At 40.5% G+C, this 57,671-nt stretch carries 40 protein-coding genes (2 of these 40 only partly in view); 25 read left to right on the top strand and 15 right to left on the bottom strand.

Annotation, left to right across the window (positions count from 1 at the left end; all coding sequences use genetic code 11):
• From HC965_RS19135 to HC965_RS19170, 8 genes are all read right to left on the bottom strand, one after another.
• Positions 1 to 260 carry the 5' portion of a RagB/SusD family nutrient uptake outer membrane protein gene (locus tag HC965_RS19135; RefSeq protein ID WP_191032950.1) on the bottom strand. It extends 1,285 nt beyond the left edge of the window, so the window shows 260 of its 1,545 coding nt (coding positions 1-260); its start codon is at positions 258 to 260; its stop codon lies off the left edge, out of view.
• Between the two features lie 20 nt (positions 261 to 280).
• A complete protein-coding gene (locus HC965_RS19140) occupies positions 281 to 3,853 on the bottom strand; it encodes a SusC/RagA family TonB-linked outer membrane protein (protein ID WP_191032951.1) in 3,573 nt (1,190 codons plus the stop codon).
• A gap of 25 nt (positions 3,854 to 3,878) precedes the next feature.
• On the bottom strand, positions 3,879 to 5,042 hold the full coding sequence (locus HC965_RS19145; protein WP_191032952.1) for a FecR family protein: 1,164 nt from the start codon (positions 5,040 to 5,042) through the stop codon (positions 3,879 to 3,881).
• A 67-nt stretch (positions 5,043 to 5,109) separates the two neighbouring features.
• Positions 5,110 to 5,664, bottom strand: a complete 555-nt coding sequence (locus HC965_RS19150; protein ID WP_191032953.1) for an RNA polymerase sigma-70 factor — start codon at positions 5,662 to 5,664, stop codon at positions 5,110 to 5,112.
• A gap of 31 nt (positions 5,665 to 5,695) precedes the next feature.
• Complete coding sequence (locus HC965_RS19155; RefSeq protein ID WP_191032954.1) at positions 5,696 to 6,397, bottom strand: Crp/Fnr family transcriptional regulator; 702 nt, start codon at positions 6,395 to 6,397, stop codon at positions 5,696 to 5,698.
• 116 nt (positions 6,398 to 6,513) lie between these two features.
• A complete protein-coding gene (locus HC965_RS19160; protein ID WP_191032955.1) occupies positions 6,514 to 8,703 on the bottom strand; it encodes a glutamine synthetase III in 2,190 nt (729 codons plus the stop codon).
• A gap of 399 nt (positions 8,704 to 9,102) precedes the next feature.
• Positions 9,103 to 10,902, bottom strand: a complete 1,800-nt coding sequence (locus HC965_RS19165) for a hypothetical protein (RefSeq protein ID WP_191032956.1) — start codon at positions 10,900 to 10,902, stop codon at positions 9,103 to 9,105.
• 6 nt (positions 10,903 to 10,908) lie between these two features.
• A complete protein-coding gene (locus HC965_RS19170) occupies positions 10,909 to 11,322 on the bottom strand; it encodes an HU family DNA-binding protein (protein WP_191032957.1) in 414 nt (137 codons plus the stop codon).
• Between the two features lie 368 nt (positions 11,323 to 11,690).
• Here HC965_RS19170 and HC965_RS19175 point away from each other — a divergent pair, with 368 nt between their 5' ends.
• From HC965_RS19175 to HC965_RS19205, 7 genes are all read left to right on the top strand, one after another.
• On the top strand, positions 11,691 to 13,388 hold the full coding sequence (locus HC965_RS19175) for a lipopolysaccharide assembly protein LapB (RefSeq protein ID WP_191032958.1): 1,698 nt from the start codon (positions 11,691 to 11,693) through the stop codon (positions 13,386 to 13,388).
• Positions 13,389 to 13,593: 205 nt separating this feature from the next.
• Positions 13,594 to 13,908, top strand: a complete 315-nt coding sequence (locus HC965_RS19180; protein WP_191032959.1) for a DUF3244 domain-containing protein — start codon at positions 13,594 to 13,596, stop codon at positions 13,906 to 13,908.
• 381 nt (positions 13,909 to 14,289) lie between these two features.
• The gene (locus HC965_RS19185; protein ID WP_223854947.1) at positions 14,290 to 14,478 is read left to right on the top strand and encodes a hypothetical protein; all 189 of its coding nucleotides are present in this window, start codon (positions 14,290 to 14,292) and stop codon (positions 14,476 to 14,478) included.
• 21 nt (positions 14,479 to 14,499) lie between these two features.
• Complete coding sequence (locus HC965_RS19190) at positions 14,500 to 14,934, top strand: hypothetical protein (RefSeq protein ID WP_191032960.1); 435 nt, start codon at positions 14,500 to 14,502, stop codon at positions 14,932 to 14,934.
• Between the two features lie 189 nt (positions 14,935 to 15,123).
• Entirely contained in the window at positions 15,124 to 15,582 is a 459-nt protein-coding gene (locus HC965_RS19195; RefSeq protein ID WP_191032961.1) for a hypothetical protein, read from the top strand.
• A 65-nt stretch (positions 15,583 to 15,647) separates the two neighbouring features.
• Complete coding sequence (locus HC965_RS19200; protein WP_191032962.1) at positions 15,648 to 16,355, top strand: hypothetical protein; 708 nt, start codon at positions 15,648 to 15,650, stop codon at positions 16,353 to 16,355.
• 22 nt (positions 16,356 to 16,377) lie between these two features.
• The gene (locus tag HC965_RS19205) at positions 16,378 to 19,518 is read left to right on the top strand and encodes a hypothetical protein (protein ID WP_191032963.1); all 3,141 of its coding nucleotides are present in this window, start codon (positions 16,378 to 16,380) and stop codon (positions 19,516 to 19,518) included.
• 105 nt (positions 19,519 to 19,623) lie between these two features.
• On the opposite strand, the gene HC965_RS19210 is transcribed toward HC965_RS19205, so the two are convergent.
• Positions 19,624 to 20,127 (bottom strand): hypothetical protein, encoded by a 504-nt coding sequence (locus HC965_RS19210; RefSeq protein ID WP_191032964.1) that lies wholly within the window; start codon positions 20,125 to 20,127, stop codon positions 19,624 to 19,626.
• 758 nt (positions 20,128 to 20,885) lie between these two features.
• Here HC965_RS19210 and HC965_RS19215 point away from each other — a divergent pair.
• From HC965_RS19215 to HC965_RS19265, 11 genes are all read left to right on the top strand, one after another.
• Positions 20,886 to 21,302, top strand: a complete 417-nt coding sequence (locus tag HC965_RS19215) for a hypothetical protein (RefSeq protein WP_191032965.1) — start codon at positions 20,886 to 20,888, stop codon at positions 21,300 to 21,302.
• A complete protein-coding gene (locus HC965_RS19220) occupies positions 21,299 to 24,703 on the top strand; it encodes a hypothetical protein (protein WP_191032966.1) in 3,405 nt (1,134 codons plus the stop codon). The genes HC965_RS19215 and HC965_RS19220 overlap by 4 nt, the downstream gene beginning before the upstream one ends.
• A complete protein-coding gene (locus HC965_RS19225) occupies positions 24,703 to 26,985 on the top strand; it encodes a hypothetical protein (protein WP_191032967.1) in 2,283 nt (760 codons plus the stop codon). Before HC965_RS19220 ends, HC965_RS19225 begins: the two co-directional genes overlap by 1 nt.
• A 111-nt stretch (positions 26,986 to 27,096) precedes the next feature.
• Positions 27,097 to 27,492, top strand: coding sequence for a hypothetical protein (locus tag HC965_RS19230; RefSeq protein ID WP_191032968.1), 396 nt, complete (start codon positions 27,097 to 27,099; stop codon positions 27,490 to 27,492).
• The gene (locus HC965_RS19235; protein WP_191032969.1) at positions 27,489 to 28,079 is read left to right on the top strand and encodes an N-acetylmuramoyl-L-alanine amidase; all 591 of its coding nucleotides are present in this window, start codon (positions 27,489 to 27,491) and stop codon (positions 28,077 to 28,079) included. Before HC965_RS19230 ends, HC965_RS19235 begins: the two co-directional genes overlap by 4 nt.
• The gene (locus tag HC965_RS19240; protein WP_191032970.1) at positions 28,076 to 28,459 is read left to right on the top strand and encodes a hypothetical protein; all 384 of its coding nucleotides are present in this window, start codon (positions 28,076 to 28,078) and stop codon (positions 28,457 to 28,459) included. The genes HC965_RS19235 and HC965_RS19240 overlap by 4 nt, the downstream gene beginning before the upstream one ends.
• 6 nt (positions 28,460 to 28,465) lie before the next feature.
• Positions 28,466 to 34,000, top strand: a complete 5,535-nt coding sequence (locus HC965_RS19245; protein WP_191032971.1) for a leucine-rich repeat domain-containing protein — start codon at positions 28,466 to 28,468, stop codon at positions 33,998 to 34,000.
• 181 nt (positions 34,001 to 34,181) lie between these two features.
• On the top strand, positions 34,182 to 35,255 hold the full coding sequence (locus HC965_RS19250; protein ID WP_191032972.1) for an AraC family transcriptional regulator: 1,074 nt from the start codon (positions 34,182 to 34,184) through the stop codon (positions 35,253 to 35,255).
• Positions 35,256 to 35,357: 102 nt separating this feature from the next.
• Positions 35,358 to 36,578 carry a hypothetical protein gene (locus tag HC965_RS19255; RefSeq protein ID WP_191032973.1) on the top strand — a complete coding sequence of 407 codons (1,221 nt, stop codon included), beginning with the start codon at positions 35,358 to 35,360 and terminating at the stop codon, positions 36,576 to 36,578.
• Positions 36,579 to 36,804: 226 nt separating this feature from the next.
• A complete protein-coding gene (locus HC965_RS19260) occupies positions 36,805 to 38,916 on the top strand; it encodes a DUF5686 family protein (protein WP_223854948.1) in 2,112 nt (703 codons plus the stop codon).
• 205 nt (positions 38,917 to 39,121) lie between these two features.
• Positions 39,122 to 40,246 carry a reverse transcriptase family protein gene (locus HC965_RS19265; RefSeq protein ID WP_191032974.1) on the top strand — a complete coding sequence of 375 codons (1,125 nt, stop codon included), beginning with the start codon at positions 39,122 to 39,124 and terminating at the stop codon, positions 40,244 to 40,246.
• A gap of 348 nt (positions 40,247 to 40,594) precedes the next feature.
• Here the strand turns inward: HC965_RS19265 and HC965_RS19270 are convergent, their stop codons facing one another.
• The gene (locus tag HC965_RS19270) at positions 40,595 to 46,456 is read right to left on the bottom strand and encodes a DUF3320 domain-containing protein (RefSeq protein ID WP_223854949.1); all 5,862 of its coding nucleotides are present in this window, start codon (positions 46,454 to 46,456) and stop codon (positions 40,595 to 40,597) included.
• Between the two features lie 168 nt (positions 46,457 to 46,624).
• Between HC965_RS19270 and rpsA the strand changes: the two genes are divergently transcribed.
• From rpsA to HC965_RS19300, 6 genes are all read left to right on the top strand, one after another.
• Positions 46,625 to 48,421: a 30S ribosomal protein S1 gene (gene rpsA / locus HC965_RS19275; RefSeq protein WP_191032976.1), complete on the top strand. Its 1,797-nt coding sequence runs from the start codon at positions 46,625 to 46,627 to the stop codon at positions 48,419 to 48,421.
• A gap of 135 nt (positions 48,422 to 48,556) precedes the next feature.
• Positions 48,557 to 49,495 (top strand): ribonuclease Z, encoded by a 939-nt coding sequence (locus tag HC965_RS19280; RefSeq protein WP_191032977.1) that lies wholly within the window; start codon positions 48,557 to 48,559, stop codon positions 49,493 to 49,495.
• On the top strand, positions 49,485 to 51,032 hold the full coding sequence (locus HC965_RS19285; protein WP_191032978.1) for a L,D-transpeptidase family protein: 1,548 nt from the start codon (positions 49,485 to 49,487) through the stop codon (positions 51,030 to 51,032). Before HC965_RS19280 ends, HC965_RS19285 begins: the two co-directional genes overlap by 11 nt.
• 25 nt (positions 51,033 to 51,057) lie before the next feature.
• Positions 51,058 to 51,609, top strand: coding sequence for an RNA polymerase sigma factor (locus HC965_RS19290; RefSeq protein ID WP_022137684.1), 552 nt, complete (start codon positions 51,058 to 51,060; stop codon positions 51,607 to 51,609).
• Positions 51,610 to 51,655: 46 nt separating this feature from the next.
• Positions 51,656 to 52,033, top strand: a complete 378-nt coding sequence (locus tag HC965_RS19295) for a hypothetical protein (RefSeq protein WP_191032979.1) — start codon at positions 51,656 to 51,658, stop codon at positions 52,031 to 52,033.
• A 27-nt stretch (positions 52,034 to 52,060) separates the two neighbouring features.
• Positions 52,061 to 52,525, top strand: a complete 465-nt coding sequence (locus HC965_RS19300) for a hypothetical protein (protein ID WP_191032980.1) — start codon at positions 52,061 to 52,063, stop codon at positions 52,523 to 52,525.
• A gap of 93 nt (positions 52,526 to 52,618) precedes the next feature.
• On the opposite strand, the gene HC965_RS19305 is transcribed toward HC965_RS19300, so the two are convergent.
• The 5 genes from HC965_RS19305 to HC965_RS19325 all read right to left on the bottom strand — a co-directional run bounded on the left by HC965_RS19305 (position 52,619) and on the right by HC965_RS19325 (position 57,417).
• On the bottom strand, positions 52,619 to 52,879 hold the full coding sequence (locus HC965_RS19305; RefSeq protein ID WP_191032981.1) for a hypothetical protein: 261 nt from the start codon (positions 52,877 to 52,879) through the stop codon (positions 52,619 to 52,621).
• Positions 52,880 to 52,884: 5 nt separating this feature from the next.
• Positions 52,885 to 53,673: a nucleoside triphosphate pyrophosphohydrolase gene (gene mazG, locus HC965_RS19310; RefSeq protein WP_191032982.1), complete on the bottom strand. Its 789-nt coding sequence runs from the start codon at positions 53,671 to 53,673 to the stop codon at positions 52,885 to 52,887.
• A gap of 37 nt (positions 53,674 to 53,710) precedes the next feature.
• Positions 53,711 to 54,880 carry an ATP-binding protein gene (locus HC965_RS19315; RefSeq protein ID WP_191032983.1) on the bottom strand — a complete coding sequence of 390 codons (1,170 nt, stop codon included), beginning with the start codon at positions 54,878 to 54,880 and terminating at the stop codon, positions 53,711 to 53,713.
• Positions 54,881 to 55,058: 178 nt separating this feature from the next.
• Entirely contained in the window at positions 55,059 to 56,288 is a 1,230-nt protein-coding gene (locus HC965_RS19320; RefSeq protein WP_191032984.1) for a PD-(D/E)XK nuclease family protein, read from the bottom strand.
• Positions 56,289 to 56,352: 64 nt separating this feature from the next.
• Positions 56,353 to 57,417, bottom strand: coding sequence for a DUF3810 domain-containing protein (locus tag HC965_RS19325; protein ID WP_191032985.1), 1,065 nt, complete (start codon positions 57,415 to 57,417; stop codon positions 56,353 to 56,355).
• Between the two features lie 141 nt (positions 57,418 to 57,558).
• On the opposite strand from HC965_RS19325, the gene HC965_RS19330 reads away from it, so the two are divergent.
• Positions 57,559 to 57,671 carry the start of a hypothetical protein gene (locus HC965_RS19330; protein WP_191032986.1) on the top strand. Its footprint extends 526 nt past the window's final position, so 113 of the gene's 639 nt are visible here — the first part of the coding sequence; its start codon is at positions 57,559 to 57,561; the stop codon falls past the right edge of the window.

Here is a 57,671-nt window from a genome sequence, read left to right on the forward strand (position 1 = left end):
GCATTGGACGTTGTTTGTTGATTTTCTAAAAAAGAAAAACCATCCAGTTCTTGTTGTTGAAGGTCGTCATTGAATATTTCCAGATAACTGAGTAAATTATATTGGGAGGTTTGCTCCGGATAGGCTGCTCCGATCAGTAATTCCTGTAAAGCTGTGGCTTCTTTAGGTACATACTCGCTTTGCGATTTAGGCTCCAGAAAGTCACCGCAAGAGGAAAGGCTGACAAAAAGGGTTGCGTAAAGTATATTTTTTAGTTTCATATTATATTCCATTTTACTCTTTAAAAACCTACATTAATACCAAATGAGAAAGTACGTGGCATAACGCTGTTGTCCAGTTCCGGGTCGAAACCGTTAAAGCGTTTGCTGGCAATGACAAAGAGATTGTCTACACTAAAGTTAAGAGACAAGTTCTTGGCGAAAATTTTGTCGCACCATTCACGTTTCATCTGCCAGGTGAGTCCCATGCTGCGGCAACGCAGGAACGAACCGCTGACAACCATTGCATCAGATCTTTCCCACATTTGAATCAAGCTTTCAGCAGTTTCTCCATCAGGCAATTTCATAAGAGTATCTACTCCGCGCGGCAAAGCCGGTATGATTGTATATGCTTCGTCACCAGGTGCTTTCCAACGCTTCAATAAATCTCGGTTGGCATTTGTTGTAGGGTCGGGCATAGTACTTCTTGAACCGCCAAAATCCTTATAGGGAGATGTCAGTCGTTTCTTATTGCCAACAATTAAGGCAAAATTTGTATTCAGGGTCAGTGATTTATAACGAAAACTTAACCCCATACCACCGGTAAAGTCAGGCTCTTTCTGACCGGAATAAACAAGGTAGGTTGTTTTGTCAATGCTAGAATCACGTTCTTCTTCGGGGACATCCAGTAAGTTGAAAGTTGGTTTTCCGTTTTCATCCAATCCGGCAAAAGAGTAAGACCAGAATGCACTTAACGGAAAGCCTTCCTTGAGAATATAATCAGATTTTCCATTCAGGAAATTCATATGAGTGGTTACTATTTCCGTTTCGCCCCCCTTATTCCAGTTCTTGGAGATATTCATACTGACACTTAAAGCATAATCACGTTTTTGAAGTGGAGTGAAAGATAAGGTATATTCTACACCACGGTTGCGGATAATTCCACCATTTCGTTTCATATCTTTAATGCCATACTCATATGGGAGAGCCAGCGATACAACAGCATTGGAACGTCGTGTATAGTATTCCAAATTCATGTAGAACATATTGAATAATTCCAGGTCGAGACCGAAGTTCCATGTCTTCGTACGTTCCCACGAAAGATGTGGATTGGGAATTTGGGTAATAGTGGAGAAATATTGATTATATCCCGGTTTTACCCCCTTTTGTTCCAAAATTAATTCAGGACTAAGACGGGTCAGTGCATTACCTTGGATTCCATATGTTCCACGGAAGTTCAGTGTAGTTATCCACTTCAGATGTTCCTTGATGAGTTTTTCTTCCGAAGCTCTCCAGGAGAAACCAATAGAATAGGTTGGGTCAAAGCGATTATTCGTATCTTGTCCGAAGCGGTTGGAAGCATCGTTACGCACATTGGCATTGACTACATAGCGGTTCATATATGAATATGCAAAGGTGGCAAATACGGAAAAGAAGTTATTTGTAGTGTTTGTTTTTCTCCATCCTGAACCATATATATCACTAAGTAACCCCCAACCAGTGAAGGCAGGATTGCCAATAGGTTGAAAATCTTCCGGTGTAGTAGGAGCTACAATACGTTCTCCCCTGTCGGGTACATAACCATACAGAGTGTTGCGTATTCCTTTTCCCGTAGTGGAGCGAACTTCTGTACCTATCAAAGCATTCAAGCGGTTGTTCTCATTGAATGCTTTGCTAATTTGTATTTTGTTCTGAATGTTATAGGCATACTGATTTGAATTGTTGGTGTACAATCTTCCACCGAATGGTAATTGGGCTGCTTTGAACTCGGGACTGGTAGGATTAACTGAGTTATAATCATATCCACGATATTGATTGGCAATATAGTACGTTTGTTCTGTCAGCCAACTTTCATTGGTACTATTGTTGTCAGTATATCCACCTGTAAATTGATAAGTCAGCCAGTCCAGAATATTCCATTTCAGATCGAGTGAAGCGGACATATGGGTAGAACGTGATTTAGAACCACTGTTATCACGCTCATTAATGAAATTGTATGAGAGAGATTCATGAGTATTATTGTATCTGTAATTTCTTATTTTTTGATAATATACATCGGGATCGATGGCGCGGTTAGTGGTGGTCGCATAGCCCAATGGGTCTACACCTCCAGAAAATCCGGTAGTTGTGCTGACACTACCATTCATCGTGACGCTGATAGTCAGTTTCTGTACGGGACGCATTAAGAGAGAAATGCGTCCGGTCATACGTTCACTGTCATTGCCGATTTCCTGTCCTTCGCTGTTGGTATAACCCATTGAGGCTGAATAGCTGAATTTATTTGTACCACCGGAAACACTGACATTATGATTATGGCTGAACGAGCGGCGGGTCAGTAACTTTAACCAGTCGGTATTTTGTGTTTCTAAAGTTCTGTAGGCATTACTGTATTCAGATTCTGAAATATCATGTTCCAGATACATTCGTAATAAACCTTCATAGGTATATAGTTCTTTATAAGGAACAGTCGCATAAGACGTTCCCCAGTTGAAAGCATCTTGTGAGAATTGAACACGCTCTTGTGAGTTCATCAGATTAAACATACCATAATTCGGCCGTTGTCCGATATTGAAATTGGATGAGTAGTTCACCGTCAGCCTGTCACTGGTATTTCTTTTGGTTGTGATTTCAATAACACCATTAGATGCCTTCGAACCATAGATAGCGGTTGCGGAAGCATCTTTCAAAATAGTGATATTCTCAATATCTGCCGGATTTAACCAAGATATCTGATTACCGATGATATTTTTCAAATCCTCTGTCATTAGACTGCTATCGTCCAAGTCAACGGAAAAATCTTCCTGAATGATACCGTCTACTACCCACAGCGGATCCTGATTACCGATCAATGTACTGGTACCACGAATCTTAATCTGCGGTGCGCTACCTACACGGCTACTACTGCTCGTTACCATCATACCCGCTACACGTCCCTGCAACATTTGGTCGATGGTGCTGTATGAAGGCATCACAATATCCTTCGCCTTCAGAGTGGTAATAGAACCAACGAGGTCACGACGTTGAATATTCTGGTATCCGGTCACTACCACTTCATCTATTTCCGTATTACTGCTGTTCAGTGTAATATTGATTGTCTTCTTTCCTGTGTATTTTACAACTTTCTTCTCCATTCCGATGAAAGAATAAGTCAGAACCAACCCTTCCTGCGCAGGGATAATACAAGTATAATTCCCGTCCATTCCGGCGATACCACCGCTTTTCGAGCCACGGATGGTGACCGTAGCGCCGGGAAGTGCTTCACCGTTTGAGTCGCGTATCCATCCGGTGATGGTAATATTCTGAGTGCTTCTTTTCTTGATGACGATGGCATTGCCGGAAACTTCGTAAGTAAGGTTAGTGCCGGCCAGGCATTCATCCAGAATTTCGGTAACCGTTTTGTCTTTCGCTTTTACATTGACGTCCGATACACCGGATATGTCTTTCGTCGCATACATAAAGACGAATTTCGTCCGGTTCTGTAGATACCAAAGTGCCGCTTCCAGCGTTTCCCCTCGCAGGTCGACGGTAATTCTTTGGTTTTCCTGTGCCTGAATCATAAGTGAAGAGAGAGAGAATATCCATAGAAGACAGAATCTTACGAAGTTTCTGCTCACGTACGATATTCCCCACGGTAAGGGTTGTACTCGTTTTTTCATACTGTGTTAGTTATATAAGTATTAATTATTGTTTGTAAGAAATATGTAGAATGCCATCTCGTTGCTTGATGTCTACCAGGTTAAGTCCCATAATCATGTCGATAATCGGATTCATGTTTTCATAGCGGTTGAGATAAGCTCCGATTTTCACTTGTTTGGCGGTATCGTCTTCAAACGTATAGTTGAATCCGTACCATTTGGAAAGATAAGACATGACACTTTCCAGAGAAACATTCATAAAAATGAATGACCCTGACTCCCAGGAAGTGTATAATTCTGTGTTGACGGTGTTGACGGTACTTTCATGCGTGCTTTTATCATAAGCAAAATGCTGGTTCGGAATCAAATCGAAATCTTCATTTCCGTTCTTTATGGTTACGGAACCGTTTATCAGCGTCGTACTTTCTGTCTGTTCGTCCGCATACGCCCTGACATTGAAAGAAGTTCCCGTCACTCGTATGGCAGTATGAGGAGTCTGCACGATAAACGGATGCTCCTTGTCCGGAGCGACATCAAAATAAGCTTCCCCTTCAATTTCCACAATACGTTCCTGACCACTGAAACACACCGGATAAGTCAGTTGGGTTTCCGCATTCAGATGAATCTTTGTTCCGTCTGAGAGGGTGATATGACATTCCATTCCCTGCAAGGTGCGGAGCGTATTCTTGATTTCTTTTATCTGCGGTTTGTTGGTAGGCGTGTGATAGTTGATACCTTTGGCATCAATGACAAACACTTCGGTAGCTCCTTCGGGGAAAATACCTCCCGGAAGGCTGAACGTATTGCCATTACTCAAAGTCACTTCCCCGCCACGTGTTCCGGGAGTAATCTCGCTGATAGGCTCTTCGGCTACCCAATTATATATAAGGTAAGAAACCGGGAGCATTAACAGTAAAATAAGAGCAGCATATTTCAGGCTCCTTCTCCACGGAAAAAACATTGCTGACTTTTTACTGTCTCCAAGTAACGGATAAATCTTTTCCCATCCCTTTTGTGAAGGAAAACTTTTCAGTAACCGGGTATTTTCTTCATAGGTATCCTGATTCAGTATCCGGTCCGCCATCTTTTGATGTTCCGGGTTCTCGTCAATCCATTGGCGATAAGCTTGTTCTTCTTCCGGCGTAGACGAATAAGTGAATAGGGAAGCTAAGATTCTAGCAATTTTAAGTTTTTCTTTGAATGAATGCATCGTTTTTTCGATTTGTTATATGTATAAGACAACCAAGTCGAGAAAACGGGGTAATCAGAAAGTCACTTTATTTGCACAGGAAGAGAAATAATATATAATTTATCCCTTTGAGGCTTTCTCGAAGTTTGCGATAGGCTATTTTTTTTAACGTATGGACAGTTCCCTCTGCTATTTGCAATTTGTCAGCTATTTCATGGTTTTTTAACCCTTTCATGGAGAGTAAGATGATGTTTTGCATCTGGGTAGGCAGTTCTTCTACCGCTTTGCGTACCATACGAAAAGTTTCTTGCTCAATAATGGCAGCTTCGAAACCTTCTTCGCTGTCTTCTTGCGCTGCAAGATGAGAAATATCTATCTGTTCATGTTTCAGATGGTTCAGACACTTGTTTCGGGTGACGGTATAGAGGAAATTCTTCACTTTCAGGATATCATCGAACTCTTCCCGATGTTCCCAATAAGCGAGTAAGGCATCCTGTACGATGTCTTTGCAGATTTCTTTGTCTTTGATATAGTGGGCGGCAAATACACAAAGGATAGGGTAGTAGTCATCAAATAGCTTTTTGAAAGCGTTTTTGTTGCCACGTTTGATGTCTGCAATGATATTTTCTATGTATATGCTCACTATTTAGAGTAGGATTGTGATAAGCTGCGTGCTATCCAATCTTGCTTATTTTCTTCAGCTTTTCTTCTTCGATGATTTTGATTTTTCTTCCGTCGATAGTAATCAGTCGCTCTGTGGCGAACTGTGACAAGGTACGGATAGCATTCGAAGTAGTCATATTCGAAAGATTTGCCAAATCTTCGCGTGATAGGTAAATACTCAGGGTCGAACCGTCTTCTTCCAGGCCATAACTTTCTTTTAGGAAAATCAGGGATTCTGCCAGTCGTCCGCGGATATGTTTTTGAGTCAGATTGACGGTACGTTCATCGGAGATGCCCAGGTCGATGGAAAGCTGGCGGATAAAGAACATGGCCAAGTCGTTGTTTTGTGCAATCAGTGTTGCGATGGCACTCATGGGTATCAGACAGACTACGGAAGGCTCGAAAGCTGCTGCGGCAGTTACGAAATCTTGTTGAGCGAAATAGGCACGATAAGCAAAGTATTCGCGTGGTTTAATCATGCGAATAATCTGACTTCTACCCCCTACGCCATCTTTGAAGATCTTGACTTTGCCATTGATGAGACACATCAGGTGAGACGGTCTTTCCCCTTCACAATAGATGGTTTCATTCTTTTTGTAGGTCTGTATCGTATAATTGTTCATCAGAAACTCCTTTTGCTCATTATTCAAAGGAGCTATCATATCGGATAACGGTTCCGAAATATCGATGTCTGACATGTTCATTTTTACCATGGGTGCTACAAAACTGTGTTATACAGCACAAAAGTAAAAATAAAAAATGAAAAAATGCACGAATCTATAAAAAGATTGCACAAAAGTGGTAGCTTTCGTGCAATCTTGTGGACATTCTATTTGGTAAACAACAGTTCTCTGTATTTGGGCAACGGCCATATTTCGTCGTCTACTTCCATTTCCAAATGGTCGATATGGTCACGGATTTGGTCGAGATACGGGCGCACTTTTTCTTCATAGGCAAATGCTCTTTCCGTATAGTTTTCCAAGTGGTTGGCTACCTTCCGGGCTTCCGTCATTTCGCGAACCAGTACTTTGATGGAAGTCACCCGATGCGAAATCTCACGAATCAGTTCCTTGCGGTCGGCACTCAATACTTCATATTCTTCGGCGGGGAATATTTCTTTCAGTCCGCGGAGGTTTTCGATTAACCGGTTCTGATAAGTAACAGCAGTCGGCACAATGTGGTTGATGGCAAGGTCGCCCAATACACGGCCTTCAATCTGAACCTTCATGGTGTATTTTTCCAGCTCCACTTCCAGGCGGCTGTTCAATTCTGTTTCGTTGAAGATACGTTCGCCGATGAGTACGGATTTGGATTGGTTGTCGACGTAGTGCATCAGTGCTTCCGGGACGTGGCAGATGTTAGTCAGTCCACGGCGTGCAGCTTCCTGTTTCCATTCTTCCGAATAGCCGTCGCCTTCGAAACGAATCGGTTCGGAAGCAATGATTGTTTCTTTCAGCAACCGGAAGATAGCTTCATCTTTGCCTACTCCTTCTTCCATCAATTTCTCTATGGATGCGCGGAATTCATTCAACTGGTTTGCCATGGCAGCATTGATGGCAATCATTGCGGCTGCACAGTTGGAAGAAGAACCTGCGGCACGGAATTCAAAACGATTTCCGGTGAAAGCGAAAGGAGAAGTACGGTTACGGTCGGTGGTATCGAGCAGAATCTCGGGGATACGTCCGATACCCAGTTTCAGCGTCGTCTTTTCTTCCGGTGTCATCTTCTCGTTTCCTACCTGGCGGACAATTTCGTCAAGGGTTGCCGAAAGTTGTGAACCCAGGAAGCAGGAAAGAATAGCGGGAGGAGCTTCGTTGGCTCCGAGACGGTGGCTGTTGTTGGCGCTCATAATGGAAGCACGTAGCAGATTCTGATTTTTATAAACCATCATCAATACATTTACCAGGAAAGTAAGGAACAGCATGTTTCCTTTCGGATTCTTTCCCGGGGCAAACAGGTTGATGCCCGTATCGGTACAAAGCGACCAGTTGTTGTGCTTGCCTGAACCGTTCACTCCGCTATAAGGCTTCTCGTGCAGCAGTACGTTAAAGTGATGTTTCCTTGCAATACGTTTCATCAAATCCATGACAAGCTGATTGTGGTCATTTGCCAGATTACAGTTTTCGAAGATAGGAGCCAACTCGAACTGGTTGGGGGCTACCTCGTTGTGACGGGTCTTGGCAGGAATGCCCAGCTTGTGACATTCTATTTCCAGTTCCTTCATAAATGCGGTGACGCGTGGAGGTATTGAACCGAAATAGTGGTCTTCCAACTGTTGGTCTTTGGCGGAAGAGTGTCCCATCAGTGTTCGTCCTGTCAGACAGAGGTCGGGACGTGCATTATATAAGGAAGAGTCGACAAGGAAATATTCCTGTTCCCATCCAAGGTTTGTAAATACGCGTGTCACGTTCTTATCGAACAACTGGCAAACTTCCGTAGCTGCTTTATCCACAGCAGCGAGTGCTTTCAGTAGTGGAGTTTTGTAATCCAGTGCTTCGCCTGTATAAGAAATGAAGATAGTAGGGATACAAAGAGTCGTATCTACTACGAATGCCGGTGAAGAAACATCCCATGCCGTATAGCCGCGTGCTTCGAAAGTGTTGCGGATACCGCCGTTCGGGAAAGAAGAAGCGTCCGGCTCCTGCTGAATGAGTAATTTTCCAGAGAATCGTTCGATTACTCCACCGTCTTCGCCGAACTCGATAAAGCCGTCATGTTTTTCGGCTGTTCCGTCCGTCAAAGGCTGAAACCAGTGTGTGTAGTGTGTAACGTTGAGTGACTTTGCCCAGCTTTTCATGCCGTTGGCAATTAAGTCCGCCATTTCACGGTTGATAGGCGTACCTTTTTCGATAGCATCGGTCACGGCCTTATAGGCTTCTTTGGGAAGATACTCCTGCATCTTCTTGCGGTCAAACACATGGCTACCATAATAATCAGAGAGTTTGTTGGAAGGAGCAGTTACTTCCAAAGGTTTCCGGTTGGAAAGCTCTTGTAATGCAAAAAATCTCATTTTAGACATAAATGGTCTGTTTTTTATCGGTTGATGGCGCAAAATTATATGTTTTTTCTGAAAGTACCCCTATTTTTTAGGGGGTAATTTGAAAAATGAAGTGATTTTTTTGAATATACCCCCTTCGGATTGAGGGGTGAAAGCAGAAGTTTATGGTCGTGACGTAAAAAACACTGGTAAATATATAAGTTTTGTACAGGTCACATCAGTAAGGCATTTAGATGATTTGGAAAATCCTCTGTGACATTTTTGTTTGTATTCTAAGTATTATACGGGGAAAAACAAAAATGTCACAGAGCTTATTATCAATGCCTTATCTATAAAAATGGCCTGATTTTAAGATAAGTTTGCAAAAAACAATAGGGAGTTTTTTTCTTTTTCGGAATAAAAACTGCATTTTTCTTTTAATTATTTGAATTTCAGTATTTTGATTGTCCTGGTCTCACGATTTCTACAGTTTTCCACCTCTGCATATTGCTCCAGTTCTTTAGTCGTGATACCTCGTCCGGTGTTCAGTCCCATTTTTTTATATACCTGTTTGAGCATACTTTTTACTTCCTGAACCGACAATTCAGTCCCTATGGGAAAAGTACGTTCGATGCGGGTTCTCATCTGTCCCGACTTCTTGATGGACTGTTCGCTGCTTACATTTAATGCTGTCCGCAACTTATTCTCGTTATAGCCGGATTCCCGTATAAAATCAGCTCCGAACCGGCAGAAACAATCGTATATATATCTGTCGGCAGTAGAAGATATCAGATTTCCCAGCATACGTTGATAACGTTTTTGCACTTTCTTGTCGGTGGTTCTGCTCATCTTCTCCATTTCCTCCAGTTTACGGACGATAAGTTCCGCCCGCTTTTTCTTTGCCAGGCGATGTTGGATAGCCATGCGCTCATTATCTGAAACCGGCATAAGGCGTTCTTCGTGTGAGAATTCAAAATAGCTGGTTTGCTGATAGGCATTACATAATAAATCAGTAGATGTATACAGCCGTTTCACTTGTTCCTTCTCATAAAAGTTGGCTATCAGGAACGAATCCGGTTTACCATTCTCGTCCAAATAAGGAAGATAGGAATTTTCTCCGATAGCTTCCTGCAATAAGGTACGCTCACCGATGTTCGATGTTCGTGCCAACTGTGTCTTCCATCCGTTGAAAACGGTGGATGCTCCTTGAATCCAGTGGTCAATCTCCGGCGAAGACATACATTCCAGTTCCGGACGGATGGAGGCGATATGTGTCACACTGTTTACTCCGCCCCTGAAACGTCCGATGATTTGGATAGCTTCGGTAGCCGGGTCGATGACGGATTGCGTAGCGCCGTATAAGTCGCTGACAAAAATCACGTGCGGAGGGTTTTTGCATAGGATATCTACTGCCGAATAGAAACGCGAAGTGAAGAAGTTGTAACGTTCCAATTCGGTTATCATCATTGATTTTTTGCGTCTGTTACCTTTCCATAGTTTATACTGTCCGTCTTCGCTGCAAAAAGTACAGGCATTGCTTAGTTCGGGTATCAACCGGTAAAAACTGTCTATCGAGTCGATACTGTTGCAGAAGATGCAGACTGTTCCCCGTTTGGCTTCAATCACTTCCTGCAGAGTTTCCAATACATTGTTCGTGGTGATAAGTTTCAGCTTTTGGCGGTATGCATAGTCAGGCTGAATCAATACCCGCATAAAGCCGTCGAAACGGTTATCCTTTTCAGGTATGATAGGAGTGGCGGAAATCAATGCCTTATTTTGGAAACGGAAAAAATCGTTCATCGGTTCGCGGATAGAATCACGGTAATGTACGTCCTGCACTAACTTTTCACATTCATCAAACAAGATAAAGCATTCTGTGTACATATCTATCTCTACAGCCTGCATTGCTTCCTTTATTTTCGTGAAACCTTCGGGAGTAGTCAACAGCTTATAATATTTATCACGATTCTCTTCCAAAAAATCAGCCACTTTCCGGATAGTTACACCTTTATATACAGCCAACGCATTTTTGTGTTTCTTCGCTTTCGACTCGATAACGGGCACATTAGGTTCGATAATGATAGATTTCCGTGGTGCCGTCAGTTCACAATGCGTAGCCCCCAGTCCGGGCAGTAACTTGTTGATAATACAATTGGTCGGGATAAAGTCTTTACCCGCGCGTTTTAATGCATCCGCAAAGTATTCGCCCTTTCGGATGGAGTAGATTCTGTCGTATTCCATATCGTTCTAGTATTTTCGCTTGTTATGTTTTTCCGGATTGTACTTCTCAAATCCGGCTGCGGTTATCCGCTTTTTCAGACGCTTCTCAGCTTTGAACACAACGTTCTTTACCTCTATGGATTCTGCCCGATGATTTTCACCGGGTTCTTTGTTTTCACAAAAACTGCCGTTTAGGGAAAAACTGCCGAAATCATCCAAATTGAGAATATTTCCATTTTTCAGAATGGCTTCTATACCTTCCAATACCATACTGAGGTCTTTATATGCGTCACCTTTGGAAATGTTGTTCTTGTCAGCGAGGTATTCAACAAATGCTTTTGTGTCCAGCGTATCCCATGATAATAGCTGCACCCGTACATTTGTCTCTTTGTCACCGCTGAAAGTATCCGCAAAGCGGGTTGTTTTGTAAAGTATGCTCATAATAATTCCTTTTTGATTATCATTATTTGCTTGCAGTTGAGTAATCACCAGAATGGACAAGTGTAACTGGATTGCTACACAAGTGTATCCGAACGGTTGCCCAAGTGCAACAGATTAATTAAAGCGGATGAAATTGCTAAAGGATAAGGGGGAATTATTAATTTGTGCGGTAGAACTAATTAAATCTTCCTTATGAATTGGTAAAAACATCTTGTCGTTTAAGACAAAACAAAGGTAGGAAAAAGAAACGGAATACTGGTGAATTTGCCGAAAGTTTTAAGAAGACAAAGAAGTGTGATAAAATAAGGGAAATATATAACTTTGCGGGCTAAAACAAAGGAATACAAACAATATTACTCCGTATTTATATGAAATATACAAGCTATGTTATTTTGATAATCACACTCTTTCTGAGTGGATGTGGTAAAAGAACAGATTCTATAACTAATAATTTGTTGAATGAGGCCGGGAGGCTCATAGACTCCCATCCGGATGGTGCCTATGGGATATTGACTGTAATAAATCAGACAGATAGTCTTGACGACGATAACTTTTCCAGGTGGTGCCTGTTGTATTGCACCCTGTCTAAAAAGATTCCCCTTTCCTTATTATCTACTGATAAGGTAGAACGGGCGGCTGCATGGTATAATAAATATGGCGAACAGGAAGACCGGCTTCAAATGGGGCTTTTTCTGGGAGAAGCTTATGTGCATGACGGTGAAATGAAAAAAGCGATGAGTATTTATACCGAAATATGCCATGAGGCGCAGCAGCATTGTTTGTATAATGCGCTTGGATATGCCTATTCCTACATAGGTGAATTGTATGAACTGCAAAATTATATGTCACAATCGGCAGAAAACTTTAAGTACGCTGCCGATAATTTCAAAAAAGCAGGAAATACGAGAAGCTATGTTTGTGCTTTACGCGATTTAGGGCGTGAATATGTATTTATGGATTCAATTGCAATGGCTTCGGAGCTAATAAAAAGGGCGGATTCCATAGCTCAGACAATCAATGATAATGAAGTCCGTGGTTCCACATTGAATGCATTAGGTAATATTTGCCTGATAAAGGAAGAATATAACCAGGCAGAAGATTATTTTCTTAAAGCACTGTCAATAACTAAAGATACTCTTCCCCATTATTTTGCCCTTATTGACTTGTACATGCAACAAGACTCCTTACTCAAAGCGAAAACCTTATTGCAGAAACTTCCTCATGATAATCCACGATACCTGTATTCTATCAAAGAGGCATATTATAATATTCATAAGAATGAAGGCGATTATTTGCAAGCTTTGCAATATCTGGAAGAATGTGTCTATATTAATGATTCGATTATATTAGCGAACAATGAAGCAAAGGTGGCCGAATTGGAAAAGAGGTATAACCACTTGAAGCTACAGAAAGAGAGTGCGGACCTGCGGTTGTCACGACAGAAGTACAGGATAATCGTAATTTTATGCATCGCCATCATATTATTTATTTTATTGGTTAGCTTTTTGTATAAGAGAAAAGCCGAAAATAAGATTCATAAACAGCAAATGGAATTAGGAGAAATTAAAAGTAACATTCTCCAACTATCCTTAGAATCGGAGCGAAGAAAGGAGCAACTTGACATATCAAAAAGCGAAATAAAGAAATCCAGGCAAATACAACAGGAGATAAAAATGCTTAAGGTAAAATATCAAAGGCTGCGGATATGTATATTAACAAATTCCGCCATTTATAAGAAATTGAGACAGCTTCTAAAACAAAATATACCCGGGAATAATAAAGTACTCCTCACAGAAGAACATTGGCGCCTCATTACTGAACAGATCAAGACCGTATATTCAGGCCTGGAATGTTTTGTGTTGGAACGTTATCCTAATATGTCCCAACAGCAGTGGAGATATTGCTGCCTTTATATGTTTTGCTTGGATAGCAATGAAGAAGCCAGGCTTTTGAATATAACTCCGACGTCTGCAAGAACCAAACGTAGCCGTCTTCGTCAGAACTTGAATATAGAGTTGTCTGATGAAGATAGTTTATATGAATATCTTGTAAGTAATATTTGTTAATAGACCTGTAATATTCACAAGTGTATACGCATTTGTTGTAAGTTGCTGATTATCAAAGGCCGCATGTCTATCCATAATTTCCATGTTTCCGAAATAGTATGGTATGTTCAATGTATTTTTGCACTGAACTAAAAACATATAAATTATGAAACATTTAAGTATTACTATTTTGTTTTTATTGATGTCTTTATCTAGTGTGACAGCTATGTCACAAACTAAAAAAGGCCTTCTGGTACATCTTAGAGATCGTTGGTCAACTTCAACCAAAAGTGTTCGTGAAATACTGGTTGAAGCATCTGTCACTGACAACAAGACGCTTATTATTCATTTTAAATCGGAAATGGAAGTCACTTTGGCAGTGAAAGACACCAATGGTGAGGTTGTCTATACCCAAATGGTATTCGCTGCATCGGGCGAAGAGCTTACTATTGATTTAAGTAACGCTTCAGAGGGAGACTATGACTTGACCATATCCGGTCGGGGCATAGCCTTAGAGGGTGACTTTTATTTGGAAGAATGATAATTGGGGATACGCACATTTAATTTTGTAATGTGTTTTTTATCCACTTGTTTATCTTAAACTAGGTTAGCGTTTTTATATTAGTTCATTTGTGGAGGGATATATATTCGAAATATAGGATATATATCCCTTTTTTATATCTGCCTGTATTGCTTTTCTACTTTACCTTTCTAGTATTCTATTAGTAACTATATATACTTCCGGTATGAAGTAAAGTCGGAATCTGTCACGAAAAATATCTATTTCGTGACTATCTCTTTAATGTCAGAGCTTGATGATTTAAATATTCTCTTATAGTGAATATTCACAGTACTTTTATTGAACAGCTGATAAGTATAACGAGAATGAGTAGAATTAATAACTATAAAAATATATGTTCAGATGATGGATAAGAATGAGGAAATATGGGAAATAGCAAGAAATGCGGCGTTTCGCGTAGATTTTGTTACAACTGGGAGAGAATTACATTTATACACGAGCGCTATTTATTCTGCAATGATGTGGGGTTGGGAAGAGCGTATTGAAGAGAAGGAGAGAGAAGCTTATCAAAACGATAAGTTTATAAAGTAATAACACTAAAATATAAATATGATGATGAATGATATTTTTAAAATCGGCGAATTGCTATCTGTACATACACAGAAATCTGAATTAGAGAGAAAAGAAGCAGAATTGACTACTCCGGTACTTACTAACAAGGAGCATATTTCGTTGATATTCGAATGGTATTGCGAATTGTCCGGCTGTAATGGCCGTGTATGTGATCTTGATACTGATAATAAAATGAAATTTCTTATTATCATACTTTTCCTCTATTCTCCTATTAGTTTCACAGGACGTAGAATCGTGAATGGTATTCGTGATATATTAACGGGATTATTCGGCTACAAATCCAGTTCGGGAGTTTCAAATCATTTAAAGACTACAGTGCATACCTATTATAATTATAGAATGTTCCGGGAAGAGGTAAATGTTTTTTATTCTGAGATACAAAACCGTTTAAAAGCAGAAGGAATAATACCTTGAAATACGATTTTATGACTTTTTCCGGGATGTCACGGCTAGAGGGACAAAAAATAGTTCAATAACCGATATAGGCAGTACTTTTACCGTCGAATCATAAAACAAGATATATCTGGTATTGAGAATTGAAAATCAAAAGCTAGCTTTTTATATATAGATTTTATTAATTAAAAATTTAAACATTAAAGTATTATGGCACAATTATCTTGGGGAAAACCCACTATTGAGTTTGGAAAATGTGGAGCTAATGGAGCTGCACCTACAACATGGACAAAACTTGCGTATGACCCGGTTGAAAGTTCAACCAAACTAACTCCTACCAAGGGCGAAAAGAAGGAAGCTAAGGTAGAAGGAGGCGAAAATGAAGCCGTGAAATATGCGAGAAATACCTATGCATTTGAGTTTGAAGTTCGCGCTGCAAAGGATCGTGTGAAGCCAATTGCTGATGCTGATGGTGTAGTAGAAGGCGAATACGCATTCCGTCTGACGCCAGAAGATGCCACTTGCGAAGGTATCCTGATTGAGCGTTCCGTGGTTTCTCTTGAGGAATCTTATGACACTGCTGAAGGTAAGAAATGGAAATATACTGTAGACGTGTTAAAACCAGCGTCTGGCAACCAGGTGAAACCGTATCTTGCACCTGAGGTGTAATGAACTGATTCTCTAACCTTGAGGGTGTGTCTTCATGATGCACCCTCTTTTTTATCAATCACACTATGAATATCAATAAAGAAATCGAAATCAACGTCTCTAATGCTATTATCGAGAAACCTATCCACTTTAGTGTAGGTAAGTATTCTTTTAGTCTCTACCCATCTACGTTGGGCAGGATGCAGATCCTTAAGAATCTCTACCTTGCCATGAATATCAATACGAAACTATTGTCAATCAATCCGTTTGCTGAAGCTCTGAGGGTTTGTCGGTATAAACAGGAAACCGTCTGTCAGATTATCGCCTACTCTACCTTCAATGAGAAAAGGAATATCATGGATTTTAAGAAAGTTTCTCAACGTGCCATTTTTTTTAGAAAGATGTTGTCTATTAATGATTTAGCCACCCTGCTGACTGTCATTCTCTCTGCCGATAAAGTGGAGGAATTTATTCATTACTTTGGCCTTGATGCTGATCGCAAGTTGAAGGCGCAAATCAACTACATCAAAGGTGAGGGGCATAGTGTCACCTTTGGTGGAAAAAGTATTTATGGCTTATTAATAGATTTCGCCTGTCAGCGCTATGGGTGGACGATGGATTACGTGTTGTGGAGTATCAGCTATGTCAACTTGAGCTTGTTATTGGCAGACGCTATCACAACGGTGTATCTAAGTGACGATGAACGCAAGAAATTGGGTAGGGGAGATAGGGAAGTGATTAATGCGGATGATCCTGCGAACCGAGACTTGGTACGGAGAATGATTAGTGAATAATAATTTTAAAATAATAAGTATTATGGCAAATTTAAATTTTAAAATAGAAGGCAATAGTGAATCCTTTATCAAGGAAGCGGAACAGATAGATTCGTCTATACATACACTTGCAACAGATATAGAGGAACAAGAACTAAAAAACAGTGAATCATTTAAGAAAAAGGCTGCTAGTTTTGCTACCATAGGGATTATTGGCAGTTTGAGCTGGCCAGGAGTTTTTCGTGGCATAAAGACAGCGGTTAGTAAAGCTATGCCTGTTTTGGGTGCTATTTCTACGTTAGCAGATATTTATTCCCTCATAACCTCTCTCACCAAAGCACAGCGAGAAGAGCAGAACAAATTGAATGACAGTATGGATGTTTTTAATAGATCTGTACTGAATCACGCTGCCCAGCCGATAGCTGCTATCGAGCGGTTGTCTACCGAGTTTCAATCGCTGGGTGACAATATGGACGCTCAGCGGCAATTCATTGTCAAGAACAAGAAGGCTTTCGATGAATTGGGGGTGTCTATTCGTAACGAGCATGATGCTCAACAGTTACTAGTTGACAATAAAGATACGTTTGTTGCAGCCCAGATTGCTAAAGCGACCTCTTTAGCCTATCAAGATAAGAGGGAGGAAGTGGCAACTAGATTAGCAGGTGCGTATATGGCAGTTGGTGGGAAAGAGAAAGATGATGCTGTGGGAGTGGAATACAAAGTACCTATAGCGGGTGAAGGTAATGATATCATGAAAGCCAACGAAAGCCTCAAGAGTCTCCGTAATACTTTGTACGCTTTTTCTAAGGAAAAGGCTGAAGTCGCGAAGAAAGAAATGGAAGACCTGATGCAGCTAAGTTTACAAAGTGAAAAGAAAGCGTCGGATCTGATGGCAGGGTTGGGTGTCGCTCCGAAAGTGCCTCAACCTCGAACTACCAATACTCGGCAAATGGCTGCCACTCATCAAAAAGAGCAGCAAACGTTGATATCCGAGAAAGAGGATACCAAACAACAACAGGGGAAAGACAATATCGAATCTGAAAAACAAGCCATGATCGAGTATTTGAAAATCTATGGCACGTATCAGCAGCAGAAACTGGCTATGGCTCAAGACTATGCGGAAAAGATAAGAAAAGCAACAGTGGAACATGGAGCAGAAAGCCCGGAAGTGAAAACGCTTGAGCAAGAACGCCAGAAATCGACTGCCCAACATGAAGCGGCAGCATTGCAAGCTAATATCGACTGGGTGACTGTTTTTAGTGAGTTCGGTGGTATAGCGAGTAGTTATATTCAACCGGAATTAGATAAGGCTAGAGCCTATACGCAAACTAACGAGTTTCTGAAAACGAAAGCTGAGGATAAAACTACGTTTTTAAGTTCTATTGAAAAAATGAAAAGCATTTTAGGTGAATCTGGAGGGAACAGTTTTAAAAAACTGGGACAGGATGTTCAGATTTATCAGGATTCGCTCCGTGTGCTCAACGATGCCAAAGCAGAAGAGGCGGTAGCTATTGAAAAACTCGTCAAAGCGCAAGAAGATTATGAGCAAGCGCTAAAAAAAGGTAGCCAAGCAGAACAGGATGCCGCCAAAGAGACTCTAAACACGGCGAAGAAAAATGCTGATGAAGCATCGAATAATGTGCAAGAACAGACAAACTCTGTCAAGCTGAATAATCAGAATTTATCCGAAACTGCCACGAATCTCAAGAAGAATATGGATAATGTTGTTCAAGGATTAACTAAATTGTCTGCTGGTAGTTTGAGTGGTGCGTATAGTGGAATTATTCAGGCGTCTAATGGGATGAAAGACGCAATAGGGAAAACCTCTGAAAATTTGAAAGAAGTTCCTATTATTGGATGGATCTTGTCTATTATTGATGTGCTTAAAAATGGTTTGAGCAATCTGATAGGTGGGCTGCTAGATGCAGTGTTCAATGCCATTTCCGGTATTCTTGATGATGTACTGTCGGGAGACTTATTCGTCACCATTGGGGAATCCCTTCTCTCGGGGATTAGTAAAATATTTGACGCTATTTCTTTCGGTGGGTTTAGTTCTTTGATGGATTCTATTAATGGTAGCAATGCCAAGGAAGTGCAACAGGCGATTGATAAGTTGACAGATCGTAATGAAATATTGGGAAAATCGATAGATCGACTGACTGCGGTGATGGATGACGCAGCGGGCGGAGAAGTGATAACTGCTTATCAAGGAGCAAAAGCTTATCGAGAAGAACAAAATGACAATTTGCGTCAGATTGCGAAGGAGCAAGCGAGATATAGCAGTAGCCACCATAGTTGGAACTACTATATGAAATGGACTGCGGAGCAGTTGGACTGGGCACGCAAGAATGTAGATAGTAATTTTTCTGGTACAGAGTCTTTATGGGGCTTAAGCCCCGAAGATATGAATCTTCTTTTAAGCAATGCCAGTATCTATGAACAGATTAATAATGCGGGAAAAGGAGGTTATGGTGGGCGTGTGATGGAAAAGTTGGAAGCCTTTGCTGATCAAGCAGGAAAGTTAGACGAACTTACAGACAAGGTCCATACCTCCCTCATGCAGATGTCATTTGATTCTCTCCGGGATAGCTTCCTCAATTCATTGATGGATATGGATAAGGATGCGAAAGGGTTCTCTGAAGATTTTGCTGGATATATGCAACGAGCATTGCTGAATTTTGCAATTGGTGATCTTCTTAATGGTAAATTAGAAGGTTGGTATAATGGAATAGCAAAGGATATTCAAGACCAAAAAGGCAAATTGAGAGAAGAACAAATAGATCAATATCGTTCTGATTGGGAGGGATATGTACAACAAGGGATCAGTATTCGGGATGGAATTGCAGAAATAACAGGATATGGAAATACTGGGGAAAGTTCTGGTCAGCAAGATACGAATGGCGGATTTCAAACAATGTCTCAAGATACTGGCAGTGAACTCAATGGACGCTTCACTGCTTTACAAATATCGAATGAGGAGATTAAAAATTCTATGCAGTTTGCTTTGGGAAGTTTATCAGTTTTGTGCACCGCTACTTCCGATGGAAACTTTATCTTATCGGACATGCGGAACCTAGCGGTAATTTCCAATGGACATTTGGAAAATATTGCTAAATATACGAAAGTGATTCAAGGCTTTGGGGAAAAATTGGATAATATAGATCGGAATACAAAAAAACTGTAACCTTCTATTCTTTATTACAAAAATCTCAACTTTAGTAGTTTACTTGCTAAAGTTGGGATTCTTCAATTGTGGCATCTTCCTTGCAATAATTTACAAGAGAATAAACTATTCTTTTTTGTAACGAATGGAAGCTTCACCTCCACTGTATTCGTTGCCTGGTATTCCTGAACTTTGAGGGACTATGCGTAGATATTTGTCTTCCATCCATATAGCTTGTTTTCTTCCATAAGTATACATCTTAGTTGTGATAATAAGAAACAGTTCACACTTTGTTGTGTTTTTGGCATAATCTTCGTTTTTCAAAATAGAATATGTACCTTCATAAGTAAATTTGGGTGAATGTATATCTGTAAAAGTCCCATCGGAATTAAATATATATTCTTGATCCCAAGCTCCATAAGGAATAGCTTCCCACTGGCCACTCCATGTTCTGTCGAAGCGTTGTGCTCCTTTCCAATGCCCTACGATATCCTTCTTCATAGCTTGGTACATCTCTTCTTGATGTGCCAGTGCCTTTTCCTCATCGGTTAGTCCTGAATCGTCATTTTTAGAGCAAGCTGTGAATAACATGGTGAATGTTATTGCTACGAGAAATAAAAGATTTTTCATATTTTATAGTCTTTAGCTGGTTATTCTCTTTTGAATACAAATGTATGAAATATTATTAAGATGGCAAGAAATATGAGGTTAAATATATATTTTTTGTCTATGTACAGAACGCAGCCAAGCATCTCTTCTTGTGTACACATAGAGATGAAATCATTTAACAGGTTTAATGTGATAGATGAGAGACTGATGATCAGTGAGTAATAATTTAAGAAGAACAAGTGTTACGGCAGATTTAAATTTTGAAAAGGAAACTAACAGTGAGTTCTTCAAACGTTTGAGAATGTCTTAAGTTCGAACTATCACTACCAACAAATAAAGCAATACGGCATCGCAGAGACGCTTACTATTTATACCGTTTGTAGGATATATAGATCCATGTGTAGGACATATAGAACCAACGTACTGGGCATATAGTCCCAATGTGTTGGGTATATAGCTCCAATAGTTCAATTGTTAGTGCTTGAAACTAGGTTATTACCCCCTTGTTTTTACCTGCTATTACCTTATTCATCGGCATTTCGAGAATCAGGTGGAATCAATGAACCTCAATTATATTATAGTTATATTTGTGATACTCTATTTATTAAGAAAGAGGAAAGTTACGTAGTATTCCACTACCGAATGATTCCATGATTCTTCTATTTTATCAAATCCGTGACTTTAACGTAAGTGTCACGGATTCAAAGAAAGCTTTTCTTTTGAGTATTTCCTTTGATTCTATCTTTGCTCTCATCAAAATTTAAAAACGGAATATAAGTATGAAAGACGAATTGTACATTAATGGAAAAGATGCCTACACCACATGGGGCATTAGTATGGACAGCACTTCCCTGTCCTTTCTCATGACTCCTTCAGCCAACAAGGCATATTTAGAGAATGAGAGTCGTTTGGAGCACGGTAAGCGGGTGACAATGACCAACCCGATGATGGACACTCGTGATCTGACGCTACAACTGCATCTGACGGCCGACACGGAAGAACAGTTTTTTCACCGTTACCGTAGCTTCTGCGAAGAACTGACTAAGGGAAAGTTGGAGATAGCGACAAAGTATCAACCGGGCTTGGTTTACAGAACCATCTATCTGTCGTGTAGCCAATTCAGCCAATTTATGCGTGGTATTGGCAAGTTTACTCTTAAACTAAATGAACCAAACCCTAATGATAGAGCAGTATGATAGTAGATATTAAAGATGTAACCGGAAATATTCGCTTTTCTACTCCCATAAACAAGGGATCAAAGCGTAAATTCACGTTAATGCAAGAAGACTATATTACTTTAAAGTTTTCTTTGGATCATCCTGTTTATTTCAACTTAGGAGATGGAATAGATAATGAGCTAGGTATATTTGAACTTATAGATCTTTATAAGCCTGTTTATAATGCAGAAACGGGAGGGTATAACTACGAGCTCCGTCTTGATGCTTATTATTGGAAATGGAAGAACAAGAAGTTTTTCTATACTCCAGAATCTATAGGACGTGAGGCGAGCTGGAATCTCACTGCTCCTCTCAAAACTCATTTGGAAGTTTTTGTTGCTAATTTAAATGCTCTAGGTTATAGATTCAGAGAGCAGGAGTTTATTCCTAAAATAGATGATACAGTAGAGCAATCTTCCAAACTCGTATCCTATGATAATACAAACCTGATTGACGCACTTACACAAATGGCTGAGGTATGGGAATGCGAATGGTGGATGGAAGACAAATGCATTTGCTTCGGGCGTTGCGAATTTAGTTCTCCTATAGATTTTAAAGTAGGTGATCTGACAGACACAGAAAATGTGAATGTCAATTCCATGCAGCGTAGTGATAGTCAGTCTACTTATGCTACTCGTATTTATGCTTTTGGCTCTACTCGTAATATACCTTCTACTTATCGAAAAAATCTAATATTTGATGTGAAGACGGTCAACGGAAGAGATATATCTGATACGGCAAGGGGGCTTGACACAAAGTTCTTTCCTATTAGTGCAACACATAAGAAAGAGTATAGTACAAGTGATAGTGAGCGTTTGACAGGATTGGATAGAGATGTATTGGAATGGTCGCGTTCCAAAACATCTTTATATGAAGCGAGTGGTGGTGTTTATCAAATTACGAGTGAAGGTATATCTGCTGTAGTAAAGTCTTATATGGTGAGGAGTGGGATGAATTTTATTTCAACCCGATTACCAAGAGGTAATTATTTGTGTAAAGCCCGTTTTTCCTATCAACTAAATGGTGTTCAAAAGGAAATACATATTGGAAGTCAGACTATAAATGTTGGAAACGATTCTACATATGAAGTTCGAGTAACGTTCAATGTTCCTAATAGGATAGAGATAGAAAAGGGAGCTACACAATTATGCGTCGAGGTTTATGGGAGTGTCCCAGCTCCATGGATTCCTGAAGCGAAAATATTTCCTAGTGCTATCTATAAATTAAAGTTAGTTAGTGCTCCATTTACAAATGCTTTAATTACATTTCTTTCTGGTGGAAATGCTGGTCGAACCTTTGATTCTGTTTATAACCCAGATTTATTAACGGGCGACAATGCAAACGTTATTCGTCTTCCCGAAGGTATTACTGCTTCTATAAGTGATAAATATATAATAGCTAATATTATCAAAGGCAAAGTCCCAGATAGTTATTTCAGCAAAGACGATAAAGAAATGACCTTGAATGGAGTCGTTCAAAAACGTTTGATGTTGCCTGAAGATGTTCCTTATGTAGACGCCTATCGCTATAGCCCAACAGGGGAACGTATCGACATCGGCGATGAGCATTACGATGATCTGGATAACGTAGAGATGCCGGAAGAGGAAGCTGTTGAAGAAGTCATAACTTTTGATGATGAATACCCGAAATACATTGGTAATACAGAGGTAGTTCCTGAACCTATATGGAAAGATGTGATAGACGAAGAAACAGAGAAACCAACCGGCAACAGATATCCTGTCTATACTTTCAAGGATAAAGATCTAAAGAATTTCACGGAGGATTTTAGATTTAAGGACAAAGACCTCACATTAATATTCCAGACTGGTAAACTATCCGGGCTTGAATTTGTGATTAATATCGAAGAAAGCGATGCTACTGGAACGACCTTTAAAATTATCCGCAATGATAACTACGGGCGCTATCTTCCAGATGATACGCTTTTCCCTCAAGCGGTTCATGTTGAAAACGGAAAAGATGTTCCGGCTGATACCTATATTCTTAGTGGCTTTGATACAGCGTTTATTTCTGAACAGATGCTACCTGATTCAGAACAAAGGTTGTTTGAAACGGCAAAAAAGTATATAAAGAAGTCGATGATTGATCCGTCTACTTATAATTGTGAAATGGTTCCAGAATTTATCTACAACAATGGTAATCTCCGCATATTTGAGGTTGGAGACAAAGTGAATCTTATCAATAAGGCATATTTTAAGAATGGTCGTCAATCCCGTGTTATCGGATTTGAATGGCCTTTGGATATTCCTTACGATCACCCAATTTATACAGTTGGTGAGACTGCTGCCTATTCTCGTTTGGGAGCAATTGAAAGTAAAGTGGATTCTTTGACTTATAAAGGACAGACATATAGTGGAATTAGTATAAATGGAGGAGGTGGGACTAGTGTCTATGTGATAGGAATAAATGATAAGACTTTGCCATCAGATAGAAATACATTTTCTTCAAAAAGAATTATTAATGAGATCAAGGCTTGTGCTTTAAGTAAAATTAATGACGATGAAGCTACTGGGTTAATTAGTTTTTCTAAAGGATTAATTTCTGAAGAACTGATTGAAGCTAACAACGGTCTTGTTGTTCGTAGACAAGAAATAATGGAAGTTTTTCCAATGGCTTTAGTGGAAGAAGATGATGCTTTGGTGGAAGAGCTATCTGTGAAAAGTGATGCTATGACTTTGGGCGAAATAATTAATGTGAGTAAAGAAGTTGATGAAATATCAGCAACAAATGATTTGATAGTTCGTCTTTCAGGAGCTTTAGAGTGGACTGTTAACACAACATTATTTTCTAATGTTTCGAAATTGATGGGAGAGGTTTTTCCATTTACTATGTCTTTCACTGGGGGAGCCAAGTATGAGAAAGGTAGCATGCAAACGATAAATCTTTCTTGGAGTTATGATCGAGATATCATATCTCAATCAATTAATCGAGAAACAATTGCGGTTGATGTGCGTACAAAGCAATATGAAGGTATTGTTGCTGATACAACTTATACTTTGTCGGCTATATTTGATGGACAAACTTATACGAAATCGACTTCTGTAGAATTTAGATTGAAAAAGTATTATGGAGTCTCAGTTCGTGAAATGCTTACTGATGAAGAAGCATTAGCTTTACCCAGCCTATGGGCGGGACGTGCGCAAACTTCTACTGTGTTTGATTGTACAGGTGGTAAATTTCCTTATTACATTTTACCTACATCGATGGTAGCTGGTATTCAGTTTTGGATTGGAGGATTACGTAATTCTGATTGGATAGAAGAGGTTCGGGAGATTACTAATGCTTATGGATATACGGAGAGTTATACAGTTTTTAGGTTAAACAGCATCCAGACGGGTGTATTAAATATAGAAATAAAATAATGGCAATATTAAGTAACGGTAAGTTTTATGGCTTCCTTTGTTCTGCTAAAGAAACCGGGCAGAAACTAGCAAATGGAGTAAAAGAGTATGTAGAAGATTTCGTGTCCGGCTTTGCGGGGCATGGATGGAAACTATGGGAGTACATGACAGGCAAGTGGAAGTTTGAAATAGACACTATCGTAGTGCGTGAAACCATGCTTGTTTTTGAAATGCTTATTTCAAAGATACGTGCAGTTATTGGAGCTCAAGCTATTACGCAAGGCCATGGAAAAGTGAAATCAGTCCGTATTTCTGATGATAGTACAGAATATCTTATAGTTCTTGAAGATGAAGATATGAGTATTGTAGCACATGATTTTGTTCGCTGTCAGACATTTACAGATGATAAGACAAAACTTTATCATGTGGAAGTCTCTTCTGTCGATGTAGAAACAAAGACTTTGCATGTTCTTCTATCTGAATTCGACAAGGATGAATCGGGTAATGTGCTTTATCCCCCTGTATCGGGCGATGAGTTGGTCCAGTTTGGTAATTCGCAGAATAAGGCTCGTCAATCTGCTATATACATGCATGCAGATGAGACAGGACAACCGGCCATCGATGTAATGTTTGACATCGACTCGAAGAACTGGGAAAACAAAGTAAAAGTCCGTATGGGAGGGAATATTCCAGGAGGCAACGGAGTGAAAGGGTTCTATAGTGTCAACGGTATGGTAAAAGCTGTGGATGATAAAGGTGCTGTTATATATGAGTTATCTCCTGATGGTTCGGTTAATCTTGGGAAGGGCAACATTGTATATAATCCGACTACAAATAAAGTCACTTTAGGATCAGGTGTGATATTTACTTGGAATAACCTTGATGACGAATCTAAGACAAATTTAAAAGGTAAACCCGGTGATGATGGCTTAAGCATTATTTGGAAAGGGGAGTTAGATAGTCCTCCGAATGATCCGGCAATAAATTGGGTCTATCGTGATACCAAAAACGGTATAGCATATATTTTTGATGGTATAGAGTGGGTATTAATGGTAATTGATGGAGGCAAAGGAAGTGATGGGAAAAGTGTTTATATAACTCACCATGATAGTGAAGAAGAACCAGAACGGCCTGTTGGTGATGGGACAACGGAAGGCTGGCACACGGATTCAACTGCATCCGTGACTTGGATTTCTCAAAAAGTAGCGGAAAGTGCAGATTCAGGTGAATGGGGGAAGCCTATAAATATTAAAGGAGTGCCTGGTAAGGATGGACAAGATGCTAATCTTCTTCCTTGGATTGAAAAATGGAATGGATATGCAACGGAGCTAGGAGAAGAATACATCGTCACTCCTAAGATGTTTTCAGGCACAAAGTCTGCAGATGGTAAGTTAACAGGAATTGCGCAGGGGAAGGATTGTCTGACGGATAAAGATGGGAAAAAGCGTACTGGTATATTTGCTCTTGTAGACAGTGAGGTTGTATTTGAGCTTGATCCTATAAATAAACAATATGAATTTCGAGGAAAAATAGTGGCCGATTCTATTATTATGAAAGAATCTGCTCTATTATCATCGGCTGTATTTAAAGGTGAATATCTGTTTAGTCAACAAGGTGTAGATGCGGATGGAAATGAGACCTACGAATATGAAAACTTTAACCCCAACGATCCACAGTCTGGTAATTTTAGTCCAAATCTGGCATTTAACCTTAAAACAGGTGACCAGTACTCGAATGGGGGGCATGTGTATGGATTTGCCACGAATACACCTATACTTACGGATACTGAAGACATTGATATAAAAAAAGTGGCCTATAGCAAGGTGAATGTCTTATTTGCAGGAAAAGGCAATTTAGGGCTTCCTAATGATAAAAAATTTGATGGAGTAGAATTTCTTGTTGTGAACACTACCAACAGGACATGGACTGAAGCATATAATATATTTGGAATAGGCGACACCTCAAGTCTTTATACAGGAATATATTATAAGGGATCAGAAATAAGAACGTGTTTTATGAGGCAAGAAGGGTCATTTTTGCGATTGCTTGCTTATTGGACAGGAACTAAATTAAAATATTATGTAGTGGGGCATAGTGATAACTTTGTGCATGTTGAACCAGTCCTTGATGCGGAAGGGATAGAGGTACCGGCAGGTCCTTGGTTTGTAGACCGTACATATATAAATGGCAATCCTGCTCGTATTTATTATCCTAATCTTCCTGCGCTTTTTCTAAAACTTGCTATTTACTCTGGGAAAATGTCACCTAATGTTGGCGATTTAAATTTCACAAAACCCACATAATTAGAATAAAAAGAATGAAAGATTTAATTAGTATATATCTTGATTGGTTGGATATGGTGACTACAGTACTTTTATTGGGAGTGATTACCACCACAATATTAAGTAAAAGAAATGGAACTAAACGACTGGCTAACAATACTCGGAGCTTTAGGAGGCTTAGAGGCTATTAAATGGATTGCTAATTTCTACGTTAATCGTAAGACTAACGCAAGAAAGGAATATGCTTCGGCTAATGCTGTTGAAATACAAAACCTTCTAACTATCATTGATAGCCTCAATAAACAAATAGAAAGGCTAGAGAAAGACATGGTCGGAAGAAATTCTAAAGTGGATTTTCTGTATGCAGAACTTAGAAAAGAAGAAGAAAAGGTCTTGGAGAAACTTAGTGAACTTCATGTTGTAGAATTACAGCTAAAAGAAGCTGAACTAAGTAGATGTGATTTATGGGAATGCTTAAAAAGAATCCCGCCTAAATTTGAAAATAGAATCAAGGAGGTACAACAATGAAAGTATTAATTGATAACGGACACGGTGAGAATACCCCTGGTAAATGTTCGCCGGATGGTAAACTGAAAGAATGGGCATATACAAGGGAGATAGCTGATAGGCTAGTAACTGAATTGAGGAAAAACGGAATAGATGCGGAACGAATAGTTAAAGAAATGATAGATATTCCTTTATCCATAAGATGTAGACGTGCAAATGACATCTATAGAGAAACAGGAGGTAAAGCGATCTTGATTTCTATACACTGTAACGCTGCCGGCTCCGGCTCGGACTGGTTATCTGCACACGGATGGAGCGTATTCATTTCTAACAACGCTTCAATGAATAGCAAGAATTTGGCTATATGTTTGGCTGGAGCAGCTATCGGAAAAAGAATTTTTGTACGACAACCGATGCAGGGGCAGTTATTTTGGACACAGAATCTTGCTATATGTCGGGATACGATTTGCCCCGCAGTACTGACGGAAAACTTCTTTCAGGATAATAAGGAAGATGTAGAATTCTTGCTATCTGATGAAGGTATGCAAATGGTGACACAAATTCATGTGGATGGAATAAAGGATTATCTGAATAAATATGTGAGATGAAACGGCTTCTATATATATTGGTTGTACTTATAATATTGGGAGGACTTAGCTCCTGCCGGACTCAATATATTCCTGTTGAGACGATAAAAACAGAATATCGTACCCGTGACAGTATCCGGCATGATAGCATATATCAGCAAGATAGTGTGTATGTGACCGTAAAAGGAGACACTGTATATGAGTATAAATATAAGTATTTGTATAAGTATCAATATATAAATAGAACGGATACTTTGATGAATACAGATTCGATACAGATTCCTTTTCCGGTAGAGAAACAACTTTCTAAATGGCAGAGTTTCAAACTGGATTTTGGTGGTGCTGCTATGTTGGTACTAATTATGATTGTGATAGTAAAATTGAAAAACTTAAAAATGTAATAGATAATGAGTGAAGAATTGAAAGGAACAAATATATATGCTCCTATTGTTCCGGGCACTGATGAAGATAAATATCCAACCCATTACAGCAGGTATGGGAAGGGTGGATTCAAATGCGTACGTACCCTTGTGGAAAGGGATACTATCCCGGCAGACAGACTCGAAGTCCCGACTTTGTGTTATGTCTTTGATGAAGACCTCTTTTTTGTTTGGGATGGAACAAACTGGAATGATAAAGAAATGGGTGGTGTTGATGTAGGATTGCAGCGCAATGTGCGTATTGTGAATAATCTTGATAGTAAAAATGTTACCGCAAGTAAGGGTGAACCATGTCTGCTGAAATTTACTTTTGTCAGTCAGGAACGTTACAGTTCGAAAGAGCCTTACGAGAATACCGGTGAACAGGGACTTTGTGAAATTTCTGTACGCAACACAGATAAGTCGGAGTATGAAGTAGTAAAGCAGATTTATGTGAAATCTGCTACTCCACTTAGTGTAGATGTCGCGGAATTCCTTACTTCCGGCACTAATAACGTGATGATAAAAGTGACGGGAGAAGTGACAGAAGTGACAACACCTGCATTTGTGTACACAGTGCAGCTAACGGCTTTATCAATTAGTGCTGATAACTTCAAGTGGTGGACCGCTTATAATGGGGACATCCTTTTCAATCTGAATATCGGTGGAAATGTTTCGAAAATCTTATATATTACTGTTAGCGGAACGGATTATAATGCATCCTATGAAGTACCCATAGGTACGGGAGTATATATTGAAACATCGTACAATTATTCCATCCCGCATCCGGGAAAGACTGGCGTATTCAATGTGTCCGCTTATGTGGCTAATTCCGACGGGAGTATAAAGACCAAAACAGTTTCTTTTAATATCATCTGTGCAATAGCAGGAGAACAGGTTAAATTGGTTGCAATAAACAATGTATTGGCTAAAGGAGTGAATTGGTCTGAAAACACGTTGTTTGAATACGCAATGTATGATGGGGATAATGTGACCACGTCGGCACAATTTGTAATCCGAAAAGACTCGGAGAATATATATGAGTCTGATGAAAACAGTATCATTTGCTCTGCAAAGAATGCTTTCTCACTTTCTCTTGGAATAGAGACGATGGATAATTCAGCATTTGATATTGTAGCTTATGTGAAGGATGGAGAAAGGGAATTGGTTAAGCCTATAACGTATCCGATAGATAATTCTTCCGGTTATTCAGCGGTGCCGGGAGCTGTATTTTATATGAATCCGAAAACGCGCAGTAATAGTCAAGCAAACCGCCAACGGGTGATTAATGAAATTGACGGTTCTGAAACTCAGACTGTATGGAGTGGAGTGAACTGGGGAAATGATTGTTGGACAACCAATACGGACGGGGAGAAGGTGCTTCGGATGATGGCAGGTTCTTTATTGACTATAGACCGCCATCCGTTTGGTGCAGAATGTGCCCGTAGAGGAAAAACGATTGAAATTGATTATAAAGTGGATAACGTTACAGATTATTCAACGCCTGTCATAACTATTTCTTCTGCATCGGGAGACTCTTTTGTCGGTCTGAATATTTATGCGGATGACATCATTATGCATACTCAGTCTCTAAAAGAGGACAGCGTACAGAGCTTGCATACTTTTGAAGGAAAACGGACGCGATTAGCATTGACTGTTCTGCCTACAGCGTATGGGAATCCTGGATTCAACCTTTGTATTCTTTATATTAACGGACGAAAGAACAGGGAGTTTACATACGAAGATAATGATTATTTTGCACAACCGGGAGCTATTGTCATTGGTTCAGAGTATGCCGATGTGGATGTTTATGGGATTCGTGAGTATGAATCGGGATTGACTTCACAAGGTGTATTGATAAATTATATCAACTGGTTATCTGATACGACAGAAAAGGCCAGAGTAAAAGCTTTTAATGATATTCTTGACTCTAACGGTTCGGAAATAGACTTTGATAATACAAAGGATCAGTTTAATTGCTTGGTTTTTGATAATACGATTCCATCTATGCTTGACCAAACACAACGTATTGGAACGTTGGAGGTGTTATTCTACGACCATCCGGAATGGAATGTTGCAATTTCCAATGTGACAGCAAAAGGACAAGGAACTTCTTCTATGAAATACTATTTGTGGAATACCCGTTATCAACTGGACAAGACGAAGTCTGTGATTACTTTTGCCGATGGAACCACCGGAACCAAGAAATGGCAGATGGTACCCTGGCTTCCTGCCGGTCAGAAATTCACGGCAAAGAAGAATTATGCATCTTCCATGCAGTCACATAAAATTGGTTCGGTCAATTCTTATGAAGATTTATACCGGGAAATGGGATTGCTGAATGAGGCCATGCAAACGGAAACATATAAAGATGCCCGAGTGGCTGTCTACCAAATGCCTTTTATCTGTTTTGAAAAATCAGTGAATGATGATGGGGATACGGTGTATGCGTTTAAAGGATTGTATACATTTGGACCGGACAAAGGGGATAAATATACGTTTGGTCATGATACGGATCTGTTTCCTGAAATGATATCTATTGAAGGTGCTGATAACTCGCCGCTTTGTGCCTTGTTCCGTGTTCCTTGGAATCCGAATAAACCTTATATTGCTTACAACGAAGATGAAGAGGCTTTTCAGTATAATGGTGCGAACTCATGGGATTTTGGAGCCGGAGCTATAGAGAATATTTCAAAGTTTATTCCGGCATATAATATTGTTTATCAATGTTCTCCACGGCTTCGGCCTTTTGATGGAACTTTGGCTGAATTGAATGCTCAACTTGCCGACTATAAGAATCAACCTTATGAGTTCTGGATTGCAAAAGCCGGTGACATTAATCAGTATAATGTCTATTATTTTGAATCGGCTGAAGGTGTTTTCATGCCATCTGATACCGGTGAAGGGCAAATAAATCTGATATCGCAACTGGTGGACAAAGGATATGGATTGTCGAATACTGACTTGAACGGGAAAACAAATGAGGAGCAAAATACGCTTTTCATAAATGCCCGTATATCCAAATTCCGTCAGGAGGCACCGGAATATTGGCATATACAGGATACGCTTACTTTTATGAATAATGTGGAGTTTAATGCCGGTACCGATGAACGGGCAAAAAATACTTATCCTTATTCCTTTGGCCTGGAAGGTTCGAAGTTCAGATGGCGTGTGGATGATGCCGATACCCGATTTGATACAACGAATCGTGGTTTGCCGGAAAAGTCATATAGCGTGGAAACACATGATGTCGATGAAACCGGAGCATCAATCTGGAATGGTGAAACAAATAATTTCTTCAATTTGATGGAACTGGCTTTTGCCGAGGAAAAGATTACTAATATGCGTCTGATGATGGCATCAATGCAGTCATTGGCAGGTTTGAAGAGTGGTAATGATCTTGAAAAGATTTATGCATTTTACAAAAAGTATTTCTTTGATCAGGCACAGGAGTATTTTCCGTCGAATGCTTTTAATGCGGATGCCAGAATCTCATATGAGAATGGAAAGCTTGCCTATAACGCTGGTACTTATTCGAACGATACCGACCCTATTACTCAATCTTTGGGTGACCATTATGCAGCTGAACAGCGATGGGTGACAAAGCGTATCCTTTACATGATGTCGAAATATAGTTTCGGTTTGTTTTCTGCAAATGGTTCTGATACTATCACTGTGCGTGCAGCCGGAAATACGATCAAGTATGAACTTACTCCCGCTATGGATATGTATCCGGCAATAGCCAATGGTACAAGTATTATTAGGGGAGCACGAACCAAAGCCGGAGAAGTGTGTGTAATGGAAATAGAACTATCCGGTTCAGGCGACCAGCAAAATGCAATACAAGGTGCGTCATATCTACAAGATATCGGTGATTGGCATAATAAGAATGTTCAAGGGTCAATGATTATCCAGGGACGTATGCTCCGTGATATTCGCTTGGGAAGCAAAACTGAGCCGATAGTTATTTCTATCAATTCTCTGACGTTGTCTAATTGTACATCTTTACAGCGATTACTTCTATCCAATATTTCTACATTATCCGGTACATTGAATCTTTCTGCTTGTACCCATTTGCAGGAAGTTCATGCAGATGGTACATCTCTCGTACAGATAATTCTTCCAAAAGGTGGTGGACTTCGCTCTGTAGAATTTAGTGCTTATAACCAATATTTGTCTTTGATGAATTATCCGCTAATGACAAATCAGGGTGTTGGCATTGGTTTATGTAAGGGAATCATCTCCGACTTCTTCATCACAGGATGTCCGTTGATTAGTCCTATGGCACTATTGATTGATATAATGGATGCTCAATCAAAACAGGGAAATGAGCATAAATTGAAACGTGTTCGTGCTGTTGGGTTTAATGAAACGTACAACGATTCGGATATGTTAGATAAGCTGGCTATATTGGCTGACGGAACATATGAAGGATTAAGTTCCGAAGGAATTGCAGGAGAAGATGTTCTCCCGGTACTTGATGGAACTTTAAATGTGCATGCTAATGCTTATGAGGATTCTATTGAAACTCTCCGAAATACATTTTCTAAACTTACTTTGAATGTGATAGGTGGGTATTATATCAGATTTAAGGATTCTGTAATAGGAAATTACATGATTGAAACGTTTGGTGATGGTATTGGTATTACTAAGGAGCGTTTGGAAAAGATTAGTAAATCTCAACTAGGTAGACCATTTACAAATAATAATCAACTTGTTTCTTTTGATGAAATGAAGTATTTAAATAATCTTTATGATATTGATGCTAATTTCTTATTGAATTGTACATCCTTGAATTCTATAACATTACCCTCTAATATTATTAATTTATATAATGCTTGTTTTAGGAATACTGCTTTAAAAACTATAGTTATACCTAAAACGGTAGTTTGTATAGAACAATCAGTATTTGAAGAATGTCAAAATTTGGAATCGTGTATATTTGAAGAAGGAAGAACGAGCGCGCTAAAAATTCGATGGAGTGTTTGGACTAAAAGTGCTTTAAAAGAAATAAGCCTACCTGATAATGTTACTGTAGATGGCAATATGGGATATGCTTTTGCCTATTGCAAAGAACTTTCTAAAGTTCATTTACCCAATAATATTTCAGGTATATACGATTCTATGTTTAGAGATTGCTCTAAATTAACAGAAGTCAATATACCAGATACTGTTACTGTTTTAGGAACTAGAGCTTTTAACGGATGTAGTTCATTGCGTAAATTGGACTGTTTGGGTAATATTGTTTCTATAGAGCAATATACTTTTGCTGGTTGTACTTCATTGGCATGGTTAAGGATTCCTAGTACCTGTACGTTTATAGCTAAGTATAGTTTTGAACATTGTGATGCATTAGCTACTTTGATTGTCGAGGCCATTGCGCCACCTACTATTGAAATGTATACTATTAATGTTGTTCCTGAACTTAAAATATATGTTCCTGACGTATCGGTTAGTACCTATAAATCTAATACTTGGTGGGCCCAATATGCTAGTAGAATATACCCTATATCATCGTTATAAGTATAATAAAGATAAGAACTGTCCGAAATCGCGGGCAGTTCTTATCTTTTTAAAAATAGACTAATTGTTGTATGAGTTTTAAGTTAAATCGAATGTGCGTTTGTAATTAGCGACATGGATTTTGCCAATTGAAAGATTTTCCATAAATTGGCGCAATCTAATACTAAATTCATAAAACATAATGTTACTAGCTGAAAAATTATATTATTTCACTCATGGATTATGCTGTATGTTTTTCCTGTATGCTAGTATTTATCTACTATATGGCAAAAAAGCTCCCCGTCTGCGCATGGTATTGGGCGGTGTTGTCGTTTTTTGGTTCCTATTAGAAATAAAAGATTTGCTGCTGTACTCGTCAGCTACAGTCAGAAATACCTATTTTTCGACATTATTGCTTATGATAGATATGCTGGCTGTTCCGGCTTGTTCTTTTTATTTGTTTGAGTTACTGTCTACAGGATGGATGAACTGGAAAAGGGCGTTTGCACTCAGTTCATTTTTTATTTTGTGCCTGTTAGGCTATGCTATAACAGCTTCCGACAGTTGGCTTTGGATACTCGAAATATATGCGACACTCTATTCGTTTGTCGTTATTATAATTCTTTGCTTTGCCGTGAGACGCTATAATCGGTATGTGCGGGAAAACTATTCCTATACGGAACATTTGAATGTCCGATGGCTTCGTCAGGTAACATTCTTGATGTTCATCTGCCTTTCTGTGTGGATGTATTCCTGTTTGCGTAGTTCTTGGGTGGCGGATTCAATCTATTATTTTTCATCTTTGTTGCTATGGGCTTGTATCCTATATTATAGCGAATTGCAGGAAGTAGTCCCTATCGCAGATAATATCAAAATGAAGAAGCTATTCTCCAAAGAACTGGCCGAAGAAAAGAAAGAAGAATTTGTCTTGAATGAAAACCTGATACAAGCTCTGCATAAATCTCTGAGAGAAGATGAACTATTCCTGAATCCGAGGATTACTTTAGCAGATTTGGCTATGACCATCGGTACTAACCGGACATATCTTTCTACCTACTTAAATACATACCTGGACACCTCTTTTTATGACTATATCAATTCTTATCGCATGGAAAAGGTATGCCAACTCTTATCTGACCCCACCTGCACAGCTACCATGAATGAGATAGCAGAGACTTGCGGCTTTAACTCACTGTCTACTTTCCGCAGAAGTTTTGTGAAAGAGTATGGAATGTCTTTTGCCGAATATCGAAGACAAATGAATAAAAACAGCTAAATACCTCATTTTTTGTAAGAATGACATGCTTTTTTTGAACGAATGGTAGGTTGAGTGAATAATGCCGGGCTTATATTTGCGAATAAATCTTATCGAAGAATTATGGCAAAAACGAACAAGAAACCTAAGGGGAAAAAGGCTTATGAGCAGGGGTACGTATCTTTTAGTCCTGAAGAACTCAAAGAACAGGCACAAAATGATGCAGCTAATAGGGAAGCTTATGAGTTGTTGGACAAGGCAATGTGCACTTCATCGCATGTCTCTGTTCATGACAAAGAAAGGGGAGAGGTAGATGTGGATGACATCTATCCGATTACCCAGGAAGAAACAATGGAAATGGAAGACTTGTTGGACCAGGCGGAAGATGCCGCGGATAATCCCCGCGATAGCTTCTTTCAGGAAAGACTGGGTGAACTACGTGGCATTGTAAATTGGTCAAAACGTCGGCACTGGAATTTCTCCTGGATGATTGTCGTCGGTGTCATTATTTCCGTGTTTGTACTTTCCGAGTGCTCGGACCATAAAGATTCCAAAGCAAAAGAGGCTGAAGTCTATGTAACTGCTGTTGAAAATTGGGCAAAGAAAGACACTACGATAACCATGGAATCCTTCAAAAATGCAGGAAAGGTTATTCCGGCTTATCACGAACGTTTCAAAGATGCGAATATTTATAAGGAAACAATACTGAGAAGAACTGCCGCCAATCATTATGGCAGTCTGAAAGCCGCCAAAGAATATCGTGCCAAAGCCGATACGGCATCTACCGCCAAGAGTAAAGACGAATTCCTTAAATGGGCAAAAGAAAACGACACATATGCTAAAGAGTTTAAGGCAGAATATGAAAAGTTCAATAAAATGACTTTTAAAGATGTGAAGAAACAAGCTTTAGAACAGGTGAAAGCTGAGGCCGACGAAGCGAAAGGCTCTGCCCGCTGGATATGGTTCTGGAATATGTTCTTTTTGATATTAATACCTGTATATATATTTGCCGAACGTCCTTATGGATATACCATAAGCAGATATCGTACGGAAGCAAAAGTATTGGGTGGAATAAAGAAAGGCGGTTTGGTTCTTGCGGGCGGACTTGTAGGCTTGGCGGGAAGCATCGGATTTGTCAATGTTGTCACCAAGTGGAGCGACGGCTCTACTACCAGCGAAGATGATGGCACCGGAGCCGCCAGGATAGGACTCAAGATTGGTCTTCTGATTGCCGCACTAGCCGTTGTTTGTATTGTTTCTTGCTTTTTAATGCTATATAGTACCATCATGGGGTTGATGAGAAATTATAACTGGGGAAAGGTTGCAGCTATCGTAAAGAAATAAGCTGTCATCAGAACCATCACAATAAGTCCTGACTTGTTGTGATGGTTCTTCTTCCTACTTTTTTTATAACTCTTTTTAGTGCCTCAATTCCCTTGCTTTTCGATATTCTTTTCTATATTTGCTCTCGTTAATCAAGGAGATACGACGATTGAAATATAAGATACTGATAGGATGCATACTATGTTTGTTCTCTTTTTCTTTAAAGGGGACAGCAAACAATTATATAATGAATCCTTATACGCATCAAGGCATCTCTGCCGATTCCATCATTGAACGCGTCATGACCTTTGCTCCTTTATATGAAACAATAGTCAGTGATTATCGTGCCAACCTGTATATTAAAGGTAAGATGGATATTCAGAAAAAGAACTTTATCCTTCGTTATGTACCTTCCATGTTCCGCCTGCAGAAAGGCGTACGTGAATATCTGCTCGAAACTTACAGTGACCTTCATTATACTGCTCCCAACATCTACGACCAAAAGGTAAAAGCGTCGCAGGGAACGGTGAGAGGAAACCGGGGACTGCCGGGTTTGCTCGAATACTTTAATGTGAACATCTATTCTTCTTCCCTGCTGAATGACGAACGCCTGATGTCTCCCCTTGCCAAGAACGGGCAGAAATACTACAAATACCGGATAGACAGCATAATGGGCGACCCCAACAATCTTGATTACCGGGTACGTTTCATCCCCCGCACAAAGAGTGACCAACTGGTAGGCGGATATATGATTGTCAGCAGTAATGTATGGAGTGTCCGCGAGATACGTTTTTCGGGACGGTCGGAACTGATAACATTTACCTGCTGGATTAAAATGGGAGACGTAGGCAAGAAAAATGAATTCCTTCCTGTGCGCTATGACGTAGAAGCCCTTTTTAAATTTCTCGGAAACAAAGTCGATGGTAACTATACCGCTTCTTTGGATTATAAATCCATCGAACTGAAAGAACAGAAAGTACGCAAGAAGGAGAAGAAAAACTATAACCTGTCGGAGTCATTCTCCTTGCAATGTGATACGAATGCTTATAAGACGGATGCTTCGACCTTCGCTATCATGCGTCCTATCCCTTTGGATGATAGCGAGAAGAAATTGTACCATGATTATACGCTAAGGCGTGACACAGCCATCATACAGAAACCATCCAAGAGCCAGACCTTCTGGGGAACGATGGGCGACCTGATGGTGGAAGATTATAAGTTCAATTTGTCTAATATCGGAAGTGTCCGTTTCTCACCGTTCATCAACCCGCTTCTGTTCAGTTATAGTGGAAGCAATGGTTTGTCGTATCGGCAGGATTTCCGCTACAACCGTCTTTTCAGAGGAGATAAACTGCTTCGTGTTGTTCCTAAACTCGGATATAATTTCACACGTAAGGAATTCTACTGGTCGGTGAATGCCGATTTTGAGTATTGGCCGCAGAAGCGTGGATTCTTCCGCTTGAATGTGGGTAATGGTAACCGCATTTATAGCAGTAAGGTGCTGGACGAGTTGAAAGCCATGCCGGACAGTATCTTCAATTTCGATTTGATTCATCTCGATTATTTCAAGGACTTATATTTTAATTTCCGCCATACGGTCGAGATCGTCAATGGTCTTGATATAAGTCTGGGTTTCTCCGCCCACAAGAGAACAGCCGTAGAACCTTCCCGCTTCGTGATAACCGGCGACTATCCGATGCCACCCCCGGAATTTATGGAGAAATTCAAGAATACCTATATTAGTTTCGCACCCCGTATCCGGATAGAATGGACGCCGGGTCTTTACTATTATATGAACGGAAAACGAAAGATAAACCTGCGTTCTTTATATCCTACCTTTTCTGTCGATTATGAACGGGGTGTCAAAGGTGTATTCAAGAGTACAGGCGAGTATGAACGGATAGAGTTCGACCTTCAACATCAAATCCGGCTGGGACTGATGCGTAATATTTACTACCGTTTCGGTTTCGGCGCATTCACCAATCAGGATGAACTATATTTTGTGGACTTTGCCAACTTTTCCCGCCACAATCTTCCTATGGGATGGAATGATGAAATCGGCGGAGTGTTCCAAGTGCTCGACGGACGTTGGTACAACTCCTCCCGCCGTTATGTACGCGGACATTTTACTTACGAAGCACCGTTCCTTGTCCTGCGGCATCTGATGAAGTACACACGCTATGTACAGAACGAGCGCATCTACATAAGTGCCCTCTCTATGCCCCATCTTCAGCCTTACCTCGAACTGGGATACGGCATCGGTACGCATATTTTTGATGTAGGAGTTTTTGTGAGCAGCGAGAACTGGAAGTTCGGTGGAATAGGTTGTAAATTCACGTTTGAGTTGTTCAACCGATAGTTTTCTACGTTCTTGTTGTATAATTGGAAGATTTACCCTATCTTTGTATAGAAGAGGATGAGGGCAAATTTTAGCACAAAAGAGGTGTAGTCGCCTCATAAGCACAGGTATTTTCCTAGAAAATAAATTCTTAGGTATAAATACCTTAAATTTATTTTAGTAAATAACTCATCCTCTTCTTCTTAGGTTTATATACGTATACAAAATGGACGGTATTCTAATAACGATACTTATTATCACCGGTTTCCTTGTTTACAAAATGATTTCTTCGAGCAGGAAACAGGAGGGGTATAAGAGGTGGAAAGCGACAGCTGGTAGTGAGAAGGAAGAAAGTGCTTCCAAGTCTAAAGACACGCATGGTGCCTGGCTTAGGCAGGCTTTAGGAGTTGCGGCTCCGCGACCTCCGTATGTTCCTAAGTTTGATGATGAATCGGTTGCTTGGTGTGCCAGCCTGCTGGGCGTAGAAGCGAACAAACTGAGAGAAATACTTGAAAATATCCCTGACTATTACCATGAATTTTGGGTAAGAAAAAGAAGGGGTGGCTATCGTATGATTTCTGCTCCGCTCGAAGAACTACAATCTATCCAAACGACCATTAACTCACGAATCTTATCATCGGTAACTACTATCCATCCGGCAGCAGTCGGATTTCGGTGCGGACGCTCGGTCGTTGACAATGCCAGCCCTCATTTGGGAAAACGGTATGTGCTGAAAATGGATATTCATGATTTTTTCTTTTCTATACGTAGCCCGAGAGTGAAGAAAACATTCGAACAGATGGGATATCCGCCGAATGTGTCGAAAATATTCAGGACATTGTGCTGCCTGCATAATTGTCTGCCGCAAGGAGCTCCCACAAGTCCGTCATTAAGTAATATCGTCAGTTATGAGATGGATAAGAAGTTGGCGGCGTTGGCTACGAAATATGGATTGACCTATACCCGCTATGCTGATGACCTTACTTTCTCGGGCGATGTACTTTCTAAGGAACAGATAATCTTTGAGGTTAAACAGATTATTTACGAAGAGAAGTTTGCCCCGAATTATAAGAAAACCCGTTTTCTGAATGAATATGACAGGAAAATTATCACGGGAGTATCGGTTAGCTCCGGTGTGAAACTGACCATACCTAAAGCTAGAAAGAGGGAGATTCGGAAGAACGTTTATTTCATTCTGACCAGAGGCTTGTCGGAGCATCAACGGCGAATCGGTTCCAATGACCCTGCCTATTTGAAACGACTCATCGGAGAACTTTGTTATTGGCGGTCGATAGAACCGGATAATATGTATGTATCCGATTCTATTACTGCATTGAAATCTCTCAAATAGTTAAACTGTGTTTGAGATAATAACGGAGAAAGCAAAATGAAGCATAAGCTTGTTTTTTATATGGTTTGTTTAGGGGTATATATGTTAGTCATATATGTTTTGCGTCCTTATATTGCTAACAAACTTCCTCGTATGGGAGACTTAAACTTTCGCTCATTAGATGCGATTATTTATACAGGGTTTATCTGCATAGGACTCCTCGTTATTAGCTTTTTTGTAGCTTCCCGATATGCCGTAAATGCTTGGCACGCGTTTTGGGCATTCCTCTTGGCGATGTTGATTCCGCTTTTGATTGTTTTATTTGAGGAGGGAATACTCTAAATCGTTTGTAGCATAGCCTCTTTTTTGCTAGTTAATCACTATGCGCTCATTTTCTATTCTTGCATAGCCTCGTTTGATTGATTCATTGATTCCCCTTTGCATGGCAGCATCTATGTTCGAACCCATGCGCGCGAAACCGAATACTTGTGCACATGCTTTTACCAAATCCGGCAAAGGAAGGCTTATAGAGTCCGTCAATAGTTGCCGGACGGCATTGGCTACTTCTTCGGGCGGTAAATCAGCTGCGTCCCGGTCGGACACGGGACGGTAGTCCGGATAGGAACGGCATTGTTCTTCATCTTTCCAAAAGAATACGAGTTCGTCATGCGTGGTACGATAGAGCTTCAGGGTATCGAAAATAGTTTCCAAATGTATTTCTAATCGTTGTCCCAGGCGAGAGATTCCCCATTCAGTCAGAATCTTCTTGCAGAGCAATGATTTACTGATAGGTGCTTCGTTTTCTATGAGTTTCCGAATTTGAGAAGTGAGCAGGCTAACGCTCTCATCAGCAAAGAAATCATTCGAAGAATATTGGCTCGGTTTTATTTTCGTGCTATTATACTTTTGTGTGGGAATGTCGTCAGCGGTTATTCTCGATTCTATTGATACCGGAGCTTCTTTTATGGGCAATTCCTTTATTGGTAATTCTTTTATTGACTCTTCTTTGCGTGACTCTTTCCCGTAGGAGACTGTCTTGCGGGATTCCTCTTGTGTTGGGATTGAGGCTCTTTGAGAGATTACTTCCTGTATAGTCGCGATTACCTCATCCGGCTTTTCCCACCAGTCCATTGTCCATATGCGACAGATAGTCCAGCCGAGTGCTTTCAGAACATTGTTTTGAACAATCTCCCGGTCACGTGCAGTCTTGGTACGCTGATAATTCTTTCCGTCACAGATAATGCCAAGCTGATAATTAGACTCGTTTTGAGTATCTACTATTCCTATGTCGATTTTGTAACCGGAGCATCCGATGTCGGTATGTACGGTGTATCCCAGTGAACGCAATTTATCAGCTATGATATTCTCGATAGAAGCCGATGTATCCGATGACGGATTGGCGGCACTGTTGACTACATTTCTTGTCCCTTTCTCCGCATACTCAAGGAAGCGTTTCAGTCCGGCTACACCAATGGAAGAAGTCCGGTTCAAGTCTATCATGTCCGACCTTAGGGTAGAATAAATAATCATCTCATACCGGGCGCGGGAAACAGCTACATTCAGCCTTCTTTCTCCACCTGCCCGGTTTAGCGGGCCGAAGTTCATGCTGACACGTCCTGTGGCGTCCGGTCCGTAGCCCACAGAAAAGAGAATCACATCCCGTTCATCTCCCTGTACATTTTCCAGGTTTTTGATAAATAGCGGTTCTTCACATTCCAAAGCCAGAGTTTCCAGTTCGGGGTGGAAGATAAAGAGGTCGGACAATAAATCTTCTATTAAGGCTTGCTGTACGATACTGAAAGTAACGACACCAATACTCTTCTTTCTTAATTCATCGCTTCTCAATCTTCTTTCTATTTCATCGACCACCGCTTGTGCTTCGGCTTGATTCTGACGTGATTTACCTTTGTCATAATACCCGCTGATAGGCACCATCCTTACCTTGGATTCTATATTGTCGGGCGACGGGAAGGTCATTAGTTTATTGTCGTAGTACTCGGAGTTACTGAAAGCAATAAGACTCTCGTGCTTGCTTCGATAATGCCATAATAGATACTTTGAAGGAATAGACAAAGCAAGGCAATCATCAAGGATACTTTCCAAGTCTTCCATCTCGATATTATCTTCATCAATGGTATTGACAGAGAAGAAGTTAGTAGGCGGCATCTGTTTCGGGTCGCCTACAATAATCACATTGTTACCCCGGGCAATGGCGCCTACAGCTTCATAAGTCGGCATCTGCGATGCTTCATCAAAGACTATCAAGTCAAATTTATCCGCATCCGTATCAATGAACTGAGCTACGGAAAGCGGACTCATCAACATACACGGACACATACGCGACAGCAAAGTCGGTATTTGGTCGAACAACTTACGGATAGATATGCCACGGGCATTATTCCGGATATTCTTTTGGAGAATACCCACTTCGGAACTTTGAATAGCTTCGTGAGTAAAAGATGGAATATTGGAAGCCAACCTGGCAAATAGTTCCTTCTTAGTGGTTTCTTCGAATTGAGTCGATATCTGTTTGTACTTCGCTATAATATCATTGAAAATCTTGCCGTTGAACAACTCCAAGGTTGGCTCTTTGGAAATGATATACTGAATAGCGCTCTGATAAAAACTTCTATAAAAGCTGTCCGCAAGTTGAGAAGTAGGAATATTCTTCTCCTTATATTCCGTTGCGATAAATCCGATGTTAAGTTTATCCAGTGTCCGGTAGGTTTGCAGCCATTGATACCAGTCTTTGAGTTTATTCAGGTTTTCTTTCCACGTTTGAGCTTTTGATATGCCTGTATGAATCCAGTCAGCCGAATTGATATAGAGTTCCGCTATGGATATGCCCAATGTTTCGGAAAGCCTGCGCTCTACATTCGCGAGTGTATCCGAATACTGATAGATTTCATTGAGAGACTGGGCATGAATATCTCTGAATGTCTGTATGCCTTCAGCCAGTTGTACAGACAGATTCTGCTTGATTTGTGAAACTTTGGCTATGTCTTTCGAATAGTTCAGCAGATGCGAATGAAGAGAAATCATGTCATTGATAATCTGCTCAATGGTATTCCAGTCTTCATTCTTTCCGAATCGTCCGAACAGGGAAGGCAGTTGGCTTGCGTATTTCTGAACGGCTTCGCTTTCTTCCTTATATTGAATAATCTGATGAAGCAACGGCTTGATAGTATCCGGTTCAATGGCTTTCAGGGCATAGATATGGAGAGCCTTCTTTATTTTTCTCTGTCCGAAATATCTCGGAATAAACCATTGGGCAGATACCCGGTTCCAGTCGGCTAACATATTCCTGGCATCCACTTGCAGGATTTCTTTTGTAAATCCAGTTTCGATAGCCTTTCTTAATTCGTCACGTTTACGACCATGATTCACTACTTCACGATATTCATCAAGAGTTTCATTCAACAATGGCAGAGTCAATAATCCGGGAGTAAGTTCGGGAATATCGAGTATTCTTCGAATAATATTCGCAATTGTCTGAAAGTCTGTACGTGTGGGATGCATCTCCGTGTCTTTCAGAAGCGCGGAGAATGTAACCAATTTCTGTTGGATAGCCTTCAGCAAGTCGATAAATTCGGTGAGCGTTCGGGCAGCTTCGTCTTTTCCGGCAGATGAATATTCTGTAATGGAGATACCCGTCAACGGATGTTGATGCGGATGCCCGCACGCATTGGCCGTTCTTACCAAAGATTCAACAGCGTCTTCCCATTGCGAAAACGTATCTTTATCCAATTTCTCCAAATAGCTTTGAGGAATATTGAAACAAGGTTCGGCATCCAACGATTGATAATGAATAATCGCATCGTATAATGAAACTCCGAACGGGTACTCTTTATGCAGGGCTTCGATATATTTATTCAATTCCGCCCGCAGGTTCAATAAACGTTCCGCTTCCTTCTTGAATTCTTCGGGCGGTGTCTTTCTGATAATTTCGGTCGTCTCTCTCAGTTGTGAGATAACCGCAGATTTCTTTGTCTTGTTGGAATGAATTTCCAGGCAGAACGGAGCAAGGCCAATGGCAGCCAGTCTGTTTTGAACAACGGAGAGGGCAGCCATCTTTTCCGCTACAAACAATACCCGTTTCCCTCTGTAAAGAGCATTGGCGATAATATTGGTAATCGTTTGCGACTTTCCTGTTCCCGGCGGGCCGTGAAGGATAAACGTCTTGTCGTGTACCGCTTCGTATATGGCTTCCAGTTGCGAAGAATCGGCGATGATAGGCAATACAATATCGGCAGGAGACAGTTGCTTGTCCATGTAAGTAGCATCTATTTCTTCCGTGGCGGCTTCCCATTCAATCTTTCCGTTGATGAGGCTCGATACAATTTTATTCTGAACCAGTTTGTGGGCATTATTATGAATATCATTCCACATGATAAACTTATTGAAAGAAAAGATGCCAAGGATAGCTTGTTCCTCAACGTCCCATTTGCGTTGGTTCTTGATGCTGTTTCGGATGATAGAATAGATTAATTTCACGTTTACACCACTTTCGTCGGTAGGCAACGGGTCTAATCCGGGCACGCTGATTCCAAAGTTTTGGCGGAGCATCTCCAGTAAAGTGATATTCATCATCGTCTCCTCTTCACGGGAACGGATTACATACCCTTTGGCTGCTGATTTGCGAATGATTTCGACCGGTAACAACAGTATCGGCGCATAGCGGGGGCGTTCGCTGGAAGGAGTCTCATACCATTTCAGCAATCCCAGGGCAAGATACAGCGTATTAGCCCCATTCTCCTCGATAGATGTGCGCGAAGAACGGTAGAGATGAGTCAATGCCTTACCTAAATCATTCTCGGACAAGTAAAAACGTAACCTTTTCTGTGAAAGCTCCGAATTGACGAAATCGACCACAGGATTGGATTCGGGAACGGATGAATAAATTCCGAACTCCATAGCCGGACTTTCCCAGTCGGCAGGGCGGTGCAGGATACGGAACTCTTCTCCGTCAGCCAAAGCATCTTCCAGGCAGGCGAGATTTGCCGGAATAAGTTGGAGCGTATTTTTAGTAATACGTATATTCAGCAGGTTATTGCGCAGGCTTAAATCGAGCAAACGCCTTTCCCACAATAACTGTTTGGTAATGACAGTCTGCGTTTCGCTGCCCGATAAATCATAAGGATTAATACTTTGCGGAGTGACATGATTCGTTTTCTCTTGAATATGAAACTCTTTCTCTTCTATTTCCCATGTCTGTCCATGCAATATGCGTTGAGGGATGGGGCGAATTCCCGAATGTCTTGCCCGCTTCACATCTATCGCAAGCATAAAATTACTTCTGTCCGCCAGTTTGCCATTCGCTTTCTTCACAGCGTTGTCAAAGTCGGATGGCTGTCCCATATTCATGCAGGTCGTTTCTACCAAAGTGATGTCGTAGATTCCTTCGGCGGTTCTTTTGGTCAATAAAGAAACATCGTCCACGGTAGGGTCGGGGAACGTTTCCGGCACTAGCCACGCTCCTGCGAAAGCGTGCCCCTGAGTAATGATGATAAGCGCATTCAGTCCGATAGCCTCCAGGCATGAAGCATAGAGCAGTGACATATCCAGGCAAGTTCCCAGCTTTTGAGCCATCACGGAATCTGCCAGGCGGACACGTTGCCCGTATTCTTCAAAACTTGCCGGAATGGTGCTGTATATAATCTGCTGTTCAGAAATAGCGGTATAAATGGCAGCCATTTGTTTCCTCACTCTGTCCGGGTTACGGCTTTGGTATTCGTCGAGAGACGGGCTGTCCGTCCATTGCCCTAAAATGGCAGCCGCCCTCTTTATAATAGGTAAGATGGCGGTGTGGTTGGGAGTGATAAAGGCAGCCAGCATTTCGGGAAGAACATTAAGTCCGCCCCATTGGTCATAAGCCAAGATGTCGATAGGGTAGGTCTGCGTAAATATAAGCGTTGCTTCGGAAGTGATTTCTATCTTCAGATTGCCGGACAAACGCTCGGTCAGTTGCGTGAAGTAATTGGCCGATAACGTGAGAGAAAGAGACTGCAAGGATACCGTGCCATTGGCGGGAATCTGCTCAATAACGGTCGGGACAGCATTGCCGAAAGCCGGTTCTGCCGTGATTTGCACTTGTATATCCTTAAGTGGGGTGGAAGTTACGTTCTCGATAGAAAGTTGATGAATGATGGATGCACCGTTTTGTTGTATCGCAAAATTAATGAGCGGTAAATAGCTGAATTGTACCTTGACTTTGTCCAATCTCTCGTCCATGGCAAAAACTGTATATATTAAGACTTGCAATATTACAAAAAATACGGATACAAGCATCTTTTATTCAGCCATTCTTTTGTCAATCAAGAAAATATTTCTACCTTTGCGCCCGATTTAGAGATAATATAATGTCTTATTTAATTAAAGTTTTAAACAATTTATTTATTAATGGAAAACTTAAAGAACGTAGCTCCTATTGAAGATTTCAATTGGGATGCTTATGAAAACGGCGAAGCAGTAACAAGCGCAAGCCACGAAGATCTTGAAAAAGCTTACGACGGTACGCTTAACAAAGTTAACGACCGTGAGGTTGTTGACGGAACCGTAATCGCAATGAACAAGCGTGAAGTAGTTGTGAACATCGGTTACAAATCAGATGGTATCATTCCTTTGAATGAATTCCGTTACAATCCTGACCTGAAAATTGGTGATACAGTAGAAGTATACATCGAAAACCAGGAAGACAAAAAAGGACAGCTCGTCCTGTCACACAGAAAAGCCCGCGCTACTCGTTCTTGGGATCGCGTTAACGCTGCTCTGGAAAATGAAGAAATTATCAAGGGATTCATCAAATGCCGCACTAAGGGTGGTATGATCGTAGACGTATTCGGAATCGAAGCATTCTTGCCGGGTTCTCAGATCGACGTTAAACCGATCCGCGACTATGATGTATTCGTTGGCAAAACAATGGAATTCAAAGTGGTTAAAATCAACCAGGAATTCAAAAACGTTGTTGTATCTCACAAAGCTCTTATCGAAGCTGAACTGGAACAACAGAAGAAAGAAATCATCGGTAAACTTGAAAAAGGACAAGTTCTCGAAGGAACTGTTAAAAATATCACATCTTACGGTGTATTCATCGACCTTGGTGGCGTAGACGGTTTGATTCACATTACTGACCTTTCTTGGGGACGTGTTAGCGATCCGAAAGAAGTGGTTGAACTGGATCAGAAACTTAACGTTGTTATCCTTGACTTCGATGATGAAAAGAAACGTATCGCTCTTGGTCTGAAACAACTTACTCCGCACCCATGGGATGCTCTGGATACAGAGTTGAAGGTTGGTGACAAAGTAAACGGTAAAGTTGTCGTTATGGCTGACTACGGTGCATTCATCGAAATCGCTGCCGGCGTAGAAGGTTTGATCCACGTTTCAGAAATGTCTTGGAGCCAACACCTGCGTTCTGCACAGGATTTCATGAAGGTAGGCGACGAAGTAGAAGCTGTTGTTCTTACACTTGACCGCGAAGAACGTAAGATGTCTTTGGGTATCAAGCAACTGAAACAAGACCCATGGGAAACTATCGAAGAAAAGTATCCTGTAGCTTCTAAGCACACTGCAAAAGTACGTAACTTCACTAACTTCGGTGTATTCGTAGAAATCGAAGAAGGTGTAGACGGCTTGATCCACATCTCTGACCTTTCTTGGACTAAGAAAGTGAAACATCCATCAGAATTTACTCAGATTGGTGCTGACATCGAAGTTCAGGTACTCGAAATCGACAAAGAAAACCGTCGTTTGAGCCTTGGTCACAAACAACTCGAAGAAAATCCTTGGGATGTATTCGAAACAGTATTCACTGTAGGTTCAGTACACGAAGGTACTATCATCGAAATGTTGGATAAGGGTGCTGTTGTAGCTCTTCCTTACGGTGTAGAAGGTTTCGCAACTCCGAAACACCTTGTAAAAGAAGACGGTTCACAAGCTCAGTTGGATGAAAAACTTGAATTCAAAGTTATCGAGTTCAACAAGGATGCTAAGAGAATCATCCTGTCTCACAGCCGCATTTTCGAAGATGTAGCTAAAGCTGAAGAAAGAGCTGAAAAGAAAGCTGCTTCCGGTGCTAAGAAGACATCAGGTAAGAGAGAAGATTCTCCGATGATCCAAAACCAAGCTGCTTCAACTACACTAGGAGACTTCGACGCTCTTGCTGCATTGAAAGAACAGTTGGAAGGAAAGAAATAATCAGAAGTATTTCTAAATAGATAGAAAGACGCTCCGGTCATCGGAGCGTCTTTTTTTGTGCCTTGTGCCATCCGGGATGAAATTTTATCCGTTCCGTTGCAGGATTGAATCTGAAATACTTTATCTTTGCATACCATGGAAAAATTCGAGTTACATATATTAGGGTGCGGCTCCGCTTTGCCTACTACACGACACTTTGCGACTTCACAAGTCGTCAACCTGCGTGAAAAACTATTTATGATTGATTGTGGGGAAGGCGCCCAAATGCAATTACGTCGTTCCCGGCTGAAGTTTTCCCGACTGAATCATATCTTTATCTCTCATTTACATGGTGACCATTGTTTCGGTCTGCCGGGCTTGATTTCTACATTCGGCTTGTTGGGCAGAACGGCTGATTTGCATATTCACTCCCCGAAAGGGTTGGAAGAACTGTTTGCGCCACTGCTTGCCTTCTTCTGCAAGATGTTGACCTATAAAGTGTTTTTCCATGAATTTGACACAAAGGAGCCGACTGTCATTTACGACGACCGCTCGGTAACCGTAACTACGATTCCTTTGAAGCACCGCATACCTTGCTGCGGTTTTCTTTTTGAAGAAAAACAGCGCCCCAATCATATTATCAGAGACATGGTAGACTTTTATAAAGTCCCGGTCTATGAACTGAACCGCATCAAGAACGGAGCGGATTTTATGACTCCCGAAGGAGAAGTAATCCCTAATTCCCGATTGACCCGTCCTTCGGCTCCGGCACGCAAATACGCTTATTGTTCCGATACGATTTATCGCCCGGCGATTGCGGAACAAATCAGGAATGTAGATTTGCTTTTCCATGAAGCGACCTTTGCGCAAGGAGAGCAGATACGGGCAAAAGAAACTTACCATACAACGGCAGCACAAGCAGCGCAACTTGCGTTGGACGCTGATGTAAGGCAATTGGTGATCGGACACTTTTCTGCCCGCTATGAAGATGAATCTATTTTATTCAACGAAGCATCTGCTATTTTCCCACAAACGATTTTAGCGAAAGAAAACTTATGTATTGACGTTGACGGAGGGACTGCATATGAAAAGTAGACGGTTGCTTCTGGGAATGATAATCGTGTGTATAGCTTGCCTGGCAGCTTGCAAAAAGGAGAAACCTTTGTCTCCGATACCGGATTCTCTGGCAAGTCTTCAGGAATTGCTTAATCCCACCTATCAGATTAGTACGGATAGTATCCATCAGATGATTCATTCTTATTTGGATGAGAATAAGCAGGAGACTCCCTGGGATTCGGCTTTGGTAGCTCACTATCGGGAGAAAGATGAATTTTTCTGGCTGAATGATTCGTTGGTTTCAGATAAGCCTGCTGTACAAGCGGCAGACTCCATGCTGTATTGGCTGGAGAATATCTCGCAGCATGGCATTAATCCGCATCTTTATCCTACGGATAGCATTCGCAAGGAATTGCGTCAGATACGGACACTGCAATTGCAACAGGGAAAGACTATGAACCGACTGTTGGCAGACCTTGAATATCAGTTGACGTCTGCCTATCTCTCATATGTATGTCAGTTGAAGTTCGGTTTTCTTCCTTCAAAAGATAGGTGGAACGACTCAATCAGCCGGATACCTCTGAAAGATTATGATAAGGACTTCGCGATGGCTGCTTTGGATTCACTCCGGACAAATGCCAATACAGCCTTTCATAAAGCGCAACCCTCTTCTCCGCTTTATCACAAAATGCAGGAAGAACTGGAACGTGTGAATGCCTGGGGTGAGACGGATACTACGGATTATTACCGCGACCGTTTGTTGGTAAATATGGAACGCGCACGCTGGCAATATGCCTTGGATAAAGGAAAGAAATATGTAGTAGCCAATGTAGCGGCATTTATGTTGCGAGCTATCAACGAAGAGACAGACTCTATCCTGGAAATGCGTATCTGTGTGGGAAGCGTGAAGAATAAGACGCCCTTGTTGTCAAGCAGAATCTACTATATGGAACTGAATCCGTATTGGAACGTCCCTCAAAGTATTATCAGAAAAGAGATTATTCCTACCTATCGCAGGGATACGACCTATTTTACCCGCAACCGCATGAAGGTATATGATAATAAAACCGGCCTGCAAGTAGACCCGCACAGCATCAAATGGGCTAAGTATGCAGGAAAGGGCGTACCCTATACGGTGAAACAGGACAATAAGACGGGAAACTCATTGGGACGCATCATCTTCCGTTTTCCCAATCCTCATTCCGTTTATCTGCACGACACTCCTTCCCGTTGGGCTTTCACACGAAAGAACCGGGCAGTAAGCCATGGCTGCGTACGCCTTCAGAAAGCACTTGATTTCTCATTCTTCCTGTTGAATAAGCAGGATTCATTACTTGAAGACCGTATCCGTATCGCAATGGATATCAAACCGGTGACTGAAGAAGGGAAAAAACTGCCTGTCAGTGCGGCTTATCGTGAACTGAAGCATTATAGTTTGGAGAAATATATACCTTTATTTATAGATTATCAGACAGTTTACTTGTCTGCCGACAATAATCTGAGATATTGTGAGGACATTTACAAATATGATCCGTCTATATTAAAGGGATTGAACGACCTGAATTTGAAACCATAAATAAACATACAGATAACGAGAGATTATGACCCCTTATAACGAACGCGAAGTTCTGAAACTCCTTCAGGAGGAGAGTACCCAGCGGCAAGGATTCGAAATGATTGTGGCGCAGTATAGCGAACAATTGTATTGGCAAATCCGCCGGATGGTACTGTCGCATGAGGATGCGAACGATCTCCTGCAAAACACTTTTATCAAGGCATGGACGAATATCGACTATTTCCGTGCCGAGGCGAAGCTGTCTACCTGGCTCTATCGCATTGCGCTGAATGAATGTCTTACCTTTCTGAACAAACAGCGTGCTATGACTACCGTAGCCATCGACGACCCGGAAGCAATGGTTGTGCAGAAACTGGAAAGCGACCCTTATTTTTCGGGCGACCAAGTGCAGATGTGCTTACAGAAAGCGCTGTTGACGTTGCCGGAAAAACAACGTATGGTGTTCAACCTGAAGTATTATCAGGAAATGAAATACGAAGAGATGTCGGAAGTATTCGGTACGTCGGTCGGCGCATTGAAAGCCTCCTATCATCATGCGGTGAAGAAAATAGAGAAGTTTTTAGAAGAAATTGATTAAACCTTTTAGAGCGTACAGCGTCTAAGGAAAAGAGAGGAGAAAACGTATGAAAGAAGAAGATACCCTATTGAAGAAGCTTGGGATGGAAAATTCCTTCAAAGTTCCCGGTGGTTACTTTGAAAACCTGACTTCAGAGGTGATGAATAAACTTCCTGAAAAAGAGAAAGTTGTTTTCAAGGAAGAATCTGTCAGCACATGGACGAGATTGAAACCATTGCTTTATATGGCTGCTATGTTCGTAGGTGCCGCCTTGATTATCCGGGTAGCGTCGACAGACCATAAGCCTGTTACAGCGGATGATGTGGCAGTGACAGAAGTGGATACTGAAGTAATATCTGATGAAATGATTGATGTGGCGCTGGATCGTGCCATGTTGGATGATTATTCGTTATATGTTTATTTGAGTGACGCAAGTGTAGAATGATTTATTAAAACCGATTGAATATAGAAAATGAGAAAAGTAATCGCATTAGTCGTTTTGTTGTGTGGCTTTATGCCTGTTCTTTGGGCTGCTGACGGGTGTGACCAACATTTATCCCGTGAAGAGTTCAGAGCAAAACAAAAGGCGTATATTATCGAACAGGCAGGATTGACAAAAGAAGAAGCTGCCAAGTTCTTCCCCGTTTATTTTGAACTTCAGGATAAAAAGAAAAAGCTGAATGATGAATCGTGGGATTTAATGCGCAAAGGCAAGGATGATAAGACTACGGAAGCCCAATACGAAGAAATCAACGAGAAAGTAGCCAATAACCGTATTGCTGCCGACCAACTGGATAAAACTTATTTGGGCAAGTTCAAAAAGATTCTTTCCAGCAAGAAAATATTTCTTGTACAGCGATCGGAAATGCGTTTCCACAGGGAGATGATAAAAGGAATGCATCGCAAGGGAGACAGTAAAGATTCAAAGAAAAAGTAAGATAATAAATCAGACGCTCTGTTGAGTATAAACAGACGTTCTGTTTGGGTAAAATGGAGGCTCTGTCCGGTGGGAATAGAGCCTCTGTTTTTTTTATTTGGATAGCATTGATTTTAAGTGTTCTATTTCTGCAATCAATAGTGGAATATCCTGTTTGGCATGTGCTATGAACTCCAAATCATCATTGGTCGCTCCGATTACTTCCAGATCCCCTTTTCTGTTTCCATTTTTATCTGTTACCATAATAAAGCCGGAACCACTGGTATGAGTTACTCCCTCTATATAAGCAGTCCAAGTGTCTTGCGTTACTTGATTGCATCTTTCGATGATTGCATTTAAATCAATGTTACTCATAAGCCTTACAGTCCTTTTTTCTTTGCTTCATTCCAAATGGCATCCATCTCTTCAAGAGTCATCTCTTTCAGATTTTTTCCTTCTTTGATGGTATGTTCTTCCAGATAATTAAAGCGGCGGATAAATTTCTGATTGGTACGTTCCAGCGCATTATCGGGATTAATCTTATAGAGACGTGCCGCATTGATAAGGCTGAACATGACATCTCCGAATTCGGCTTCTGCCTTATCCTTGTCCATGTTGGCTACTTCTTCCTGAAATTCTCCGATTTCTTCCTTCACCTTGTCCCAAACCTGTTCGCGTTCTTCCCAGTCGAAGCCTACGTTGCGGGCTTTGTCCTGCATACGATACGCTTTGATAAGCGAGGGAAGGGCAGCGGGAACACCGCTTAATACACTCTTGTTGCCATCTTTCTCTCTTAGTTTCAACTGTTCCCAGTTTTCGGATACCTGTCCTGCTGTTTCCGCCTTCACTTCTCCGAATACGTGGGGATGACGGAAAATCAGTTTGTCGCACAGCTTATCGCAAACATCTTTGATGTCAAAATCCCCTGTTTCCGAGCCTATCTTGGCATAGAAAGCAACGTGGAGCAATACGTCTCCCAATTCTTTGCAAATATCTTTCTTATCATCTCTCATCAACGCGTCGCAAAGTTCATAAGTCTCTTCTATGGTATTGGGACGCAGACTTTCATTCGTCTGCTTGCGGTCCCAGGGGCATTTGACACGCAGTTCGTCGAGAATATCCAGGAAGCGTCCGAAGGCTTCCATTTGTTCTTGTCTGGTATGTGACATAAATCTGTTTTTATTAAAATTGTTATATAAGCTATTGTTAATAATTCATTCCAAAATTCCAAAGTGGAATAATATTGCCATATCCGGTTTCTATATCATCTTTTACAATATATCCTTCTTTGGCTTCAGTTATTTGTTGTTGTCCTTTGTTTTTTCCTCCTATTTCAAATGTTCTTTCTCCTATTTGGAAATCTGAAATTCTGGAAGATATAATATCCTGTTTAACTCGTATTTGGTTATAAAAGAATGTTTCGCGGATATTGCCGATATTGGAATTTTCTCTTCCTAATGCATAAATGAGATTGGTATTATCAAGATATATCTTTTCTACTTTACCTAGTCCTCTAATTCCCCCTGTATCATCCCGAACCTGAGTTATCATCCCCGCTTTCTCGATATAAAGTAAGTAATCGCTTAAATAATTGCGACTTACTCCAATGATATCAGCGAGTTTCTGCATGACAGGTTTAAATGGAACGCTTTTGGCAATAATCATCAACAACTGCTTCAATTTACGTCCTGTAGATACATTCATATTAGCGTATTGAGGAATGTCATTTTCCATAGTTTGGTTGATTACTTGGTTCAACTCAATTTCAAAAGTGGTATCTTTGCTAAACGGGTAATAGCCGTGTTGTGTATATTCTGTGAATAGCGGAAGTGGATGTTCTATTCCCGGAATTTCAACTTTATGCTCCAGTATCTCTTCTAATGAGTAGACTGGTACATGAATTTGGTGGAACATACTTAAATATTCTCTAAAAGACAGCCCTTGCATTTCATAGATTGGTGCACGTCTGCTCAAGTCTGCAGTTCCTTTATAAATATCCAGAATAGAGGAACCGGTGAAAAGTACTTGCATATCCGGATAAGAATCGAATATCTGCTTCAATTCACGAGACCAATTAGGATATTTGTGTATTTCATCAATGAATAAATGTTTGCCGCCTTGTTTGCTGAACTTGTCCGTTAGGTTAACTAGGGAATTATCGGCAAAATACATATTGTCTGCTGAAACATATAATGTATCTTTCAGATTCATGTTCTGCTTGATATGTTGCAAGAACATAGTGGTTTTGCCTACTCCTCGTGGTCCGACAAGTCCGAGCATATGGCAGTCCCAATTTATTTCAGCATACTTGTAACGGATAAAGTCGGTATTTGTAGCCTTAAGAAGCTTATTGAAGTTTTCGTATAATCTGTCCATGGTTAGCATATATTTATATACAAAGATATAAAGATTGCACTATAAAAGTGCAGAAAAATGTAACTTTCTGCACTTTTATAGTGCAATTGCTGAATTAAACATGGATTATGCAGTGATATATAGGATGAAATAGACATTTAACTAACCGTTGGCTGTATTGTTATATGTTGAATATTGTTCATTTTGATGATAACTTTTCTATCTTTTGCAAAAGTTTATTTTTTAATACCGGTATTATTATTTCGTTTTCTATGTATTGAGCTAATGTGTCGTTAGCCATATCTCTCAGGGTATTATTGTTATTCCAGTCCCACCAATCTCCAATACCGTCTTTCCCTCTAAGATAGCTCCAGCCGAAAGGTAAATCGGATGAAGGTTCTCCTTCAGTCCAGAAATGAAAAGGTTTTAGTTCGGAAAGTCGCTGTTTAGTCAGATGAGGTTTGTTATATATCATTTGAGTAATTCCGTAATAAACGCCATTTGTGTGATTGTGCTTATACGCACCGATGAAGATGCTCCAATTGGCCGAAACCTTTGGGTTATGAAAATGTATCCAGCAATCTCCTTTTAAATCACATATTTCATTATCGTATTTGAACATTAAGTCATGTCTTTCGGCTACTTCTTTCAATTGTTCGATAAATTTTTGACGTATCCGCTTTTGGATTTCCCGCTGGTTACCTAATATAGTTAAAGTAGCTTCCATATAGTCATCTGATGTTGCTACTTCGATAAGTTTATTTAAATTGTTGGTATCCATTATATATAATATATTTTTAATATTTATGATGTATTGCCTAAGCGTTTCTCTCACCAAAGGATAGCATGAAGATAATTCCACACAGTGTTCTAGCCATGCTAGAATATGTTTTCTATAGGAAATGCAAGCATAATCAAGGTTCTTTTTATCTGTAGAAATATCACAGGCTGTACACCCGTCTTTGGTTAAATAAAGCAGTAAGAATTGATACTTTTGCTCTTTTGCATAGTTGTGGTAACGTAATAACTGCTTGGGTTGGTCTATTGCATCTATTTTGTTTTCTACAATAATAGCATGATTCTTTTTGTCCATAATGATGATATCAATTCTGCCACCTCTATCTCCATTGTCGTTTACTTGACCGATGACGAATTCACTTTCGACATGAATAGAAGTAAAGTCGAAATCTATATCAGAATTTACAATAGTGAGGAAAGAACGAAGAAACTTATCTTTCAACCCGTGTGCCCCTTTGGGATTCAACAATTCTACAATGAATGCGGAATGCAATCTAACCTCTACTCTTGAAAGTTTCAGGATGGAAAATATATTAAAGTTTTCACCTCGTTTTTCTTTCTCTTTGCATAAGGTGTTTTCACGTACGGTAATTAATCTTATTTTATTCAGTAATTCAGAGATATGCTCCATATTTATTAGTAGGTATGTTTCTATATGGATAACAAAGATATTGTTTTAGTTTTTATTTTGCAAATCATACAATGCTTTTAGTTGCTATCCATTCCTGATAAGAAATCAGCAGTCCCACCACTTCCGAATAGTTTTGGCGACCGCTCTCTATCTTATTTCCTTTGAGATAAAGGTCATATATACAATCCTGCGCCGCACCTACTGCCGGGCTGTACTTGGCTGCCCAATACGCTTGATTCTCTTTTGCCAGTTCAATGATTTCCGGTCGGATGCGCTTGAAAATCTGCGTGTATTCTTCTTCGGGAAGTAGTCTTTGCGCATTTCGCAAGACATGACCGAGCACGGAGAAATAACCGGAGAAGCGGATACCCATAGCCCGGGAGCGGGTACAAATTTGATAAGCATAGAAATTGGCTTCCGCTTCGCTGGTGATACCCAGCAAATGTGCCAGCTCGTGAGCATAAGTAGCCGGATAATTGGCGGGAAGTAAATCCCCGTTTAATGTAAACTCACAGAAGAAAGGCCCCATGCTGCCGGTCACGCCTACCATCGAGATGAAAGGAGTAAATAGCATAGTCTTTACTTTAGGGGATTCATGTGGTGGGCGGTGCACACCGAGACTATCGCTCAACTGATTATAGATTCGTACGGTTTCTTCACGCACTAAATCCTGATTGATGCTGTTGACCGGAGTGTAGGAACGGTTGAGTTGCGTGATATAATCATCCACGAACCCTTTAAAATTCTCCGGTGTATAGGCTGTATAAGGAATTTCAGTCCGTTGATAAAAGTTCTTTTGGGAATAATTGAGCCCCCAGGCAAGATAGAACCACACGTAGACCCATAACAGGTATTCTCCGTCACGTAATAAAACTCTTTTCCAAGGTAATTTCTTACGGAAACGACCGTAAAAAGGATAAACAATAACACCTACGATACTAAGGAAAATAAATAAATCTCCTAACGCAAAAGGGACTAAATTGGAGATGCCCGATAATACATAGGAAATAAGGGGATAGACCGTACGGGAATATACCGTTGCCAAAGCGGGAATCAATTGCGTCATCCACACTAAGAGCAGCAATACCCCCAATACTATATGTCTGTTTTTCAACCGCCATTTCATCATTCATTCGGATTTTGGTCAACAAAAATATGCATTTAATAGACGTTACGCGAAAAAATACCTCTATATTTGCAAAAAAACTGTTAATAGTGACTTTATAATCAATCTGATAGAAAGAATTATTCAACATAAACCGGATAAAAGATGGCTACAACTGAAGATATTGAAAAGTACTGCCGGAATTGCGTGTCACGTGATTTCGTGAATGGAAGAGGATTAGTTTGCAAGCGGACCAGGGAACTTCCTGACTTTGAAGA

The organism is Bacteroides sp. GM023 (genome assembly GCF_014750685.1).
Classification (GTDB): Bacteria; Bacteroidota; Bacteroidia; order Bacteroidales; family Bacteroidaceae; genus Bacteroides.

Excerpts from the sequence above, each read along its gene's own strand:
- HC965_RS19265 (WP_191032974.1), top strand. The coding sequence starts at position 39,122 with ATGGACGGTATTCTAATAACGATACTTATTATCACCGGTTTCCTTGTT.
- HC965_RS19190 (WP_191032960.1), top strand. The coding sequence starts at position 14,500 with ATGATGAATGATATTTTTAAAATCGGCGAATTGCTATCTGTACATACA.
- HC965_RS19325 (WP_191032985.1), bottom strand. The coding sequence starts at position 57,417 with ATGATGAAATGGCGGTTGAAAAACAGACATATAGTATTGGGGGTATTG.
- HC965_RS19280 (WP_191032977.1), top strand. The coding sequence starts at position 48,557 with ATGGAAAAATTCGAGTTACATATATTAGGGTGCGGCTCCGCTTTGCCT.
- HC965_RS19315 (WP_191032983.1), bottom strand. The coding sequence starts at position 54,880 with ATGGACAGATTATACGAAAACTTCAATAAGCTTCTTAAGGCTACAAAT.
- HC965_RS19210 (WP_191032964.1), bottom strand. The coding sequence starts at position 20,127 with ATGAAAAATCTTTTATTTCTCGTAGCAATAACATTCACCATGTTATTC.
- HC965_RS19180 (WP_191032959.1), top strand. The coding sequence starts at position 13,594 with ATGTCACAAACTAAAAAAGGCCTTCTGGTACATCTTAGAGATCGTTGG.
- HC965_RS19320 (WP_191032984.1), bottom strand. The coding sequence starts at position 56,288 with ATGGAGCATATCTCTGAATTACTGAATAAAATAAGATTAATTACCGTA.
- HC965_RS19225 (WP_191032967.1), top strand. The coding sequence starts at position 24,703 with ATGGCAATATTAAGTAACGGTAAGTTTTATGGCTTCCTTTGTTCTGCT.
- HC965_RS19300 (WP_191032980.1), top strand. The coding sequence starts at position 52,061 with ATGAGAAAAGTAATCGCATTAGTCGTTTTGTTGTGTGGCTTTATGCCT.
- HC965_RS19230 (WP_191032968.1), top strand. The coding sequence starts at position 27,097 with ATGGAACTAAACGACTGGCTAACAATACTCGGAGCTTTAGGAGGCTTA.
- HC965_RS19270 (WP_223854949.1), bottom strand. The coding sequence starts at position 46,456 with ATGGACGAGAGATTGGACAAAGTCAAGGTACAATTCAGCTATTTACCG.
- HC965_RS19235 (WP_191032969.1), top strand. The coding sequence starts at position 27,489 with ATGAAAGTATTAATTGATAACGGACACGGTGAGAATACCCCTGGTAAA.
- HC965_RS19255 (WP_191032973.1), top strand. The coding sequence starts at position 35,358 with ATGGCAAAAACGAACAAGAAACCTAAGGGGAAAAAGGCTTATGAGCAG.
- HC965_RS19185 (WP_223854947.1), top strand. The coding sequence starts at position 14,290 with ATGATGGATAAGAATGAGGAAATATGGGAAATAGCAAGAAATGCGGCG.
- HC965_RS19220 (WP_191032966.1), top strand. The coding sequence starts at position 21,299 with ATGATAGTAGATATTAAAGATGTAACCGGAAATATTCGCTTTTCTACT.
- HC965_RS19170 (WP_191032957.1), bottom strand. The coding sequence starts at position 11,322 with ATGAGCATACTTTACAAAACAACCCGCTTTGCGGATACTTTCAGCGGT.
- HC965_RS19215 (WP_191032965.1), top strand. The coding sequence starts at position 20,886 with ATGAAAGACGAATTGTACATTAATGGAAAAGATGCCTACACCACATGG.
- HC965_RS19205 (WP_191032963.1), top strand. The coding sequence starts at position 16,378 with ATGGCAAATTTAAATTTTAAAATAGAAGGCAATAGTGAATCCTTTATC.
- HC965_RS19175 (WP_191032958.1), top strand. The coding sequence starts at position 11,691 with ATGAAATATACAAGCTATGTTATTTTGATAATCACACTCTTTCTGAGT.
- HC965_RS19160 (WP_191032955.1), bottom strand. The coding sequence starts at position 8,703 with ATGTCTAAAATGAGATTTTTTGCATTACAAGAGCTTTCCAACCGGAAA.
- HC965_RS19260 (WP_223854948.1), top strand. The coding sequence starts at position 36,805 with ATGAATCCTTATACGCATCAAGGCATCTCTGCCGATTCCATCATTGAA.
- HC965_RS19165 (WP_191032956.1), bottom strand. The coding sequence starts at position 10,902 with ATGGAATACGACAGAATCTACTCCATCCGAAAGGGCGAATACTTTGCG.
- HC965_RS19195 (WP_191032961.1), top strand. The coding sequence starts at position 15,124 with ATGGCACAATTATCTTGGGGAAAACCCACTATTGAGTTTGGAAAATGT.
- rpsA (WP_191032976.1), top strand. The coding sequence starts at position 46,625 with ATGGAAAACTTAAAGAACGTAGCTCCTATTGAAGATTTCAATTGGGAT.
- HC965_RS19245 (WP_191032971.1), top strand. The coding sequence starts at position 28,466 with ATGAGTGAAGAATTGAAAGGAACAAATATATATGCTCCTATTGTTCCG.
- mazG (WP_191032982.1), bottom strand. The coding sequence starts at position 53,673 with ATGTCACATACCAGACAAGAACAAATGGAAGCCTTCGGACGCTTCCTG.
- HC965_RS19140 (WP_191032951.1), bottom strand. The coding sequence starts at position 3,853 with ATGAAAAAACGAGTACAACCCTTACCGTGGGGAATATCGTACGTGAGC.
- HC965_RS19155 (WP_191032954.1), bottom strand. The coding sequence starts at position 6,397 with ATGGTAAAAATGAACATGTCAGACATCGATATTTCGGAACCGTTATCC.
- HC965_RS19290 (WP_022137684.1), top strand. The coding sequence starts at position 51,058 with ATGACCCCTTATAACGAACGCGAAGTTCTGAAACTCCTTCAGGAGGAG.
- HC965_RS19200 (WP_191032962.1), top strand. The coding sequence starts at position 15,648 with ATGAATATCAATAAAGAAATCGAAATCAACGTCTCTAATGCTATTATC.
- HC965_RS19240 (WP_191032970.1), top strand. The coding sequence starts at position 28,076 with ATGAAACGGCTTCTATATATATTGGTTGTACTTATAATATTGGGAGGA.
- HC965_RS19250 (WP_191032972.1), top strand. The coding sequence starts at position 34,182 with ATGTTACTAGCTGAAAAATTATATTATTTCACTCATGGATTATGCTGT.
- HC965_RS19305 (WP_191032981.1), bottom strand. The coding sequence starts at position 52,879 with ATGAGTAACATTGATTTAAATGCAATCATCGAAAGATGCAATCAAGTA.
- HC965_RS19285 (WP_191032978.1), top strand. The coding sequence starts at position 49,485 with ATGAAAAGTAGACGGTTGCTTCTGGGAATGATAATCGTGTGTATAGCT.
- HC965_RS19295 (WP_191032979.1), top strand. The coding sequence starts at position 51,656 with ATGAAAGAAGAAGATACCCTATTGAAGAAGCTTGGGATGGAAAATTCC.
- HC965_RS19145 (WP_191032952.1), bottom strand. The coding sequence starts at position 5,042 with ATGCATTCATTCAAAGAAAAACTTAAAATTGCTAGAATCTTAGCTTCC.